General features: G+C 43.3%; 47 protein-coding genes and 2 pseudogenes (2 of these 49 cut by a window edge). 25 read left to right on the top strand and 24 right to left on the bottom strand.

Annotated features, from left to right (window positions below):
• The 3 genes in view from lolC to lolE are tightly spaced (at most 2 nt apart) and all read left to right on the top strand, a layout consistent with a single transcriptional unit that may run on beyond the window.
• On the top strand, positions 1–303 hold the end of the coding sequence (lolC, locus tag R7127_RS11095) for a lipoprotein-releasing ABC transporter permease subunit LolC (protein ID WP_172563334.1). It extends 906 nt beyond the left edge of the window; the window shows 303 of its 1,209 coding nt (coding positions 907–1,209); the start codon falls outside the window, past its left edge; it ends in the stop codon at positions 301–303.
• Entirely contained in the window at positions 296–1,003 is a 708-nt protein-coding gene (gene lolD / locus R7127_RS11090) for a lipoprotein-releasing ABC transporter ATP-binding protein LolD (protein WP_172563333.1), read from the top strand. Before lolC ends, lolD begins: the two co-directional genes overlap by 8 nt.
• Before the next feature lie 2 nt (positions 1,004–1,005).
• Positions 1,006–2,250, top strand: a complete 1,245-nt coding sequence (gene lolE / locus R7127_RS11085) for a lipoprotein-releasing ABC transporter permease subunit LolE (protein WP_033905042.1) — start codon at positions 1,006–1,008, stop codon at positions 2,248–2,250.
• A gap of 148 nt (positions 2,251–2,398) precedes the next feature.
• On the opposite strand, the gene R7127_RS11080 is transcribed toward lolE, so the two are convergent.
• Positions 2,399–2,908, bottom strand: a complete 510-nt coding sequence (locus R7127_RS11080) for a DUF2062 domain-containing protein (RefSeq protein ID WP_005387834.1) — start codon at positions 2,906–2,908, stop codon at positions 2,399–2,401.
• An 8-nt stretch (positions 2,909–2,916) separates the two neighbouring features.
• Between R7127_RS11080 and R7127_RS11075 the strand changes: the two are divergent.
• Positions 2,917–5,201: pseudogene (locus tag R7127_RS11075) on the top strand (DNA internalization-related competence protein ComEC/Rec2).
• Positions 5,202–5,204: 3 nt separating this feature from the next.
• On the opposite strand, the gene R7127_RS11070 reads toward R7127_RS11075, so the two are convergent.
• Positions 5,205–6,194, bottom strand: a complete 990-nt coding sequence (locus R7127_RS11070; protein ID WP_033905043.1) for a glycosyltransferase family 8 protein — start codon at positions 6,192–6,194, stop codon at positions 5,205–5,207.
• A 345-nt stretch (positions 6,195–6,539) separates the two neighbouring features.
• Between R7127_RS11070 and msbA the strand changes: the two genes are divergently transcribed.
• Genes msbA through kdsB form a run of 4 tightly spaced genes read left to right on the top strand, consistent with a single transcriptional unit; the run spans position 6,540 to position 10,216 of the window.
• Entirely contained in the window at positions 6,540–8,288 is a 1,749-nt protein-coding gene (gene msbA, locus R7127_RS11065; protein ID WP_033905044.1) for a lipid A ABC transporter ATP-binding protein/permease MsbA, read from the top strand.
• Positions 8,289–8,293: 5 nt separating this feature from the next.
• Positions 8,294–9,301, top strand: a complete 1,008-nt coding sequence (gene lpxK / locus R7127_RS11060) for a tetraacyldisaccharide 4'-kinase (protein WP_017634739.1) — start codon at positions 8,294–8,296, stop codon at positions 9,299–9,301.
• Positions 9,282–9,461: a Trm112 family protein gene (locus R7127_RS11055; protein ID WP_009707122.1), complete on the top strand. Its 180-nt coding sequence runs from the start codon at positions 9,282–9,284 to the stop codon at positions 9,459–9,461. Before lpxK ends, R7127_RS11055 begins: the two co-directional genes overlap by 20 nt.
• On the top strand, positions 9,461–10,216 hold the full coding sequence (gene kdsB, locus R7127_RS11050; RefSeq protein ID WP_017634738.1) for a 3-deoxy-manno-octulosonate cytidylyltransferase: 756 nt from the start codon (positions 9,461–9,463) through the stop codon (positions 10,214–10,216). The genes R7127_RS11055 and kdsB overlap by 1 nt, the downstream gene beginning before the upstream one ends.
• An 80-nt stretch (positions 10,217–10,296) precedes the next feature.
• On the opposite strand, the gene R7127_RS11045 is transcribed toward kdsB, so the two are convergent.
• The 9 genes from R7127_RS11045 to R7127_RS11005 form a co-directional block, all read right to left on the bottom strand.
• On the bottom strand, positions 10,297–11,856 hold the full coding sequence (locus tag R7127_RS11045; protein ID WP_005378449.1) for a SpoVR family protein: 1,560 nt from the start codon (positions 11,854–11,856) through the stop codon (positions 10,297–10,299).
• An 11-nt stretch (positions 11,857–11,867) separates the two neighbouring features.
• Positions 11,868–13,139: a YeaH/YhbH family protein gene (locus R7127_RS11040; protein ID WP_005378448.1), complete on the bottom strand. Its 1,272-nt coding sequence runs from the start codon at positions 13,137–13,139 to the stop codon at positions 11,868–11,870.
• 47 nt (positions 13,140–13,186) lie between these two features.
• A complete protein-coding gene (locus tag R7127_RS11035) occupies positions 13,187–15,121 on the bottom strand; it encodes a PrkA family serine protein kinase (protein WP_005378447.1) in 1,935 nt (644 codons plus the stop codon).
• Positions 15,122–15,613: 492 nt separating this feature from the next.
• Entirely contained in the window at positions 15,614–16,114 is a 501-nt protein-coding gene (locus R7127_RS11030) for a YfbU family protein (protein ID WP_005378446.1), read from the bottom strand.
• A gap of 136 nt (positions 16,115–16,250) precedes the next feature.
• On the bottom strand, positions 16,251–16,916 hold the full coding sequence (locus tag R7127_RS11025; protein ID WP_172563332.1) for an energy-coupling factor ABC transporter permease: 666 nt from the start codon (positions 16,914–16,916) through the stop codon (positions 16,251–16,253).
• 154 nt (positions 16,917–17,070) lie between these two features.
• Positions 17,071–17,811, bottom strand: a complete 741-nt coding sequence (gene pflA / locus R7127_RS11020) for a pyruvate formate lyase 1-activating protein (RefSeq protein WP_005378444.1) — start codon at positions 17,809–17,811, stop codon at positions 17,071–17,073.
• Between the two features lie 211 nt (positions 17,812–18,022).
• The gene (locus tag R7127_RS11015; RefSeq protein ID WP_053303245.1) at positions 18,023–19,000 is read right to left on the bottom strand and encodes a lipid A deacylase LpxR family protein; all 978 of its coding nucleotides are present in this window, start codon (positions 18,998–19,000) and stop codon (positions 18,023–18,025) included.
• A 153-nt stretch (positions 19,001–19,153) separates the two neighbouring features.
• Complete coding sequence (pflB, locus tag R7127_RS11010) at positions 19,154–21,430, bottom strand: formate C-acetyltransferase (protein WP_005378442.1); 2,277 nt, start codon at positions 21,428–21,430, stop codon at positions 19,154–19,156.
• A gap of 303 nt (positions 21,431–21,733) precedes the next feature.
• Positions 21,734–23,281, bottom strand: coding sequence for a DUF3360 family protein (locus R7127_RS11005; protein WP_318148401.1), 1,548 nt, complete (start codon positions 23,279–23,281; stop codon positions 21,734–21,736).
• 453 nt (positions 23,282–23,734) lie between these two features.
• Here R7127_RS11005 and R7127_RS11000 point away from each other — a divergent pair, with 453 nt between their 5' ends.
• The 6 genes and pseudogenes from R7127_RS11000 to R7127_RS10975 all read left to right on the top strand — a co-directional run bounded on the left by R7127_RS11000 (position 23,735) and on the right by R7127_RS10975 (position 31,480).
• Positions 23,735–25,210, top strand: coding sequence for a hypothetical protein (locus R7127_RS11000; RefSeq protein ID WP_017820023.1), 1,476 nt, complete (start codon positions 23,735–23,737; stop codon positions 25,208–25,210).
• Between the two features lie 264 nt (positions 25,211–25,474).
• Entirely contained in the window at positions 25,475–26,245 is a 771-nt protein-coding gene (locus tag R7127_RS10995) for an ABC transporter ATP-binding protein (RefSeq protein ID WP_005378438.1), read from the top strand.
• A gap of 83 nt (positions 26,246–26,328) precedes the next feature.
• A complete protein-coding gene (locus R7127_RS10990) occupies positions 26,329–27,099 on the top strand; it encodes an ABC transporter substrate-binding protein (RefSeq protein ID WP_005378437.1) in 771 nt (256 codons plus the stop codon).
• An 81-nt stretch (positions 27,100–27,180) separates the two neighbouring features.
• Entirely contained in the window at positions 27,181–27,921 is a 741-nt protein-coding gene (locus R7127_RS10985; RefSeq protein WP_172563331.1) for an ABC transporter permease, read from the top strand.
• A gap of 3 nt (positions 27,922–27,924) precedes the next feature.
• The gene (locus R7127_RS10980) at positions 27,925–28,602 is read left to right on the top strand and encodes an ABC transporter permease (protein WP_053303243.1); all 678 of its coding nucleotides are present in this window, start codon (positions 27,925–27,927) and stop codon (positions 28,600–28,602) included.
• Positions 28,603–28,756: 154 nt separating this feature from the next.
• Positions 28,757–31,480: pseudogene (locus R7127_RS10975) on the top strand (ImpA family metalloprotease).
• 93 nt (positions 31,481–31,573) lie between these two features.
• Here the strand turns inward: R7127_RS10975 and xthA are convergent.
• From xthA to dinG, 5 genes are all read right to left on the bottom strand, one after another.
• Positions 31,574–32,380 carry an exodeoxyribonuclease III gene (gene xthA, locus R7127_RS10970; RefSeq protein ID WP_005378433.1) on the bottom strand — a complete coding sequence of 269 codons (807 nt, stop codon included), beginning with the start codon at positions 32,378–32,380 and terminating at the stop codon, positions 31,574–31,576.
• Positions 32,381–32,475: 95 nt separating this feature from the next.
• Positions 32,476–32,640 carry a pleiotropic regulatory protein RsmS gene (gene rsmS, locus R7127_RS10965; protein ID WP_005378432.1) on the bottom strand — a complete coding sequence of 55 codons (165 nt, stop codon included), beginning with the start codon at positions 32,638–32,640 and terminating at the stop codon, positions 32,476–32,478.
• Positions 32,640–33,185 (bottom strand): primosomal replication protein, encoded by a 546-nt coding sequence (locus R7127_RS10960; protein ID WP_033905048.1) that lies wholly within the window; start codon positions 33,183–33,185, stop codon positions 32,640–32,642. Before R7127_RS10960 ends, rsmS begins: the two co-directional genes overlap by 1 nt.
• Entirely contained in the window at positions 33,182–33,967 is a 786-nt protein-coding gene (locus tag R7127_RS10955) for a sulfite exporter TauE/SafE family protein (RefSeq protein ID WP_005387866.1), read from the bottom strand. The genes R7127_RS10960 and R7127_RS10955 overlap by 4 nt, the downstream gene beginning before the upstream one ends.
• A 14-nt stretch (positions 33,968–33,981) precedes the next feature.
• The gene (dinG, locus tag R7127_RS10950; protein WP_172563329.1) at positions 33,982–36,057 is read right to left on the bottom strand and encodes an ATP-dependent DNA helicase DinG; all 2,076 of its coding nucleotides are present in this window, start codon (positions 36,055–36,057) and stop codon (positions 33,982–33,984) included.
• A 515-nt stretch (positions 36,058–36,572) separates the two neighbouring features.
• Here dinG and R7127_RS10945 point away from each other — a divergent pair.
• The gene (locus tag R7127_RS10945) at positions 36,573–37,652 is read left to right on the top strand and encodes a porin (RefSeq protein ID WP_005378424.1); all 1,080 of its coding nucleotides are present in this window, start codon (positions 36,573–36,575) and stop codon (positions 37,650–37,652) included.
• Between the two features lie 76 nt (positions 37,653–37,728).
• Positions 37,729–38,406: a DUF2057 family protein gene (locus R7127_RS10940; protein WP_017634732.1), complete on the top strand. Its 678-nt coding sequence runs from the start codon at positions 37,729–37,731 to the stop codon at positions 38,404–38,406.
• Between the two features lie 85 nt (positions 38,407–38,491).
• On the opposite strand, the gene R7127_RS10935 is transcribed toward R7127_RS10940, so the two are convergent.
• Positions 38,492–39,193 (bottom strand): pseudouridine synthase, encoded by a 702-nt coding sequence (locus tag R7127_RS10935; RefSeq protein WP_017634731.1) that lies wholly within the window; start codon positions 39,191–39,193, stop codon positions 38,492–38,494.
• A 311-nt stretch (positions 39,194–39,504) separates the two neighbouring features.
• Between R7127_RS10935 and R7127_RS10930 the strand changes: the two genes are divergently transcribed.
• Positions 39,505–41,730 (top strand): NADP-dependent isocitrate dehydrogenase, encoded by a 2,226-nt coding sequence (locus R7127_RS10930; protein WP_172563328.1) that lies wholly within the window; start codon positions 39,505–39,507, stop codon positions 41,728–41,730.
• 185 nt (positions 41,731–41,915) lie between these two features.
• Here R7127_RS10930 and cspD read toward each other — a convergent pair whose 3' ends face one another.
• The gene (cspD, locus tag R7127_RS10925) at positions 41,916–42,134 is read right to left on the bottom strand and encodes a cold shock domain-containing protein CspD (RefSeq protein WP_005378407.1); all 219 of its coding nucleotides are present in this window, start codon (positions 42,132–42,134) and stop codon (positions 41,916–41,918) included.
• A gap of 704 nt (positions 42,135–42,838) precedes the next feature.
• On the opposite strand from cspD, the gene clpS reads away from it, so the two are divergent.
• Both clpS and clpA read left to right on the top strand, forming a co-directional pair.
• The gene (gene clpS / locus R7127_RS10920) at positions 42,839–43,159 is read left to right on the top strand and encodes an ATP-dependent Clp protease adapter ClpS (RefSeq protein ID WP_005378419.1); all 321 of its coding nucleotides are present in this window, start codon (positions 42,839–42,841) and stop codon (positions 43,157–43,159) included.
• Positions 43,160–43,209: 50 nt separating this feature from the next.
• Complete coding sequence (gene clpA / locus R7127_RS10915) at positions 43,210–45,477, top strand: ATP-dependent Clp protease ATP-binding subunit ClpA (RefSeq protein ID WP_005387879.1); 2,268 nt, start codon at positions 43,210–43,212, stop codon at positions 45,475–45,477.
• Between the two features lie 133 nt (positions 45,478–45,610).
• Here clpA and infA read toward each other — a convergent pair whose 3' ends face one another.
• From infA to aat, 3 genes are all read right to left on the bottom strand, one after another.
• Complete coding sequence (gene infA / locus R7127_RS10910; RefSeq protein WP_001040192.1) at positions 45,611–45,829, bottom strand: translation initiation factor IF-1; 219 nt, start codon at positions 45,827–45,829, stop codon at positions 45,611–45,613.
• Positions 45,830–45,910: 81 nt separating this feature from the next.
• A complete protein-coding gene (locus R7127_RS10905) occupies positions 45,911–46,612 on the bottom strand; it encodes an arginyltransferase (RefSeq protein WP_005378346.1) in 702 nt (233 codons plus the stop codon).
• On the bottom strand, positions 46,609–47,316 hold the full coding sequence (aat, locus tag R7127_RS10900; protein ID WP_005387881.1) for a leucyl/phenylalanyl-tRNA--protein transferase: 708 nt from the start codon (positions 47,314–47,316) through the stop codon (positions 46,609–46,611). The genes R7127_RS10905 and aat overlap by 4 nt, the downstream gene beginning before the upstream one ends.
• A gap of 39 nt (positions 47,317–47,355) precedes the next feature.
• Here aat and R7127_RS10895 point away from each other — a divergent pair, with 39 nt between their 5' ends.
• Both R7127_RS10895 and aroA read left to right on the top strand, forming a co-directional pair.
• Positions 47,356–47,832 carry a glycine zipper 2TM domain-containing protein gene (locus tag R7127_RS10895; protein ID WP_005378348.1) on the top strand — a complete coding sequence of 159 codons (477 nt, stop codon included), beginning with the start codon at positions 47,356–47,358 and terminating at the stop codon, positions 47,830–47,832.
• Positions 47,833–48,122: 290 nt separating this feature from the next.
• On the top strand, positions 48,123–49,403 hold the full coding sequence (gene aroA, locus R7127_RS10890) for a 3-phosphoshikimate 1-carboxyvinyltransferase (RefSeq protein ID WP_017634728.1): 1,281 nt from the start codon (positions 48,123–48,125) through the stop codon (positions 49,401–49,403).
• A 63-nt stretch (positions 49,404–49,466) separates the two neighbouring features.
• Here the strand turns inward: aroA and R7127_RS10885 are convergent, their stop codons facing one another.
• Positions 49,467–49,715: a YciN family protein gene (locus R7127_RS10885; RefSeq protein WP_042522113.1), complete on the bottom strand. Its 249-nt coding sequence runs from the start codon at positions 49,713–49,715 to the stop codon at positions 49,467–49,469.
• 434 nt (positions 49,716–50,149) lie between these two features.
• On the opposite strand from R7127_RS10885, the gene topA reads away from it, so the two are divergent.
• The 4 genes from topA (at position 50,150) to R7127_RS10865 (ending at position 56,966) form a co-directional block, all read left to right on the top strand.
• On the top strand, positions 50,150–52,780 hold the full coding sequence (topA, locus tag R7127_RS10880) for a type I DNA topoisomerase (protein ID WP_005378351.1): 2,631 nt from the start codon (positions 50,150–50,152) through the stop codon (positions 52,778–52,780).
• A gap of 608 nt (positions 52,781–53,388) precedes the next feature.
• Complete coding sequence (gene glgC / locus R7127_RS10875) at positions 53,389–54,606, top strand: glucose-1-phosphate adenylyltransferase (protein ID WP_017634726.1); 1,218 nt, start codon at positions 53,389–53,391, stop codon at positions 54,604–54,606.
• On the top strand, positions 54,596–56,053 hold the full coding sequence (glgA, locus tag R7127_RS10870) for a glycogen synthase GlgA (RefSeq protein WP_017820031.1): 1,458 nt from the start codon (positions 54,596–54,598) through the stop codon (positions 56,051–56,053). The genes glgC and glgA overlap by 11 nt, the downstream gene beginning before the upstream one ends.
• Before the next feature lie 109 nt (positions 56,054–56,162).
• On the top strand, positions 56,163–56,966 hold the full coding sequence (locus tag R7127_RS10865) for an alpha/beta hydrolase (protein WP_318148400.1): 804 nt from the start codon (positions 56,163–56,165) through the stop codon (positions 56,964–56,966).
• A 31-nt stretch (positions 56,967–56,997) separates the two neighbouring features.
• On the opposite strand, the gene R7127_RS10860 is transcribed toward R7127_RS10865, so the two are convergent.
• Positions 56,998–57,318 (bottom strand): DUF2007 domain-containing protein, encoded by a 321-nt coding sequence (locus tag R7127_RS10860; protein WP_017820033.1) that lies wholly within the window; start codon positions 57,316–57,318, stop codon positions 56,998–57,000.
• Between the two features lie 20 nt (positions 57,319–57,338).
• On the bottom strand, positions 57,339–57,671 hold the 3' portion of the coding sequence (locus R7127_RS10855) for a TVP38/TMEM64 family protein (RefSeq protein WP_005378366.1). The gene runs 354 nt beyond the window's last position; the window shows 333 of its 687 coding nt (coding positions 355–687); the start codon falls outside the window, past its right edge; it ends in the stop codon at positions 57,339–57,341.

Raw genomic sequence — 57,671 nt, 5'->3', positions numbered from 1 at the left:
ACTCAAGGCATGACTCAATCTCAAGTGATGACCATTTTCATGGTGCAAGGTGCAAGCAGTGGTGTAATTGGCGCGATTGTTGGTGGCGCCGCGGGCGTGATCTTGTCACTTAATCTAAATGCGATTCTTGAATCTGCTGGTGTGGCGCTATTCAGCTTTGGTGGTCATCTACCCATCTTGATTGATTCACTGCAAATTCTTTTAGTGGTGGTGTTGGCGATTGCTCTTAGCCTTGCTGCTACGCTTTATCCTTCTTATCGAGCATCTTCTGTTAAACCTGCTGAGGCACTTCGCTATGAATAAGCTATTAGAATGTCGTGATATTCGTAAAGTCTACCGAGAGGGTTCGTTAGATACGGAAGTGTTGAAAGGCGTAAGTTTCGATATCGACAAAGGGGAGTTGGTTTCTATTGTTGGCTCTTCTGGTTCGGGAAAAAGTACCTTATTGCATATTTTAGGTGCGTTAGATGACGCAACTCATGGTGAAGTTGATTTTCTAGGGCAAAACTTATCAGCTTTGAGCTCGAACAAACAGGCGGCATTACGCAACAAGCACCTTGGTTTTGTATACCAGTTTCATCACTTATTGGCTGACTTTACTGCGCTTGAAAATGTGGCGATGCCACTGATGATTGGCGGTGCTAAAGGAGCGGATGCAAAACAGGCGGCTAAAGCGCTGTTAGATAAAGTTGGTTTGAGTCATCGGATGCAACATAGACCCTCCGAGTTATCGGGCGGTGAGCGTCAGCGTGTTGCGATTGCGCGTGCATTGGTGAATAAACCTGATCTGGTCTTGGCTGATGAACCTACGGGGAACTTAGATCACAATACGGCACTGTCTATCTATGATTTGATGCGCGAGCTCAATAAAGAGTCAAACATTGCATTTTTGGTTGTCACGCATGACAAAGAGCTGGCAGCAAAAATGGATCGTCAAATGCACATGCAAGATGGTTTGCTCGTAGATCGTTTTGTGACTGATACAGCATCTGCGGAGGGCTAGTTTTGTTTACCTCTTTAGCTTTGATGATTGGTGGTCGCTTCAGTCGAGCGAAAAAGCGCAACAAGATGGTGTCTTTCATATCGCTTTCTTCGACCATTGGTATTGCGGTTGGCGTTGCTGTGATCATTATCGGTTTGTCTGCAATGAATGGCTTTGAGCGCGAGCTGCAATCGCGTGTGTTGTCTGTGATTCCACACGGCGAGTTAGAAGGTGTTAATGGACCACTTCAGGACTACACCAAAACGATGAATCAAGCTCTAAAACATGAACATGTTGTTGCGGCAGCACCGTACGTTCGTTTTACGGGCTTGGCAGAAAAAGGCAGTAAGCTAAAAGCGATAGAAGTTCGTGGTGTAGAGCCTACTTTCGAGCAAGCGGTGTCGAGCTTATCGAATTTTATTGACCAAGCAGCTTGGCAAAACTTTTATGCCGGTCAGCAGCAAGTGATCTTAGGCCGAGGTGTAGCAAACGAGCTAAATGTCGCCGTGGGGGATTATGTTACGTTAATGATTCCGCAAACAGGCGGCGCAAATAAAGTGCAGGCTCCTAAGCGTGTGCGCGTGAAGGTGTCAGGGTTCTTAACGTTGAATGGCCAAATCGACCACTCTCTAGCGTTAGTACCATTAGCTGATGCGCAGCAATACGCGAGGTTAGGGGAAGGGGTCACAGGCATTTCACTAAAAACTGACGATGTTCTCAATGCGCCTTCTATTGTTCGCGAGGTTGGTAGCATGGTTGATGTTTACGTGTATTTGAAAAGCTGGCAGCAAAAGTTTGGTTTTTTGTATCGCGATATTCAGCTCGTGCGCACCATTATGTACTTGGTGATGGTACTGGTGATTGGCGTGGCATGTTTTAATATTGTGTCTACGTTGATGATGGCAGTGAAAGACCGAGCGGCGGAAATTGCAATTTTGCGAACAATGGGAGCAAAAGATAGCCTAATCAAACGGATCTTTGTTTGGCAAGGTGTATTCTCTGGTGTATTTGGCAGTCTCGTCGGCAGTGTTATCGGTGTCTTAGTGGCGTTAAACCTGACTCCGTTAATTAAAGGGTTAGAGAGCTTAATTGGTCATCAGTTTTTATCGGGTGATATTTACTTCGTCGACTTCTTACCATCACAACTACACTGGCCAGATGTGGCATTGGTGTCAGTGACGGCTATAGTGCTTAGTTTACTTGCGACGTGGTATCCTGCTTCGCGTGCCGCAAGGTTGAATCCGGCGGCTGTACTGAGTTCTAAATAGCTGATTGTTTTACAGTATGCGAAAAACAAAAAGGACCGAATTCGGTCCTTTTTTGTATTTATCCGACTTGAGTAACATCGCGTTTCATTCTAACTGTTAGATGCCCCTCAACTGATAGCTCAAATGCTGATTTTTACGCAGTAAGGTCTTATCTTATTTTGCGTTTTTGCCAGCTCCGTACCACTGAGTAGCGCCAAAGCCCTCGAATTCCGAAGTAGCCAATAATCGCGGATACAACCCCACAAATTGCGCAGCCCAATAGAAATGGAGGTCCAATGGTGCTCATTTGCTGCATGATGAATTCCCACGATAGTTCAAAGTGAAAAGGTTGCGGGGGAAGACGCATCACTAGAGCACCTAGCTTGTACGCAAAGTAAAATAGCACAGGCATAGTGATAGGATTGCTGATCCATACCAAAGCGACGGAGAGGGGCAGATTGACACCCAACATAATGGCCAAACCAGCGGCCATGATCATTTGGCTCGGCAGCGGAACAAAAGCCATAAATAACCCGACAGCAAAAGCCCCTGATGCCGAGCGGCGGTTTAAGCACCACAAGTTTGGGTTGTACAACACATTGCCGAAGACCTTCAATGCTTTTTGGCGTTTGATCAATTCATGATCTGGCATGAAGCGTTTTATCAGCTTTCTAGGCATAGGACAGCATGACTCTCTCAGAAAAAAGTTGGACCTTGGCGTTATTTGTAGCGAGCGTAATCTCGTCAGCTTGGTGGCCGACAATACCAGATTGGCGTTGGTTGCTGCTGGGAATAATAACCACTGGCTCAATAATCAAATTACGTCGTGGCTTAATTAGCATAGGCGCAATTGCGGGCTTTATGGTTGTCATCGTCCACGGCAATGTATTGGAGTCTCAGAGACAAGCCCTTTTTCAAGCAGGGGAGAATATTACCATAATTGGTAAAGTTGACAGCCCTTTTACGCAAATAAGTCACGGTTATGAAGGTATTGTCGCTATAGAAGCGGTAAATTCTCAAACTCTGTTACCTTTTCTTAAACCTAAAATCCGTCTTATTACGCCTTTTCCACTCGATGTTAACAGTGAGTTTACGACATCCATCTCGTTAAAGCCGATTACAGGTCTACGCAACGAAGCTGGCTTTGATGCTGAAAAGCACGCGATGGGTAAAAATATTATCGCCCGAGCGGTTGTTAACAAAGATGCTAAGTGGATTGTTCGTTCTAATGTATCTCTGCGTCAATCCATTATTGCCGATGTCGCTGATGATGTGTCTTCCCTTCATCATTTCTCGTTAATAAGTGCGTTAGTTTTTGCTGACCGTTCTTGGTTGTCTAAGGAAGATTGGCAAGCGCTCAGGGACAGTGGTTTACTGCATTTGGTCTCCATTTCTGGTTTACATATTGGTATGGCGTTTACTTTTGGGCTAGTCGTGGGCGGTACCGTTCGTTATCTATTACCCCAATACCAGTTGTTACCTAGCTTATATGGGCTGATCTTCGCTGTTGCCTACGCTTGGTTAGCGGATTTCTCTCTGCCTACTACGCGAGCAGTGTCGGTATGCGTTGTTTACGTTCTCCTGAAGTATACTCTGGTGCACTGGACTTCTTGGCGAGTTCTTTTGCTTGCAGTATCTCTACAACTGCTTGTCCAACCTTTTGCATCCTACAGTATGAGCTTTTGGTTATCGTACCTCTCCGTTTGTGCGGTATTGTTCGCAATTAATTTGATTCGACATCAAAGGGGAGGTTGGAAAGCGCGATTAAAAGCGTTATTGCTTACTCAATTGATGTTGAGCGCTTTAATCGTACCTGTTAGTGGCCATTTCTTCTCCGGTTTTAGTTTGTCCTCAATAGCCTACAACTTGGTATTTATTCCTTGGTTCGGATTTATCGTTGTACCTTTGATGTTTCTAGCCCTGTTCTCATCTTTGTTTCTTGAAATGATAGCGAAGCCTCTGTGGCATTTGGTGGACTGGTCATTACAGCCATTGAGCACGTCAATACAGTACGCAGTAGGTTCTTGGCAACCCATTAGCATGGAATGACAATGCTGGTTATGGTGATAGTGGTTTGCTTAATATTTCAACGGTTCATGTCTCATTACGCGTGGTATTTGTTACTCGGCATCGTTATTAGTATCAAGTTTGCAGCGGAGTATGAACCGCATTGGCGTATCGATGTATTAGATGTAGGTCATGGCCTTGCAGTGGTTGTAGAAAAAGACGACAAGGTGTTGCTGTATGACACTGGTAAAGCATGGCAAAGCGGCAGTATCGCAGAGCAGGTCGTCACTCCGGTTTTGCATCAACGAGGTTATGAAAGCATAGATACACTGATTCTAAGCCATTCCGATAATGATCACGCAGGCGGCCGCTTTTTCATTGAAGATGCCTTTTCTCCACAGCGTAAACTTAGTAGTCAATTCTTTATCGAATATGAGCCTTGCACTAGAGGCGACCAATGGAAATGGCAAGGATTAAACATGGAAGTGCTCTGGCCTCCTGCACTTGTTCAACGTGCGTATAATCCGCACTCCTGTGTATTACGACTTACTGACCCTATTTCTAACTTTAGTATGCTTTTTACTGGTGATATTGAGGCCATTAGCGAGTGGATTTTGCTTAGAGAACCCGGAAAGTTACAAAGCGATGTGATGCTAGTCCCTCACCACGGGAGTAAAAGTTCATCGAATCCTCGATTTATTGAGGCGGTGAGCCCGAGTGTGGCAGTTGCTTCTTTAGCAAAAAACAATCGATGGGGAATGCCAGCGGAAAATGTCGTTGCTTCATACCGAAAGCTTGGCGTTACTTGGCTTGATACTGGTGAGGGTGGTCAGGTAAGCTTCTTTATTCACCGTGATAATTGGCGCTCAGAAACCAAACGTAGCGATACATTTGAGCCTTGGTATAGGCAGATGCTGCGTAGCGGAACTAATATAAAAAGACCTAATGTCGAATTAGGTCTGTAAGTTTTAGCTTTTTATTTTTAATATATCCAACCTGAATTTTTTATTCTTTTTTAATGGTAGTGTAAAACTAAATAGTTTCTTTTCACCATTTGGTCTGGCTAGTTGCTCTAAGCTAGAAAAGTAGTCTTCGAAAAACTCGGTCTTAAGTATACATTCTAACCACAAGTTAGCTTTTATAGAATCTAATTTGTTCCATGGTTTTACTCTTGATGCGTAATGGAGTTGAATCGGATTATCATATGCATCCAATAATTCTTCTTTAGTATAGTTAACCTCATCCACAAACTCTTTTCTGTCATACATACTATACACATAGTTACAAACCATGTTTCTTAAGGGTAATTTTCCAACTCTAGGGTGACAACAGAAGTTTAGAACGTCTTGTTCTGGCTGTATTAATCTGTGAGAGTTTTTTTCGAGGTAGTCTTTAAACCTTTTCTCTAAATTATCTTTTCTAATGAGATCGGCATTCATAAAAAAGTATCCAGCACCTATTTTCAGTTGGCTAATCTCTTCATTAGAAAAACTCTTTTTATAAACATCATTATAGCTTAGGATCTTATCTACGGAGAATACCCCTGATATATAATTATTATCATCGTTGTTATTATATTCTATAAAATCTTTTGAAATGTCATTTAAGTAAATAACATCGACATCAGATACGATCATTTTTTTATGTTCTTTAATTAAACTTGAAATACTAAGTTTGTAAAACATAGCTTTAGAGTAATGACCTTTTGTCTTTATGTTTTTCCAATCATTTTCAAAGTCGACATTTTCATTGAAATTAATGAAAATAAGTTCTGAGTTTTTGAATTTTTGTATGGTTTTTTTTAATTTTTCTTGATTTAGCAGCGTAATATCTTCATGTAAGACATATATCTGGTATTTGTAGTTTTTATCTGATTTCTCAAGCAAAGAATAGAATGCTACTGCAGCAGGAATAACATAGTTGTTATCAAAGCAATGAACAATGGGAATGACTTGCATATTTTTTATTGTAAATAAGAATGAACATATCAAGAGTATAGAGCGAAATATAAAAGACTAAAAGACTTTCTCTAAGTGGACATAACACATTTATTAATGTTTATCAGTAGATGAACAGGTACGATGGTCAAGTTTGCTTCACGATGAGGCTTGATCCCCCAATTTTCATATTTAAGATTGAATATCAGTTGAGTCAGAGTAGGTTAGCCAATGACACATTGGAGATCTACTGGGTAAAAGTGGCAGTCTTATACGTTAGCAAACTTAGTGTACGTTCTAGGGATAGGCATATGAGCGCTAACAGAGTAGAATGAATGCCTTAATGTAAGAAAACAAAGCACTTCTATGTCAACAAATACTGATGAAACGACTTGGCAGACGTTTAAGCGTCTCTGGCAATTTATACGCCTTTATAAATCTGGCCTAATCGTTGCTGTTTTAGCATTAGTTATTAATGCAATATCAGATACTTATATGATTTCCTTGCTAAAACCGCTACTCGATGAAGGTTTTGGGAACGCTGAGTCTGATTTTTTACGCACGCTTCCATTGATTATTTTTGCTATGATGTTCATTCGTGGCATAAGTGGATTTGTCTCCACCTACTGTTTGAGTTGGGTATCTGGCAACGTAGTTATGCAAGTCCGTCGCATGGTGTTCAATCACTTTATGCATATGCCGGTGTCTTACTTTGATAAGGAAAAGACGGGCAATTTATTGTCGCGTATAACCTACGACTCAGAGCAAGTGTCAGCGGCAACTAGCCAAGCGTTGGTGAGCATTGTCCGTGAAGGCGCAAGTATCATTGGTCTGTTAGTCTTGATGTTTTACAACAGCTGGCAATTGTCGCTAGTGCTGTTTGCTGTTGCTCCCGTTGTGGCATGGGGTATTGGTGTTGTTTCTAAACGTTTTAGAAAAATATCCAAAAATATGCAGACCATGATGGGTAACGTAACTGCATCAGCAGAGCAGATGCTGAAAGGCCATAAAGTTGTGTTGAGCTATGGCGGCCAAGACATCGAACGTCAACGATTTGAAAAAGTCAGCAACCAAATGCGTCAACAAAGCATGAAGTTGGTGACGGCTCAAGCGGCGGCTAACCCTATCATCCAAATGATTGCATCACTTGCAATTGTTGCCGTTCTTTATTTAGCAAGTATTGATTCGATTAAAGAGCAACTGACTCCAGGTACATTTACTGTTGTGTTCTCTGCAATGTTTGGTCTGATGCGCCCACTTAAAGCGCTGACTAACGTTACTTCTCAGTTCCAACGTGGTATGGCCGCGAGCCAAACGCTCTTCGCGTTAATTGACCTCGAGCCTGAGAAAAACGAAGGTAAGTTGACAGTTGAACGCGCAAATGGCGATGTTTCGGTTAAAAACGTAAGCTTTACTTACACTGGCGCAGAAAAACCAGCATTGGAAAATGTCAGCTTCGATATTCCAAGAGGAAAAACGGTGGCGCTAGTTGGCCGTTCTGGCTCAGGTAAAAGTACCATCGCGAACTTGTTCAACCGCTTCTATGATGTTGGCAGTGGATCTATCACATTAGATGGGCATGATATTCGTGATTACGAGCTAAAGAATTTACGTCAGCAATTTGCACTAGTATCGCAAAATGTTCATTTGTTTAATGACACGATAGCAAACAATATTGCGTACGCAACGGATGGCCAATACGAGCGCAGTGATATCGAGAAAGCGGCAACACTCGCGCATGCGATGGAGTTCATCAGTAAGATGGATGGCGGACTAGATGCGATGATTGGTGAAAATGGTGCTAGCTTGTCTGGTGGTCAACGCCAACGTGTTGCGATTGCGCGAGCTCTATTGCGTGATGCTCCAGTGCTAATTCTTGATGAGGCAACTTCAGCTTTGGATACTGAATCCGAGCGAGCTATTCAAGCTGCACTTGATGAGCTGCAAAAAGACAAAACGGTACTTGTAATAGCGCACCGCTTATCCACAATCGAGAAAGCCGATGAAATTCTTGTGGTTGATGATGGTGCCATCATTGAACGTGGCAACCACGCTGAGCTTATTGAGAAAAATGGTGCGTATGCACAATTGCACCGTATTCAGTTTGGTGAATAAGCGCGGTGATTGAAAAAATCTGGTTTGAAAGCCATCCAATAAAATATCTCTTGTGGCCGCTTTTGTGGCCACTGAGTTTATTATTTGGAGCGATAAGCAAGTCAAAGCGAAAGCAATACCAAACTGGCCGCAAGCAAGCTTATAATGCGCCTATACCTGTTGTTGTGGTTGGCAATATCACTGCTGGTGGCAATGGTAAAACACCAGTTGTTGTGTGGCTTGTTGAGCAACTACAGCAAATGGGCTTTAAGCCGGGGGTTGTTTCTCGTGGTTATGGGGCAAAGGCTCCTGCCTATCCGTTAGTGCTAAAAGAAGATACGCCAGCGAAGCATTGTGGCGATGAACCTAAGTTGATTCATCGCCGTACAGGAGCACCTGTTGCGGTAGATCCTGTGCGTTCAAATGCAGTGAAAGCACTGCTAGATTTGGATGTGGATATCATAATTACGGATGATGGATTACAACATTATGCGTTAGGCCGTGATATTGAGTTAGTGATTGTGGATGGGAATCGCCGGTTTGGGAATGAAAGCCTGATTCCATTAGGTCCTTTACGTGAAGGTATTGAGCGACTTAAAGAAGTCGACTTTATCATCACCAATGGCGGTCAAGCGCATACGGGCGAAATCGCAATGGCTTTAGCACCCTCTAAAGCTATTAATCTTAAGACTAAGCAACATGTGGATGTCTCGGAGTTGAAAGATCTCGTCGCATTTGCGGGCATTGGGCATCCTCCGCGTTTTTTTCATACACTAAACTCGATGAACGCAAATGTTAAAGTCACAAAAGGTTTTGCTGACCATCAAGACTTTGATCAACAAGAATTAGAAGCATTGGCTCAACAAGGGACCAATGTGATTATGACCGAGAAAGATGCCGTCAAGTGCAGCCATTATGCGCAAGATAATTGGTGGTATCTGCCTGTATCTGCCCAGTTTGAGTCAAACGATGCAGAGCAAATTTTAAATAGAATAAAAGAGGTTAAAGCGGCTTATGGATCACCGTCTACTTGAGATTGTAGCTTGCCCTGTTTGCAAAGGTAAGCTGACGTACGATAAAGATAATCAAGAGTTGATCTGCAAATTGGATCGCCTTGCTTACCCGATCAAAGAGGGTATTCCAGTTCTGCTAGAGCCTGAAGCTCGCGCTATGAGCATGGATGAGGGACGCTAATGTCTTTTACGGTTGTCATCCCTTCGCGCTACGCATCGAGCCGTTTGCCTGGTAAACCGCTAGCGGATATTGGTGGTAAGCCTATGGTTCAGTGGGTTTATGAACAAGCGCTACAAGCGGGTGCGGAAGATGTCATCGTTGCAACTGATGACGAGCGTGTTGCGAAAGCGGTTTCGTCATTTGGTGGTAAAGTTTGTATGACCTCTCCCCAGCACGAATCAGGTACGGAGCGTCTTGCAGAAGTTGTTGAAAAGATGGCTATTCCGTCAGACCACATTATTGTTAATGTGCAAGGGGATGAGCCTTTGATTCCGCCGTCCATCATTCGTCAGGTTGCTGATAACTTATCAGGGTGTGAAGCCCCGATGGCGACGTTAGCTGTAGAAATAGACTCGGAAGAGGAAGTGTTCAACCCGAACGCTGTTAAAGTTGTCGCAGATGAGCAAGGCTATGCGTTGTACTTTAGTCGAGCAACCATCCCTTGGGATCGCGATAACTTTGCTAAACAAGACAAAACCATTGCCAACCCATTAATGCGTCATATTGGTATTTATGCTTATCGAGCTGGTTTCATTAATACGTATGTCAACTGGGCACCAAGTGCATTAGAGCAGATTGAGTGTCTTGAGCAACTGCGAGTGCTTTGGTACGGTGAAAAAATTCATGTGGCGGTAGCGAAAGAAGCACCAGCGGCAGGGGTTGATACGCCCGAAGACCTAGAAGCCGTGCGCGCGATTGTTGCAAAGCAAGCGTAACAAATGCTCATATAGATTTAAGAATAAACAAGGCTCCTGAATTAGGAGCCTTTTTTGTTTTACTCGTATCGCGGTATTAGTTAAATGTTAGTGTCGTATTGGTTCCGTTTAGGGCAGGTCGCTAACACCTCTCGGTGACCGGTGTCTTTCACTTCTTGGAGAATGACATCAAAGCCCCATAATCGGTACACGTGCTTTAGAACTTCTTCGTAACTATCATCAAGTGGGATGCGGTTGTGAGGAACGTACTGCAACGTAAGCGATCGATCACCACGGACATCGACATTAAACACCTGAATGTTTGGCTCAAGATTAGATAAGTTATACTGAGCGGCTAAGGTTTCTCTAATGCGTTTATAACCCATCTCATCGTGTATAGCAGCGACTTCAATAAAGTTCTTATGGTCATCATCGTTGATCGCAAACAGCTTGAAATCACGCATTAATTTCGGAGAAAGGTATTGGCTAATAAAGCTTTCATCTTTGAAATTATGCATCGCGAAATGCACTGCATCTAACCAGTCGGTTCCTGCTAAATCTGGAAACCACTCCTTGTCCTCATCAGTTGGTTCTTCGCAGATACGCTTAATATCTCGGAACATGGCAAAGCCTAACGCGTAGGGGTTAATGCCATTAAAGTAAGGACTGTTATAAGGCGGCTGAGCCACGACACTGGTGTGGCTATGTAAGAACTCTAGAATGAACTTTTCAGACACCAAGCCCTCATCATAAAGATGGTTGAGTATGGTGTAGTGCCAGAACGTTGCCCAGCCTTCATTCATGACTTGCGTTTGTTTTTGCGGATAAAAATACTGACTGATCTTACGGACGATCCGAACAACTTCACGTTGCCATGGCTCTAGCAACGGCGCATGTTTTTCGAAGAAGTAGAGCAAGTTTTCCTGAGGCTCGCTTGGGAATCGCTCTTTAATGTCTTCCTCTTTCGTCTTGGCTGTTGGTACCGTGCGCCAAAGCTCATTAACTTGAGATTGTAGGTATGCTTCGCGTTCTTCTTGTCTTGCTTTTTCCTCTGTAATTGAGATTTTCTCTGGACGCTTGTAGCGGTCTACACCAAAGTTCATTAACGCGTGACAAGAGTCGAGCAGCTTTTCCACTTCTTTTACGCCATATCGTTCTTCACATTCGGCTAAGTACTTTTTGGCGAACAGCAGATAGTCGATAATAGAACTGGCGTCAGTCCACGTTTGGAATAGGTAATTACCTTTGAAAAAAGAGTTATGGCCGTAACACGCGTGTGCTATCACGAGTGCTTGCATTGTTACCGTATTTTCTTCCATCAAATAAGCAATACAAGGGTCGGAGTTAATCACAATCTCGTAGGCTAGCCCCATTTGACCATGTTTATAGTTCTGCTCTGTTTGAATGAATTTTTTACCAAATGACCAGTGGTTGTAATTGATTGGCATGCCGATACTTGAGTAGGCATCCATCATCTGTTCTGAAGTAATCACTTCTATTTGGTTAGGGTAAGTGTCTAGGCGATAATGCTCCGCGACACGCTTAATTTCTTTGTGGTATCGCTCTAACAGCTCAAATGTCCAATCTGGTCCATCTGGCAACACTTTACTGTTACGCTTCTTAGGCGCCTCTCCTGAGAGGTTTCTCGTTGCGGTATTCATCGCTAGCCTCCTTACGCCGTTTCTTTTTGGAATAGTTCACGAAAGACTGGGAAAATATCCTCCACAGAGCGAATGTTTTTCATTGCGAAATTAGGAAACTCTTCAGTGAGTTTTTCGTACTCATGCCATAGAGTTTGGTGCGATCGCCGCGTGATCTCTATGTAAGAGTAATACTGACAGTTTGGAAGTAATTTGTTCACTAACAGATCCCGGCATCTTGGCGAATCATCTGCCCAGTTGTCACCGTCGGATGCTTGAGCTGCATATATGTTCCACTGACCAATCGGGTATCGCTCTTTTACTATTTCATCCATTAACTTGAGCGCGCTAGATACAATGGTACCCCCGGTTTCTTGTGAGTAGAAAAATTCGTGCTCGTCCACTTCCTTCGCTTGGGTATGGTGGCGGATAAAGACGACTTCGACATTCTCGTAGGTACGAGTTAAGAACAAGTACAAAAGAACATAGAAGCGTTTTGCGATGTCTTTCGTTGCCTGGTCCATCGAACCGGATACGTCCATTAGACAGAACATTACCGCTTGGCTCGATGGTACCGGGCGTTTCTCATAGTTCTTGAAGCGTAAGTCGAAGGTATCGATGAACGGCACGCTTTCGATTTTCTTGCGCAGTTCTTCAATTTCAGCCTTCAAGCGGTTCTCTTCAAACTGCTGAGCAGGTTCAATATTTTTGATGCGAGCAAGTTCGTCTTCTAACTCTTTAAGAAGTCGTTTCTTACCAGCAGTCATTGCAGTACGGCGCGCAAGAGATTGTTGCAGAGAACGAACTACGGCGATATTGGAAGGGATACCGGCAGTTTGAAAGCCTGCACGGTGTGTTTTCCATTCAGTGATTTTGGCAATTTGGTTTTTTTCTAGATTAGGCAGCTCGAGATCTTCAAACAAAATATCGAGGTACTCATCTTTTGATATTTGGAATACAAATTCGTCTTGGCCTTCTCCATCTGGACTGGCGTTTCCTTCTCCAGAGCCGCTACCTTGACCGCCACCTTTGGGACGCTCAATTTTATCACCAGTAATGAATTGATCGTTACCGGGATGAACTCGTTCGCGAACACCACCTTTGCCTTGATGAAATATAGGCTCATTGATGTCTTTGTGAGGGATAGAGACGTCTTCGCCCGTTTCCGTATTCGTAATCGAGCGTCGATTCACTGCGTCTGCTACCGACTCTTTTATTTGCTCTTTGTGGCGCTTCAAGAAGCGCTGTCGATTAACAGCGCTCTTGTTCTTGCCATTGAGCCTTCGGTCTATAAATTGCGCCATGAAATAGCCCTCTTCATGTTTCACAAGCGACCTAACTCAATACTGGGTTAGGATGACTTACGTACTCGTAGGTACCACTCAGAAAGTAGGCGAACCTGTTTCTCGGTATAGCCTTTTTCCATCATGCGAGCGACAAAGTCGTCGTGCTTCTTCTGATCTTCAGAAGAGGTTTTCGCATTAAATGAGATAACCGGAAGTAGCTCTTCGGTATTGGAGAACATTTTCTTCTCGATTACTGTGCGCAGTTTTTCGTAGCTGGTCCAAACCGGGTTTTGACCATTGTTATTCGCTTTCGCACGAAGCACAAAGTTAACGATTTCGTTTCGGAAATCTTTCGGGTTAGAAATACCAGCTGTTTTTTCGATCTTCTCTAGCTCAGCATTCAGTGAAGAGCGATCAAATAGCTGACCAGTTTCTGGATCTCGGTACTCTTGGTCTTGAATCCAGAAGTCTGCATAGGTGACATATCGGTCGAAGATGTTTTGGCCGTATTCAGAGTAAGACTCAAGATAAGCGGTCTGAATCTCTTTACCGATAAATTCAACGTATCGAGGTACTAGGTAGCCTTTCAAGAACTCGAGATATTTCTCTGCTGTTTCAGCAGGGAACTGTTCGCGCTCAACCTGTTGTTCAATCACATAGAATAGATGTACAGGGTTGGCTGCCACTTCGGTTTGGTCGAAGTTAAATACGCGTGACAAAATCTTAAAGGCAAAACGTGTTGAGAGACCGTTCATGCCTTCATCGACACCAGCATAATCACGATACTCTTGATAGCTTTTTGCCTTTGGATCCGTATCTTTCAGCGTTTCACCGTCGTATACGCGCATCTTAGAGAAGATGGACGAGTTTTCAGGCTCTTTAAGTCGAGAAAGAATACTGAATTGTGCCAGAGTCTCGAGCGTGCTTGGTGAACAAGGGGCTTGAGACAACTCACTGTTTTCAAGAAGTTTTTGGTAGATTTTGACTTCTTCTGAAACACGTAGACAGTAAGGTACTTTCACAATATAAACACGGTCCAAGAACGCTTCATTGTTCTTGTTGTTACGGAAGGTCTGCCACTCAGATTCGTTTGAGTGAGCCAGAATCATACCGTCGAATGGAATCGCAGAAAGGCCTTCTGTACCGTTGAAGTTGCCTTCTTGCGTTGCTGTTAACAGCGGGTGAAGCACTTTGATTGGTGCTTTGAACATCTCAACGAATTCCATTAAACCTTGGTTTGCTTTACACAGCGCACCGGAGTAGCTGTAAGCGTCTGGATCGTCTTGCGAATAGTGTTCAAGCTTACGAATATCGACTTTACCAACCAATGATGAGATATCTTGGTTGTTTTCATCGCCTGGTTCAGTTTTGGCAATACCGATTTGGTCAAGGATAGAAGGGCGTACTTTCACTACTTTAAATTTGGTGATATCACCACCAAACTCGTGAAGACGTTTAGCGGCCCAAGGAGACATGATCGAGCGAAGATAACGGTGCTCGATGCCATACTCTTTTTTCAAAATATCGCCATCTTCTGTGGCTTTGAATAGGCAGAATGGATGGTCATTCACTGGGCTGCGTTCGCCGTTAGCAGTAAGAACATAAATAGGCATCTGTTCCATCAGAGCCTTAAGCTTTTCTGCAAGCGAAGACTTACCGCCACCTACAGGGCCGAGTAGGTAAAGAATCTGCTTACGCTCTTCTAGGCCTTGCGCCGCATGTTTTAGGTAAGACACAATTTGTTCTATGGCATCTTCCATGCCATAAAAGTCTTTAAAGGTTTCATAACGAGAGATAACACGATTCGAGAAGATTCGGCTTAGTCTCGGATCTTTTGCCGTATCGATTATCTCTGGTTCACCAATCGCCATCAGTAGGCGTTCTGCTGCATTAGCATAAGCGCTTTTGTCATCTTTACACAGGGCTAAAAACTCCTGTAACGACATCTCTTCATCTTTTGCAGCTTCATATCTTGATTGATAGTGGTCGAAAATACTCATGTCGCTTTCCCCTTTAATAGTCAGTCTACCGACGAACGTTGATTCAGGCTTTCCACCAACAGTTATGCTCGTTGTTGTTTGAATATACGTCCTGTTATCACATTTGGTTCGTACAGAATGTAAGATTGGCGACACCAAAGACTTTGCTTTATGGACGGTTTTTTCGTTACAACGGTGAGCGGTGGATATGAATTTTTCAATCACAGCCTTTCTCTACTTAAGCCTAGTCGGGGATTTGCAATTTTGCTTAACAATTATGAATTTATTGTAAAAGTGACATTTGAATCACTCTTTTATTAAGGACGAATTTATGTCGTGAATAGGTGCAATAGAAATCAAATATTTGGCAAAGACAGAAGAGTCTCAGTGATTCGTTGTTCTACATTGAGCAAGGTAAGTGAAAGAGGTAGGAAGAGAGCAAAGTCTTAGATAAGTTTGTGACAGGGTAAATAACAAGGAGAGCGGGCGCTCTCCTCATCTTAGACGACCATTTTATGCGCTGAAGATTTGCGCTAGTTCGTTTTCACATAAATGATACTGACGAGGGCAGTTACGCCAAGTTTGCAGCATACGGCGGTATTTATCTAGCATCGGCATTTGGCTGTTAAAGTGATGATCTGCCTTGTCAAACTGAGGGTACAAACCTTCAGAATCGATGAGAAAACGTACGTAATGTACTTGTTGCGCTTCTGAAGCGATATCAAATCCCAAGAACTTCAAGCGGCGCTGATCTACGTTGCTGCGGTCTTCATCGTCTAGCATGTTGTAAGATTCTTGCATCGCATGATACATCTCCATAACGTCGATGATCTCACGACATTCTGCTTCTGAGAGGCAGCCGAAATCTTTGTTCAACTCTCGCATTTGTAGTTCATAACCACGTTCAACGATCGTTTGTAAGCGTTTGTATTTGGCCGCATTACTTGGATCAAGTTGAGACATAAGGTTGTATTGGTTTGATAGAATCAAACGTTGAGCGTTTGACATTTCCATGGTGACCTCACTAGATATCTAATACATTTTTAATGTGCTTAGGTTAACGCTTAAGACATGAGTGAAACATGATCTCAACACATATTTAATACTAAAAAATGGCAAGAACTGTCACTTTTGACCAGTTTGAAAACACTTATTTATGGTAATGATTGTATATGTAGTCTCGGTCTGAAAATACTCTCAGCCACTCTGGCTTGAATACGGTTAAAACCGCCAGTGCCATACCATTTAATAGACCTTCTGGAAAGGCGAGCAACGGCACAAAAACAAAGTAGTTATGTTGAATGGTTTCCCAATCGTAGTGACCAACTGATAGGTGATAAAAAGAGTTAATGATGAGGTGCAGACTTCCTGTTATCGCGCCATTGAAAAATCCAGCAACGAAGATGAAAACAAAAATGTTTCGTGGCAAGTAGTGGTAACTCAGAAGAAACACTAAGTAACTAATGAAAATCGGAATTAGGGCAGATAGAACTAACGACGTGGGTAAGAGTAGCAAGGACATATCATGTAGTAGGTGGTTGACCAGCATTGCAGGGATACTGAGTAGAAATGCCATACGCCAACCATACATCATCGTCAGCGTTGTTAGTGCAAGAAAATGAATCTGTAATCCTTCTTTTACACCTGCTTGAGCTGTCCATAAAATACTGAAAAAGAAGAGCGTTGCAAAAACGAGGTGCTGAAATCCTTTCTCTTTTTCCAGTTTGGGCCAAACGACTTTTTTCCAATCTGGTAGGCAGTAGACTACTACTATCCAAATTGAGACAACAAGAGAGCCTAAGTTAAACAAATCCATGTTACTTCCTTCCTATGCGAACATGACGCAATCATTTCTATCGTTCTTTTTCTACCTAAATGACCGCAGAGAAACTCACTGATAAGGCTTAGATATAATCAAAAAAATACCAGCAATAAGCTGGTATTTTAAAGAGGTTAGTCTTGCGGTTCACTTAGTATTTTACGTTATCGTTGTATTGAGCAAGAATGGATTGAATTTCATCCATGGTTTCTTTCGGTGGCGGGTTTACGCCTTCGAGTGGGTATTCTAAGCCTAACGCTTCCCACTTATGAGCCCCTAATTTGTGGTAAGGAAGTAACTCGACCTTTTCGATGTTATCCATGTCTTTAATAAATTCACCAAGCATGTGTGCTGCTTCTGGGTCATCTGTGTAACCAGGCACGACGACATAGCGAATCCATGTTTTCTTTCCGATTTTTTGTAAGTAACGAGCAAAGTCCAATGTGCGTCGGTTGGATACACCGATGAGATCTTGGTGCACTTCGTCTTTCATGTGTTTGATGTCAAGCATGACTAAGTCTGTTGCATCCAGTACTTCATCGATAACATCAGTGTGCTTACGAACATAACCGTTAGTATCTAGACATGTATGAATGCCTTCGGCTTTAGCAGCGCGGAAAAAATCACGTACGAATTCCGGTTGAAGCATCGCTTCGCCGCCAGAACAAGTAACGCCACCACCTGATGCATTCATGAAGTGGCGGTAACTTTTCGCTTCGGAAATGATTTCTTCAACCGTGACTTCTTTGCCATCATGCGTGTCCCAAGTATCGCGGTTATGGCAATACTTACAGCGCATTAAACAACCTTGCAAGAAGACGATAAATCGAATACCAGGTCCGTCTACGGTACCACATGACTCAAATGAGTGAATACGACCAGCTGTTGACATCTTTTGCTCTCATTACTAGTAAATTCTAGCTGTTATTTTATTACAAAAAGCAGGGTTAAAACAGCTTTGTCGGTACTAAAGGCAAGGTTATTTGAAGAAAGAAAATAGATGGAGCCAATCTACATAAACGCTTGAACACGAGGTGGTTAATACCTACCCCGAGAACTTGCCGTGTATCTAGATTGACTTCGATGCTGGGATAATCCAGTTTTTAGAAAAAGGCGAACACGGAGAACGAGCCTGTCCCATAAACATCGGTTTGGGCTTCTTCATAATCCGGTGTTTTAATTGTAAAGGTGATGCTTGCACCGTAATTTTGGTTGTACCAAGATACCCCCGCGACGGCACTTGCTTGCCAATTTTGCAGTGTGACGTCGTATGGCGCTGACGGTTCAGGAATGCCAGGACGATCTCCTTCGATAGTCATGTCATTAAAGCGGTAACGACCTTCAAACCCGGTGAACAAGAACCAACTCGACGTATTCTGAGCGATCATACTTGCTGAAAAAGGGCTTTCGACACTGATATTGGCGGCTCCGATGCTATTCGCTAGGTTTGTACCCCAACGAAACATGACGCCTTGAGAGACATCACTACGGAAGTTACCCGCATTGATGTCGTTAATGTTGGTGATCTCCCATTGTGTTTTTTGTTCTTCGCTGCGCATCAATTTGTTAAATACGCGGTAACCAAGGCTGAACGCAACTTTATCTTCAATCTGGTAATCCCAACCTTGAGGGTCCGTCGATCCTGTTATGCCGTGAACGATTTCTTGCGCCTTTTCTGATAGCGAACTTTCACCCGTAGCTCCTATGGTGAAATTGTACCGTACAGCTTTGTCACTCGTTAGGGAAAGGTAGTTGATTTCGGTGTGTAGGTAACCGGCATATGGGCGATCATTGATTAGTGGATAATCGGCTTCAATGTCGCTTGGAGTCCACATTTTGTGGCCAAGAACCAACTCTATTTTATCGATATTGGCGTGCTCTGAGTTAGCTAGACTCAGCCATTTCCATTGGCTTTCTTGTATCAGTTGGTCTGTCGCGTACGAAAGGAATACACCATTCGTATAGTCTTGATCGACGCCAAAAATACCATCGTTGTCGATGGTAAAAGAAACCGTAGACTTAGTGGATGCTATTGCAACTGGAGAAAGAAGGGTAAGAATAATTAATTTACTAAATCTCATAGACTTTATTTGCTAACTTTTTTCGCATCATACGTAAGAATGCGGGCAAAAGTCTTTCGCGATATCACAACTTTCATTCAAGAAATAAAAAAAGGCTGATGCTACTTAGCATCAGCCTTTGTTGTATTACTAGAACGTTATTTCGCTATAGTCTTATAGAGACTCAGTGAATGTACGTGCGATTACGTCAGCTTGTTGCTCTGCAGTTAGAGAGTTGAAGCGAACAGCGTAACCAGATACACGGATTGTTAGCTGAGGGTATTTCTCTGGGTGCTTAACTGCGTCTTCTAGAGTTTCACGGTTAAGAACGTTCACGTTTAGGTGTTGGCCACCTTCGATACCCGCTTCGTGGTGGAAGTAACCATCCATCAGACCAGCAAGGTTAGCGCGTTGTGAACCCTCATCTTTACCTAGTGCGTTAGGTACGATAGAGAATGTGTAAGAGATACCATCTTGTGCGTCAGCAAACGGCAGTTTAGCAACTGAAGTTAGTGATGCTACAGCACCTTTCTCGTCACGACCGTGCATTGGGTTTGCACCTGGAGCAAATGGAGCACCAGCACGACGACCGTCAGGCGTGTTACCAGTTTTCTTACCGTAAACCACGTTTGAAGTGATAGTAAGAATTGACTGAGTAGGGATTGCATCACGGTAAGTCTTAAGCTTACGGATTTTGCCCATAAATACAGAAACAAGTTCACATGCAATGTCATCAACGCGTGGGTCGTTGTTACCGAATTTAGGGTAATCGCCTTCGATTTCGAAGTCGATTGCTAGACCGTCTTCGTCACGAATTGGCTTAACTTTTGCGTATTTAATTGCAGATAGTGAGTCAGCTGCAACAGATAGACCAGCAATACCACAAGCCATAGTACGCTTAACGTCACGGTCGTGTAGAGCCATTAGCGCCGCTTCGTAGCTGTACTTATCGTGCATGAAGTGGATAGCGTTTAGTGCAGTCACATATTGTTTCGCTAGCCAATCCATGAAGTGGTCCATTTTCTCCCACAGTTCATCGTAGTTAAGAACATCGCCTTCGATCTTAGGCATTTGCGGGCCAACTTGGATTTTTAGCTTCTCATCCACACCACCGTTGATGGTGTAAAGCATTGTTTTCGCAAGGTTCGCACGAGCACCGAAGAACTGCATTTGCTTACCAACAACCATTGGAGATACACAACATGCGATCGCGTAGTCGTCAGAGTTCATGTCTGGACGCATTAGGTCGTCATTTTCGTACTGAATAGAAGAAGTATCGATAGATACTTTCGCACAGAACTTCTTGAAGCCTTCAGGTAGTTGCTCAGACCAAAGAACAGTGATGTTTGGCTCTGGAGAAGGACCCATAGTGTATAGTGAGTTTAGGAAACGGAAGTTTGTACGAGTAACTAGCGTACGACCGTCAAGACCCATACCACCCATAGACTCAGTTGCCCAGATAGGGTCGCCAGAGAATAGATCATCGTACTCAGGAGTACGTAGGAAACGAACCATACGTAGTTTCATTACGAAGTGGTCGATCATTTCCTGAGCTTGTTCTTCAGTTAGCTTACCAGCCGCGATATCACGTTCGATGAAGATGTCTAGGAACGTAGAAGTACGACCTAGAGACATAGCCGCACCGTTTTGAGATTTAACAGCAGCTAGGTAACCGAAGTAAGTCCACTGAATAGCTTCTTGCGCAGTTTCAGCAGGACGAGAAATATCACAACCGTATTTTGCAGCCATTTCTTTGATTTGACCTAGAGCACGGTGTTGCTCTGCGATCTCTTCACGAAGCTGCATTGTCATTTGTAGGTCTTCGCCGTTCTCAAAACGCTCTTGTAGAGAAGAGAACTGCGCGAATTTATCCTTCATTAGGAAGTCAATACCGTATAGAGCAACACGACGGTAGTCACCGATGATACGACCACGACCGTATGCATCTGGAAGACCAGTCAGTACGCCAGATTTACGACACGCCATGATTTGAGGAGTGTAGATATCGAAAACGCCTTGGTTGTGAGTTTTACGGTATTCTGTGTAGATTTTTTTAACTTGTGGGTCTAGCTCGCGGTCGTAGGCTTTGCATGAACCTTCAACCATGCGGATACCACCGTTAGGGATGATCGCACGTTTTAGAGGAGCGTCAGTTTGAAGACCTACGATAGTTTCTAGGTCTTTTTCGATGTAGCCTGCATCGTGAGCAGTGATGGTAGAGATAACTGAAGTATCAAAATCAACAGGAGCGTGAGTCGCGTTCTCTTGTTTGATGCCTTCCATTACCTTAGCCCAAAGCTTGTTAGTCGCTTCAGTACCTTCAGAAACTAGGAAAGATTCGTCGCCTTCGTACGGAGTGTAGTTCTTCTGAATGAAATCACGAACGTTTACTTCGTTTTGCCAGTCGCCTGCAGCAAAACCTTCCCAAGCTTTAGCAAATTGCTCTGCCATGACATACCTACCTTTTTAGTAGAAAAAAATACGTACTGCTTCGCCGTTGAGCCAGCTATCCCCAGATAAAAGAGGGGAACAGTACACTCTTATGAATAACAATATTTATAGTCTTAAATTTACGTATTCGATTTACAAAACTATAAATATTGTCACTAGTTTTAACGTTTCTCTTTTTAAGCAACAGTTAGAGGTTAAACTAAAATTTTTTTGCAAACCTTAAACTAAATCAATAAATCCTCAAAAATCTCGATAAAAATGGGGTAGCGACGAGCGCTACCCACAAATTTCTGGACTGCTAGCTTATAGCCAAGCTTGGATGCCATACTGGCCTTCAAGCATACCAACTGCAAGCATAGCAACTAAACAGATAACAAGTACGCTTACTGGGATCACAATCTTGTCTACAAATGATAGGCGAGACGCGCGCTCTTTATCTCCAATTAAACCGTTGTTATCTAAAAGCATAGTTAGTGCCCAAGCTAGAACTGGATTAACAACGGCAGAACCAAAGATACAAATGCCTGCTGCTTGTGAGTCTTTCGAGTCCTTCACCATCTGCATGCCAGCTTCAAGCAGTGGTAGAGATACACCAACGAGAAGAGCAACGCGCATAACTGGAGGCCATACTGCAACGTCCATAGGAAAACCAAGGATTGCAACAATAATACATAGAGAGCCTAGTAAGATGGCGCCAGCAGGAATAGGGCGTTTCGCGATTGCAGCAGGGATCATGTAAGTCCCCCAAGATGATGTGATGTTACCACCACCCACTGCAGTACCGACCATTTGGCGAACGGAACACATTGTCATTGTGTCATCAACGTCCATCAGCACTTTCTCACTCTTACGTGGGTAGTTCATCTCTTGGAAGATACGGTGACCCAAGAAGTCAGGTGACCACATTGCTACCGCAAGAATGGCGAATGGTAGTGAAGCGATGAAGTGTTCCATATTAGGAAGACCAAGCATCCAACCTTCTTCTGTTGAACCCCACCAGTAGATTGGATTTAGGTTTGGAAGGCCTGTCTCGGTTACGAATTTAATATCGAAGCCTGCGCCAAGAGCAAGTGCGATTGCAAGCCCAGTGAAGGCACAAACAGGGATCGCTAGCCAGCGTTTGTTCACTTTAGCAAGGAACGCGTATAAGCCAATGGTAACCGCAAGAACAATTAGACCGATGTAACCCATGCTACCAGCGGCAACCGTATCGGATTGCAAACCAACAGCCCAAGCTTGAATAGAGTTAATTTGGCTCATGGTTCCGGTTAAACCTAGGAAAATAAGAAGGCCACCAGCCGTACCTTCAGAGGTGAGGTTAACCAGTTTTGACCCACCTTTTAAGAGGCTCAAAATCAAACCAAACACACCAATGAGAATTGCTAATGCAAGAGGATGAGCACCAGCAAGAGCGATGGTACCAATAAGAGGGATCATTGGGCCGTGGTTGCCTGCTAGGTTGGCTTTAGGGTTAATAAAACCAGAGGCAAGTACACAGAAAAGAAGTGCAGGGATGAGCATTTCTACACGCGCAACTTCGATAGCAAAGTCCTTGCCTAAGTTTACGTGGTCCCATGCTGCAGTAAGACCTTCAGCCCAAGACATCATTACCGCAGAGTACATTGCGATAATACCGATAGTACCAGCAAGCGCTGGAACAAGGTCTTCAAGCTCAAAGCGGAAGTCACGACCTGGCAAGTTCAAGCCAAAACGACGTGGCTTCATAATTTGTAGTTCGTGGTCTAGGTAGCCTGAACGGCTTGCGAACTCAGATGCTGGACGATGAAGCTCACGGTAGCTCTTGGTCTCGATATCTGAATCAGAGTGCGTTTTGTTAACTGCGTCTGACATAGATTCCTCATATATTTAAAAGTTATGAATTCTTCATTCAATTGTGTTAATCCGCATCCTGCGGCACGCTTATGCTAGCTATTGTTAGATTTGTTACACGTCGACACTGTGCCTAAGCATAGCTAATAACTTATTGTGTTGAGGCACAAAAAAAGCCTCATCTTTTGGCAGGAGTCTAGCAAGATAGCCATTTAGGGTGATTGATTTAGATCACTTTAAGAATGGTTGTGAAATAAAACTACAGAAAGTTTCTGGCATGCGAATGAGATGCGGAGATCTTGTGTAATTTCATTACACAAGTTGCATAAAATTAGAACTTTTTGTCCTTTTGCACGAGATGCAGATTAAATGTCAATATTCACGGTGATTATATAAAGCTGGCTTTATTCTTGCTTTGGACAGAGCAAAGACAATTTTTTGGCTAATCATTGCCGCTCAGTTTAGGAAAAAGACATGAAACAGCTTAAAGTACTGCCACTAGTGGCAATCATCTCAGGGTTAATGGTCGGTTGCGGCGGCGGTGGCGGCGGTGGCGGTGGTGCAGCGCCGAAAACTGCGTTTACTTTTGATTTTGCTATACCAGCAACAATGACTGAAAGTGAAGCAACTACGAAAGGTTGTACTGTATATGACCACAAAACTGAGCTGAACGGCGATAAAACGGTTTTAACCTACAGTGCAGCGTCAAAAGAGCAAGTGACCAACTATGTTATCGGTTACTACTCTGATGCCGATGGCAAAAGATCCGGAGACATTATCAAACCTACCACTGATAACTTTAAGTTTTATCTTGAAGATATCCCTGACGGCGGCTTTGTAACGTTTCAAGCAATAGAATTTAACGGCAAAGAAGCTCGCGTAAACACGTTTTCAAAAGAGTTCTTGCAAGATAAGAAACTACGTAATGCTACTTTTGCACTAAACCGAGACTCTTTGAACAAATGCTTTACTGGCGGTAACTTAGCAAGCAATAAGTTTACTAACTTAGATTACCGAAACGCTGAATCAGGTGGCGGAGATTACAACTTTGTCTCGCAAACCGATATTTTCACGTCTCCGAACCCTGATATGTTGCCTACTGATGAACTGATGGGGCTTAAAGGTGAACCAACGGCATTGTTTCAGTATGAATCAGGTTCAAGCGACAAAGCGCTTTACCAGTATGGTATTGGTTCGTGGGGAACTGGTGAGATAGCCTTAGTTAGAGCGGATAATACGTCAAACATTTATTCGTCTTCTGACTATACTTACGACTCGCTCAACATTGGCTTTGTTACTAACGGCTTTGCATATGACGCGTTGAAGCTGGATAAAACGGCCGTTGAATATAATCGCCCTAGTGCAACGAATAAAGAAACTTGGGTATACATGGCGTTCTCAGAGAATCAAGTTAATGGTTGGGAGTCTCTACTTAACGAAACGATCTCTGACGGATGGGATATTGACGTTGATCCGAGTGCTTACTTAAATATTGATAACCTGCCGAACACAAAACCAAGTGTATCAACGCAAGGAAGTGCAGAGTCCGTGATTGATCTGGACATGGGCTTAACATCGTCTACTGAAGGCTTTACTCGTGTCGCTTACTTTGCAACTTCAGGCGACTACAGGGTCACACATCGCATTTTCACAACAAGTGATAGTGATTCTGTTGTTGTTCCAGAATTGCATTACTACAACTTCCCAACATCGGCCGTTAACGGTTTGAAAGTTTCAGCTTCGGACGATTTTAATCGCACTGCTTTGGTAGTGAATGAAGATAGTAATATTGATTCTAAAGTTTTCATGAGCTTCTTCTCCAATGGTGAAGCGTCAGAGCCTGAACTAGATGAAGACCTAGATGGCATCATTACTTCTGAAAAAGAAGGCTTAGAAAATGAGGTGACATTACGTACTTCAAACTCGTTGGTAGTCAGTCGTTTTAATTAATTCATTGCGACCTCGAATAGGTTTCAATTAACACTTTTGTAAATTTATTAAGCCCCTTTGAAAGGGGCTTTTTTATATTTAATATTCAACTTTTGAAGAATATGTTGCTATATATTGCATATTAATTTGTCTATCGTATCTTTCTATTCGAATTGTTTAGGTTAATAATTTGTTGCAAGTTTCAGAGGGCGATGCTAATTTGTTCCGAATTAGAGAGGGCGGAGTCCCTTAATTGCAGTGACAAAAACACAGGGAGTAGGGCGCATGAATGATGTACCAGCGCTAGATATAAAAGACCTGCACAAAACATTTGGACAAAATGAAGTTTTAAAAGGCATTTCACTTGCCGCGCACAAAGGAGATGTTATCTCCATCATTGGCTCTTCCGGCTCAGGTAAGAGTACCTTTCTCAGATGTATCAACTTGCTAGAAACGCCTACCGCGGGCGAAATTTGGGTAAATGGTGAATTAATCCAAATGAAGAACAACAGAGCAGGTGAATCTGTTCCTGCTAATGAAAAGCAAGTCCAACGTATTCGTTCACGCCTGGCAATGGTTTTCCAAGGTTTCAACCTCTGGTCTCACCTAACCGTACTAGAAAACGTGATTGAGGCGCCTGTTCATGTCTTAGGCGTGCCAAAAGCTCAAGCGATTGAAAATGCAGAAGTCTTGCTTAAGAAAGTAGGCTTGTATGAGCGTAAAGATTATTACCCTGGGCACTTATCTGGCGGCCAGCAGCAACGTGCAGCTATTGCCCGTGCGCTAGCAGTTGACCCAGAGGTGATGTTGTTTGACGAGCCAACTTCTGCGCTTGACCCAGAACTTGTAGGAGAAGTTCTGGGGGTAATGAGAGATTTGGCAGATGAAGGGCGAACTATGCTGGTGGTCACGCACGAAATGGCGTTTGCGCGTGACGTATCAAACCATGTGATGTTTTTACATCAAGGCTTAGTGGAAGAACAGGGAAATCCAGCTAAGCTATTTACAAACCCGGATTCAGAACGATTACAGCAGTTTATCTCATCCATTTACTAATATTTGTTAGGCGGCAGACTATTGCCTCCTAAGCCAACACAACAAACAAAACGAAATAAAATAGCAATCACAGGAGTATGGAAATGAAAAAGTGGTTATTAGCAGCAACGATTGCTGCAACGGCAGTATCAGGTGTTGCCCAAGCGAAAGAATGGAAAACAGTTCGCTTTGGTATCGAAGGCGCTTACCCTCCGTTTAGCTGGACAGAAACTGATGGCTCAATAAAAGGCTTTGACGTAGACATGGCAAATGCACTCTGTGAAGAGATGCAAGTGAAGTGCAAAATCGTCGCTCAAGATTGGGATGGTATTATTCCTTCTCTGCTTGCACGTAAGTACGATGCCATCATCGCAGCAATGTCTATCACTGAAGAGCGCAAGAAAAAAGTCGATTTCACTGGCAAGTACGCACAAATTCCAAATAAATTTATCGCTAAGAAAGGTGCGGGTCTAGATTTTGATAATCTTAAAGATGTCAAAATTGGCGTGCAACGTGCGACGACACATGACAAGTACTTAACTGACAACTACGGCGATGATGTTGAAATTGTGCGTTATGGCTCTTTTGATGAAGCGTATCTTGATCTAGAAAATGGTCGAATTGCTGCCGTTTTAGGTGATGCGTCTGCTCTAGAAGAGGGTGTGATCAACAAAGCAGGTGGCGAAGCTTATGAGTTTGTTGGACCATCGTTAACCGATCCAAAATGGTTTGGCGAAGGTATGGGTATCGCTGTTCGTAAACAAGACAAAGATCTGACGAAGAAACTCGACGCAGCAATTATTTCACTACGTGAGAAAGGTGTTTACCAAGAAATTGCTGGTAAATACTTTAACTACGATGTGTACGGTGAATAAACCGTAATTAAGCGACCGTTGGCTTGTTCCTAGAAGTAGTCAACGGTCGATTTTTTGAGTTTAGGGATTAGGAACTCACCTATGCTAGATTTACAAGGATACGAAGCTTCGATTTTGAAGGGAGCTTTAGTAACAATAGAAGTTGCAGTGCTTTCACTCATTCTCGCCATGGTCTTAGGCATGCTTGGCGCATTAGCTAAGTTAGCACCTTACAAATGGGCAAGGGCGATTGCCACTCTTTACACCACCGTCATTCGCGGCATTCCAGATTTGGTTCTGATGATGCTAATTTTCTTTGGTGGACAAATACTTTTAAATAACAGCCTTTACTCCATCAACGAAACGCTCAACGAGTGGTTTGCCTCGAGTGATCCAAACCATGAATGGATGTCTTACTTACCTGATTATATTGATGTCAGCCCATTTATAGCTGGTGTACTCACGATTGGTTTTATCTTTGGCGCCTACATGGCGGAGACTTTTCGTGGAGCGATCATGGCGGTGGACAAGGGTGAATTAGAAGCGGCGAAAGCTTATGGGATGAGTTCTGCTTTATCGTTTAGAAGAATCTTACTTCCTCAGATGATTCGTCATGCATTACCTGGATTTGGTAATAACTGGTTAGTGTTACTTAAGACCACAGCGTTAGTTTCCATTATTGGTCTGGATGACATGGTGAGAATGAGCTCATTGGCAGCAGGTACAACGAAAATGCCGTTCACCTTTTACATGGCTGTCGCGCTCATCTTTCTATTTTTTACCAGCGTTTCGACCGGGCTACTCAAGCTTGTTGAGCGTAAGTTCAGTATTCATGCGAGGTAAGTTATGGACTTTTCTTTGATTATTGAAAGCTTTCCAACTTATCTTCAGGGACTTTGGACAACAGTTTGGTTAGTTGGATTAGCGTTGGTTATTGGCTTGTGTGTCTCTATCCCATTAGCCGTAGCACGCAATAGTACCAATTACGCTCTAAGCTTACCTTCTTGGGGATTCATTTACTTTTTCCGTGGAACGCCGCTATTGGTTCAGCTGTATTTGATTTACTACGGCATGGATCAGTTTTTCCCTGTGAAAGATACCTTGTGGGAGAACGCTTGGTTCTGTGCTTTGGTCGCTTTTATTCTGAATACATCGGCTTACACCGCAGAAATTATTCGTGGTGCGATTAATGGTTTGCCGAAAGGTGAGGTGGAAGCTGCGAAAGCCTATGGCATGAGTAAGTTTATGACATACAGACGCATTATCTTGCCGAGTGCATTGCGTCGAGCATTACCAGCTTATTCCAACGAGGTCATATTTATGCTGCACGGAAGTGCAGTCGCGGGCATCGTTACCATCATGGATTTAACTGGTGCTGCGCGTCTAGTTAACTCGCGCTACTATGCACCATTTGAGTCTTTCCTGACGGCGGGGCTGTTCTACATGGCACTGACGTTTATGATTTTGTGGTGTTTCAAAGTGGCAGAGAGGCGTTTCTTAGCTTATCTACGTCCTTTAAGCTAATTATCAATAGAGGCAATAGCACCGGAATGGGTGCTATTGCTTTTGATAATTTTGTTATCTTCATTCCTATTTTTCCAGCCGATATAAAAGACTCTTTCTTATTATTCATTGACTTACATTAACATTCGGTAAACTCATTGTTTAGTAAGTAAAAATGAAAAAAACAATTCTATCGTTGGGCATTGCCGCCTTAGCCACAGGATGTGGTGGGGGAGAGGGAGAATCACAACCTAATGCTCAAGTAAAACCAACGCCAGCTCCAGTTCAACAAGCTCTGGAAACTGGTAATGCACTGCTCGTTTCTGACCCGAGCGATTTCATTCGTAAAAGTCATCAGGTTGTGGAAGCTCACAAGATGCAGTCGAATACGATCAAATCTGCAATTGCGAAAAGCCTTTCAGGTCTTTATTGGGATCCAACCCATGATGCCGCGATCTTGGCACCTCAGTATGGCTTCAACGACACCATCTTGATGACCAATAAGGCCATGGCAAGCGGTTACAAAGATCAAGCTCTGTCAATTGGCGTTGCCGGGGAAAAGTCTAATGGTCAACGTTACGCACTATTAGGTAGTAACCCATTTAGAACGGCACAACGTTTTCCCGACTCTTCCAACGCAGCGATGACGAAATGGTTAAGTAACCTGGTCACTTGGTTGTCGGGCAGAGTTACTTCAAACGTCGTCATCGCGCAAATGGATCAGTCTTATTACTTTCCGGATGAGCAAGCGACTCGGAATTGGCTGAAAGACAATGTTTCACAAGAGTTGGCGTTTAACGAGGCCAACCTATGCGATGGTTCGAAGCTACTTAGCTGCTTGCAAACCAATACTCCAAACTTATTGATCTTGTCACAGCATCTGCAATCTGGAGATACCAACAAACCAGTACTCGAAGCTTTGGAATACGCTGAGCAAGCCCAAATTCCTGTTCTATACCTGCATTGGGATGGAGGACTAACTGATCTTGGCCAAGACATTTTGGAAAAATTCCATGTTGATTATGTGGGAGATAACTATTGGCGTAAGTTAGGCTTGGTCGACTGGGAACCTTCATCGTTGATGAACGTTGTGCCGGACTCTGTCATCACACAACAAGCGCTGTTGTCTCGTTTTGAATCTCAAAATTTCAACGTTGACTTGTCAAAGTGTGATGACAAATCCTGCCCTGACACTGCGAATATGGACAGTCAATTTTATGCAGGGGCAAACAGCATTCGCCATTGGTTGCAAAAGCTTGATGAACAAAAAGTAGATTTGTTTAATCAAAACGGCTACCAATACGAAAAACTCATGGTATTGCTGGCTGATCATTATCGTCAAACGGTTGTCTTCCCGATGGACAAACAATCAACCCAAACGACCGAATTCCTAAAGTCGTACTTTGCCGATTACGTGCAATACAACAGCCGAAGCGTAAACCCAAAACAACCAAATATGGGGAACTTCAGCCGTAGTGAGTTTAGCCCTGACATAAAGAGAATCAGTGCAACGATTAATATGGAATCAAAGCGTAACTTCCGTTCGGCTGGTGTGTATGCGCTTCCTGGGGAAACCTTTACGGTTAAACGTAATGACAGCAATGATGTGGCGACTAAGATTGTCATCAACACTTTAAGAAGTGGTGCAACTCATGAGTTCAGCAAAGATGGATACACGCGACCAAAACTGCTGACTTCATTCGGCTATGAAGTGAAGCCGGGTGAAACCATCACGCTGACTTCTCCTTATGGTGGTCCAGTACAGGTTCACTTTGACAAAAATGATGTTCCGGTTGAACTGAAATTTAATCATGTGGCACAGCATCCAGTTTGGAGAAGTGAGAAGGACAACGACGCTTTTATTCAACAGTTAGAAGCCAATTTATTCGATTGGGCTGAGCTGATCACTCCTGGGTTTGAAGTACACTCAAAGCGCGACAAAATGTTGGAGTCGGTCAACGATGAAATGTGGTCTACCCCTTCGGAAATGGCGCTTGCAACAGAAGAATATGTTCACAACTACCCGCATGTGCTGGCAGGTTTCCAAGGGCCGGGCATAGATGAAGTGCCTGAAATTATTCAATACGCCCAAAACCAAGGTTGGGAAATCGCCAATATTGATATAGTGAAGCACATGAACGCTGACCAAGCGACGTGTGGTTATGGTTGTTCGGGTAACCCTTACGATGCTTACTGGTCATTCAGCCCACTCGGTCACGGTGATTTACATGAGCTTGGTCATGGTTTAGAAAAAGGTCGATTCCGATTTTCAGGCTGGGAAGGGCATTCAACGACCAATTACTACTCGTATTACAGTAAGTCTCGTTTCTTCCAGAGTGCGGGAAAAGTTTCAACTTGCTAAAGCTTGGATTTCAAAGGCCAGTTTGAATTATTGCAAGCTAGCCTAACTCAAGCGGATCCAAACGCATACATGGCTGCGCAAAATCACACCAGTTGGAGTTGGGGCGCTCGTGTTTACATTCAAATGATGATGGCGGCGCAGCATGTAGGTGTGCTTAAAAATGGTTGGCATTTATTGGCGCGCTTGCACCTGATTGAACGTGAGTTTAACCGCTTAAAATCGGACGACGCGCTTTGGGATGAGAGACGATTGAGCATTGGTTTTGCCAACTACTCTCGGGAAGAAGCAAATAGCATCTCGAACAACGACTGGTTGCTTATTGCTCTGAGCTACATTTCTCAGCGAGATATGACTAACTATCTCGATATGTGGGGGTTCTCGTTCACAGAAAAAGCGAAACAGCAGGTTGTGGCGCTGAATCTACCGCCGATGCCGCTCACTTACTTTGCAAGTAGTAATACAGGCTACTGTCTGAACGAATTTGCACAAACACCGATAACTGTTGATGGTCAAACGGTTTGGCCGCTGAATCAGTGATTAAATGGTAATTTGTATGAAAAAGGGAGACTGAGTCTCCCTTTTTATTGGATTAAGCTTAGCGTTGAGTCTCGCTTATAGCTTTGCAATATATTACTTAAATGTTGACCAGATTGGTGCGTGATCTGAAGGCTTCTCGATACCACGAAGCTCATAGTCGATACCAGATTCAATACACTTTTCCGCTAGAGAAGGGGTTGCCAAAATGACATCAATTCGTAGGCCACGGTTATCATCAAAACCGCGAGAACGGTAGTCAAACCACGAAAATTGATCGTTCACCTCTGGGTATAGCTTACGGAAGGTGTCCACAAAGCCCCAGTCTAGTAAGGTTTTCAACCATTCGCGCTCTTCAGGTTGGAATGAACATTTACCTGTTTTTAGCCAACGTTTACGGTTTGGCTCGCCGATACCGATATCTGCATCAATAGGGCTGATGTTGATGTCACCCATAACAATCAATTGCTCGTCGTTATTGTGATGATCGTTTAGGTAGGTCATCAGATCTTTATAGAATTGGCGCTTGTATGGGAATTTGGTTTCGTGGCTGATGTTATCCCCTTGAGGGAAATAGCCGTTTAGCACAGTGACCTTTTCGCCGTTTTCATTTAAAAACGTTGCCATGATCATGCGCTTTTGATGTTCCTCGTTATCCGTCGGGAACCCTTTTTGTACGTGTAGAGGCTCTTGCTTACAAAGCATTGCTACGCCGTAATGTGCTTTTTGACCATGGAAATACACTTTGTAGCCCATGGCTTCGACAGCTTCAATCGGGAATGCTTCATCGTGAACTTTAATTTCCTGAAGACCAATCACATCAGGTTGGTGTTTGTCGATTAGCGCTTGGAGTTGGTGCAGTCGCGCACGTAGTCCATTGATGTTAAAGCTGATTACTTTCATTATTTATCCTTTTGGGGGCGTACTTTTTTATGAATAGTATCATTGTGTAAGAGCACTGAAAATGAGTCTCGGTGAAAGGATTGAAACGCTCTGAGCTACTTTGCTTTTAATTTGTTTTCTAAGTCGTTTTGCACGATCTTTAAAGCGTTAAGCGCAACTTCTGGATCTATCTCATTGCTCTCAAGCAAATAGATTAAATCGACAGCCAGTTTGATCTCTTCAGGTGCGTCATCTAAAGGCGAGGTTGGTTGATCAGCCATTATTGATGTTTTTCCCTATGTGTAATTTGGTTCTCTAGCTTAAGAAGTGCTGCTTCACAACGCGCTAAACGTTGCTCGGTTGCTAGTAATACTTTTTGAGCGTCGGCACGCATAAAACTCGGAGCGCTTTCGACAGCACGTTCTTTTTCTAACACCATCTCGCGCAAGCGTCTTGCCCACTCTTGGTGTTGAGCGAGTTCCTGATAAAGCACGTTGATAGGCTTGCGGAAATAGCTGCTATGTTTGATTTCATTCTTACGAATTTTAGTGGTAGAAATCTCGCGTTGAATTGCACCGATTTGCGCCACTAACCGTTCAGTGAGGTACTCAGCACGCAAAGCGGTGAGCTTACCTTCATTTTGCTCACGCACAATCGCATCCAGCGTGGCTTTTGCTTCTTTTACGCAAGGAGTAAGTAAGCGAGAGCGGCAACCAAATAAACGCTCATCAAAAAGCGGAACATGATGTTCGCCTCTTTGACGGTCAAGAACAGCGGCTTGCTTCGCCATTTGTTCTAGATTTTCCTGGAGTTGAGAAATGTTCATGACAAGCCTACAAACCATGCGTCATAAGCCAATTTAATGGCTAGTATGCTGACGACAGTAACAAATACAGGACGAATGAATTTAGAACCAAATCTAATAGCGGAGTGCGCGCCAACAAAAGCACCAGCCATTAAACATACTCCCATTGTTAAGCCTAGCACCCAGTTGATGTGTCCGAGGAATGCAAAAGTGATCAAAGAGGTAAAGTTACTGGTAAAGTTCATTGCTTTTGCTAAGCCAGAGGCGAGCAAGATATTCAGTCGGTACAGCGCCATTGAACTTACTGTCCAAAAAGCCCCAGTTCCAGGCCCTGCGAGTCCGTCGTAGAATCCTATGGATAAGCCTTGCATGTACTGTTTTTTATGAAGTTTTGGGCAAGGCTCGGGTATTGGACTTTGATGAGCAGAGTGGGGTGTTTTATGAAAAACGGTATACAACGCTGCCGCCAAAATAACAAGCGGCAATCCTTTTTCCAGCCAATCCGTACTAATCGCATCTACAAATAGCGTACCTAATGTCGCTCCGACGAGTGTTGCCACGAATGCACGCCTCCAGCATTGAGGTTTGAATAGACGTTTTTTGTAGTACGTAAATGCTGCAGTAGAAGAAGCAAAGGTAGCGGCAAGTTTATTGGTGCCTAGTGCAATATGAGGCGGCAAGCCTAGCGAAAGTAGAGCAGGTACGGTAAGCATGCCACCACCACCGGCAACTGCATCAATAAATCCTGCGACAAAAGCGACAAGCGCCAACACCAACAGCATGGTTGGCTCAATCATTTCCATAAATGGTGATTCTTCTAATATTCTATTTTACGTTTAAATGGAGGTAGTGAGTCGATTAAGGCTTGTCCGTATCGCTTAGTGACTAGGCGTCGATCAAGAATCGTTACTCTACCAGAGTCTCTCTCTTTACGCAGTAAGCGACCTACGCTCTGGATCAGCTTTTTGCTTGCGTCTGGTACAGTTATTTGCATAAACGGGTTTCCTCCTTTTTTCTCAATGTATTCGGAATGAGCCTGCTCAACAGGGGAGGTTGGAACGCCAAATGGAATTTTTGTAATCACCAAGTTTTCAAGTAATTCGCCAGGTAAGTCTAGCCCCTCAGAGAAACTGCCAGTACCAAATAAGACGCTGGTTTTATTTGATTCTATTAGCTTTTTATGTTTTTTTAGAATTTCTTGACGTGAGCTTTCACCTTGAACTTGCAACGCCCAGCCTTTTTTTATGAACTCCGAAGAGAGTGCCTTCGCGACTTGGTTCATCTGCCAATAGGATGAGAATAATACTAAGTTGGCTTTCTTGTCTTCCAAGTACTTAGGCAATATCTCGATAAGATATTCAGTAAATTGAGGCGCTGGTGGTTCATATTTCATCGCAGGGATGAGCAATTCTGCCTGGTTTTGGTAATCGAATGGTGACGCAAGCGCTAAAAACTGAGTGCCTGATTCTGGTTTTCCATCAATACCAACCTGATGGCAAAAGTAATGGAAAGAGTTTAATGCACGCATCGTTGCGGAAACCAAAATGGCGCCAATACATCTGCTCCAAATCTGTTGGTCGAGTTGCCATCCAATTTCAAGTGGCGAAACACTCACAATGAAATCACCCTCGCGATCAGGGTGGGTTTCTAACCAGCGAGCTAAAGGCGCACCTTTTTCACGAGCTGGTTCAGCCATTAAATGCCATACTTGCGCTAGGTTTTCTAACCTTTGAATGTAGAAACCGAGCTCTGCAAGCGCTGGTTCAGCCAATCTTGTCGCAAGCTCCCCGTCCTTTACTCTTTCCGCAATAAGGTCGGCAATTTTTGCCACACTCTGATTTGCTTTTTTACTGAACTGTTTTAGTTCTTTGGATTGGTTCTCTAGCCATTCTGGTAGTTCACCGTGTTCGAAGCGGTAGATACCCTCTTCAAATTGAGCCGGGTCGAACTGTTTGGGCAATTGAGTCAGTGCCGGTATCAAGTTCTGAACCGCGTCTCGAAGGTCGTTGCGAAATCGAGCTACGCGTTTCTCGTCTGCGAGTGATGAAAACTTACTAATCGACTGATTTAACTTCTCAAGCCATGCTGCCGCACCTTTTAAACTCGCAGATGCTGAAGCATGGTCACGAGCGACGTGAGGTAAGTGATGTGCCTCGTCGAAGACGTATATCGTATTTTCTGGCTCAGGTAAAATCACGCCGCCACCTAAATCTGCGTCTGCCATGACGAGAGAGTGGTTAGCAATGATGACATCGTTTTTATCCAACTCTGAGCGCGCTTTTTGGAATGGGCAGCCGCGGTGGCCTGGTAAACTGTTATTGCAACTGTGTTTATCACTGACAATCAGTTGCCAAAGCTTATCGTCGATGGGTTTAGGCCAAGAATCACGGTCACCGTCCCATTTACCTTGCGCAAGAGAGCGATGCATTGTTTCTAACAGCTCTATATCTTTTTGCTTAGGTTTGGTTTCAAACATGGCTAACTGGCCACCATCAGCACCGCTAGCAGTAGCGAGCTTTTCTGCACAACAATAGCGTTGACGGCCTTTTGCCAAAATAAAAGAAAACTCTCGGTCGGTAATCCGACGAAAAAGAGGGAGGTCTTTATTTATGAGCTGCTCTTGCAGAGCGACGGTCGCCGTTGAGATAACCACTTTTCTATTGTTATGTACAGCCACGGGAATGGTCGCCATTAGATAGGAGAGCGATTTACCAATTCCAGTCCCTGCTTCTGCAACGAGTATTCGGTTAGATTTGTGATACTGACCGCACAGCGTTTTTGCAATCTCTGCAACAAGGTAGTTTTGTGCTCTTCTAGGCACAAAGTTATCAAGTTGATCTTGAAGGTTTTGATAGCTATTACGAATCGATTTTTGAATGTTACTGGTCAGCATACGGGCCTCAAATGCGTTGGAGGCGAATAGTAGCACACATCACTAGTTGTACAGTAGTTCACAAAACGGAATGCTTTTATAAGGAATGTAGATCTCCTTCACAAAAAAATATTGAACCTTATCTTAATGAAATTAATTTCATTATATGAAAAATATAAAACTCCAACTTGGTCTGATTTGTGGGTTTTTATTCTTTTTTTTGTTTTTTTAAATTTACTTATTGGATTAAAAAACCATTTGTTAATAATTTTGTAAATTACAAATAATAATGGAGATTGGTTAGATGTTCGTCGAATAAATAAAGGTAAACTTATCAAGTTGTTGTTTTATAATGGTATTTTGTTTTTTTTACATTGGTATTTAGAAAATTTGACAGCCAGAATAATCTTTTGCACTCTTAGCTCCAGATTTTGAGGAGGTGCTGTATAACGTTTTGTTAACGCTCTACCTCAAACATATAAAAAAAGGGAACCGGACAAGGATATCCCGAACTAAGAAAAGGCAGTGGATTAATTATGAAAAAAACTCTATTAGCACTAGCTGTAGTTGCGTCTGCAACTTCAGTGAACGCAGCTGAAGTATTCAAATCTGAAGAAGGTTCTGTAGATTTCTACGGTCAGCTACGTCCAACTCTTCTATTCACAGAAAAAACTGATCACACAGCAGAGCTAAACACTAGCTCTTCTCGTACTGGTGTGAACGCGGTTTACGTTGTTGACGAAAGCCTAAAAGTTCTGGGTGAAGTTGAAATCGGTGTTGCTCTAGGTGACAACTACGACGCAGGTGCTGATTCAAGCGAGCGTACAGATGACTCTGTATACGTACGTCGCCACATCATCGGTTTTGATATGGGTGATATGGGTACTCTTCGCTTCGGTAAAGAAGGTACTTGGGCTGATGACGTATACTTCGCAGATTACTCTTACTTCTTCGGTGGTAACGCAGCGGAAACTGCATACGGTCACGCTTGGAACAACGATTCTCAAATCAAATACGCTTACGAAAATGACGCGTTCTGGCTAAAAGCTGGTTACGCGCTAGGCGAAAAAGATTCTAACGAAGAAGTACTAGAAGTATTCGTTGGTAAATCTTTCAACGACCTATCTCTACACGCTGGTGTACTTACTGCGAACAACGACATCAACGTAACTAAAGAGAAAAAACTAGTTCTTAATGGTGTAGAGCAAACAGTTTCTCACACAGAGCGTACTGATAACGAAAACCTATCTTTTGAAGTAACTGCTGAGTACGCACTAAACGAGCACACTCTAGGTGCTACGTACTACTACAACGAAAACGAAGATAAGCTAGGTAAATCAACAGTTGATTCACACTACATCGTTGTAGCTGGTATGTTCGCTGTTGCTCCTAAAACAACTCTATACTCTGGTTACGAGTACCTAGCTCAGTCTACTGACGAAGCAGGTAAAGTAGACGCAGACTCTTCTTGGTTCTACGCTGGTGTTGAATACAAGTTCTCTAAATGGGCACGTGTATTCGCAGAAGCGGGTTACACTTTCGAAGGTACTGACTTCGACAACAAAGACACAGACGACGCAACTAACTTCGGTGTTGGTGCTCGTTTCTACTGGTAATCAATACCCAGTTTGATATTGTAAGACCCAGCTATATGCTGGGTCTTTTACTATGAAGATAAGGATGAAAAATTCTATGCAGTTATCATTAAAAGTGGCAATGGCACTGTCTATTTTTGCCAGTACAAACCTCTACGCTGCAACGACTTTAGTGGTTCCAGAAGACGTGAAGTTATTGGCCGTCAACATGGAGAAGCCAGATCTAGAAGGTGGTCTTTTTTCTAGTGAGAAGACAATCGAACTACCTGACGGAACGAATCAAATTGTCTTCAAATATCAACCTACATTCGAAATTAACGAAAACCTTAAGACGGTTTACAGTGATGTAATCGTTGCTAAATTTGATGCTGAAAACGAAAAGCTAACGTTTGAACTGCCAGAGTTTAAAACTCTTCGCCAAGCGCAAAACAACATCTCGCCTCTAGATTGGCAATTACTGGATACCAAAGGCCAACCTATTGCTTTGGTCGAAGATGTATTAGAGTCAGATGGTGTTCAAATTGGTCGTAATTACCCTCAAGAATCTCGCAACTACAATATTGCTGGCGGTATCGCGAGTGTTGCCGTTAGTTATGTAACTGTGAATCAGCATCAACAATCAGTAAGTGATATCGAGCCTCGAGTTGAGACTAGTGATACCCGTTCAACAGCCGCATCGAACGACAGCCCAATGGTTGATGTATTAAAGACGATGTACCAGAAAGCGTCTCCGGCGGAAAAAGAGGCCTTTAAAAACTGGCTTGCTGAGCAGTAATCCCTTAGTTCATTAGATAGGGCTTAACTGAAAAAGTACGAATCTAAAAAGCAGGCTTTAAGCCTGCTTTTATCTTTTCTGCTTATTAGAGAGAGATTTCTCTCCATTCACCAGGCATTAGGTCGTTAAGGACGATATCACCCATCGAATGACGAATGAGGCGCAAAGTAGGGAAGCCAATGTGCGCAGTCATGCGACGCACCTGACGATTTCTTCCTTCAATAATGGTAATGGCTAACCAAGTGGTAGGGATATTTGCGCGAAAACGAACCGGAGGCGTTCTGTCCCAGACTTGTGGTTTTGGAATAACTTCAACTTCGGCTGGTAGAGTCATACCATCTTTTAGCTCTACTCCCTTTCTCAATTTTTCAAGATCTTGCTCCTGAGGAGCGCCATCAACTTGAACCCAATAAGTCTTCGGCGATTTTGACTTTGGCTGCGTTAGCTTCGCCTGCAAGATGCCATCGTTAGTGAGTACCATCAAACCTTCGCTGTCTCGGTCCAATCGGCCAGCCGCATAGACATTTTTGATTGGGATATAGTCCGCTAACGTTTTGCGACCATCGCCATCGGTAAATTGACTGAGCGTATCGTAAGGCTTATTGAAAATAATGACTTTACGATCTTTAGGGGCCACTTTTGGCTTTTGGCTTTTTGTTGGGCGATTAGGGCGGCGGTCTTGCTGAGTACGAGTCTTCGAGCCATTGCGAGCTCCTGAGTGTTTAAAATGGCCCGTTTTAGACTGGTTACGACTGCGACCTTTTTCCTGACCTGTACGAGATGACATGTTAACTACCCTGCAAAAATGTAAATGAACTGTGTTTGAAAGTTTTAAGTTTTCTCATGATCGGATATGATTTGCGCGCCTAAAACTAACAAACGCGCACAGAATGATAGACTAATTCGTGTTATTTGTTTAATTATATCAGTGCACTCATGGATTCAGAGCTTAGAGCTTCAAACTACAACAAAGAGTGCGAACCGCATGTGGCGTTAGTGAGGAGACATGTACTGCTAACGCGCAGCAATGCGTCAATTAAACCAACTCAGACGCTGAGTTGATCAGCCAACAAGTTGATTAAAAAATAGGGAAATTTCATGCCTACAGAAAAACCTACAATTATCTACACCATCACTGATGAAGCGCCGGCGCTAGCAACTTATTCATTACTACCAATCATTCAATCATTCACAGCATCGTCTGGCATCAATGTAGATACTCGTGATATTTCACTAGCAGGTCGAATTATCGCTAACTTCCCAGAGCATCTAAAAGAAGAACAGCGCATTGGCGATGCGTTGACTGAGCTTGGTGAACTAGCTCAAACTCCAGAAGCAAATATCATCAAGCTACCTAACATTTCAGCTTCAGTTCCTCAGCTTAAAGCGGCGATTAAAGAGCTTCAGGCGAAAGGTTACGATTTACCAAACTACCCAGAAGAGCCGAGCACGTACGAAGAGAAAGCGATTAAAGCGGCTTACGACAAAATCAAAGGTAGTGCGGTTAACCCAGTACTTCGTGAAGGTAACTCAGACCGTCGTGCTCCGACTTCGGTTAAGAACTACGCGAAGAAAAACCCACACTCAATGGGTGCATGGTCAGCAGAATCTAAGTCTCATGTTGCGAGCATGTCAGACAATGACTTCTTTGGTAGCGAAAAGTCTACAACTATCTCTGGTGCAACAGAGGTCAAAATCGAGTTTGTCGGTAATGATGGTACAGTTAAAGAGCTTAAGTCTGCGTTCCCATTACTAGATAAAGAAGTCATTGATACTTCAGTAATGAAGAAGAAGGCGTTGGTTGAATTTTTCGAGAAAGAGATTGCTGAAGCGAAAGCACAAGACGTGCTGCTGTCTCTTCATATGAAAGCGACGATGATGAAAGTTTCTGACCCTGTCATTTTCGGCCATGCCGTAAAAGTTTACTACAAAGACGTTTTCGATAAGTACGGTAAGCTGTTTGAAGAGCTAGGCGTTGATGTAAACAATGGCATCGGTGATGTTTACTCAAAAATTGAGTCTCTACCTGAAGCGCAAAAAGCAGAAATTGAAGCGGCCATTCAAGCGGTTTACCAAACTCAACCAGAACTTGCGATGGTTGACTCTGATCGTGGTATCACAAACTTACATGTACCAAGTGACATTATTGTAGATGCTTCTATGCCAGCAATGCTTCGCTCTTCGGGTCAAATGTGGGGACCAGATGGTAAACAAAAAGACACCAAAGCGATGATTCCAGATCGTAGCTACGCAGGTATTTACCAAGCGGTTATTGATTTCTGTAAAGAGCACGGCGCATTTGATCCAACCACTATGGGTAGCGTACCTAACGTTGGTCTAATGGCTCAGAAAGCTGAAGAGTATGGTTCTCACGACAAGACATTCATTCTAGACGCTGCGGGTACTGTTCGCGTTGTTGATGCTTCAGGTAACGTACTGTTAGAGCAAGCGGTTGAAGAAGGTGATATCTTCCGTATGTGTCAGGTTAAAGACGCACCAATCCAAGATTGGGTTAAACTAGCAGTGACTCGCGCACGTGCAACAGGTGTTCCAGCTGTATTCTGGCTAGATGAAAACCGCGCGCACGATGCTGAGCTCATAAAGAAAGTAAACGCCTACCTACCAGATCACGATACTGACGGTCTAGAGATTAAGATCCTATCTCCTGTTGAAGCTTGTAAGTACTCACTAGAGCGTATGAAAGCGGGCCTAGATACTATCTCTGTTACAGGTAATGTTCTTCGTGACTACCTAACAGACTTGTTCCCAATTCTAGAGTTAGGTACGTCTGCTAAGATGCTATCTATTGTTCCATTGATGAATGGTGGTGGTCTATTTGAAACAGGTGCTGGTGGTTCTGCTCCTAAGCACGTTCAACAAGTAGAAAAAGAGAATCACCTTCGTTGGGATTCTTTGGGCGAGTTCCTAGCGCTTGCAGCTTCGTTAGAGCATTTAAGTGTAGCGACAAACAATCCTAAGGCTCAGGTTCTAGCAGATACACTAGATAAAGCGACCGGTGAGTTTTTAGACACCAACAAATCTCCGTCACGCAAAGTGGGTGAGCTAGATAACCGTGGAAGCCACTTCTATCTTGCACTTTACTGGGCGAAAGCGCTTTCAGAGCAAACGGATGATGCGGATCTTGCTGCTGAATTTGCACCAATTGCAAAAGTGCTGTCAGAGCAGGAAGAAACGATCGTTGCTGAGCTAAATAATGCGCAAGGCGTGAAAGGTGAGCTAGGAGGTTACTACTTACTAGACGATGCATTGGTTTCTAAATTGATGCGTCCAAGCGAAACCTTTAACGCAATCATTAACAAGTAAGTTAGTGTTAAAAAACACGTCGTTTTCGGCGTGTTTCCTATCCTGTAAGTGCGTTGTAAGTGTCCCTTTTGTAACACGTGCTCTAAATAGTAAGAAACCCGCTATCTTGGCGGGTTTATTTTTCTCTTCAAAACATCAACATGGCGTTTCGAGAGCAATATTTTTATATTTCGACAGCGCTCTAATTATTTGGCTTGGCCTTCAAGAGGCACGACGCTACTCGCGTGACAGCCTTTGGGACCTTTTTCAATCTCGTAAGAGACTTGTTGGCCTGCTTTCAGTGTACGATAACCGTCCATCTGGATAGTTGAGTAGTGGGCAAAGATATCTCCCTCTTCTTCATCTGAACAAATAAACCCAAATCCTTTGGCATTGTTAAACCACTTTACTGTACCTGTAGCCATGCTTTACATCCCTCATGCATTTTTTACTGATGTTGTTACTGCAACCAAGTTATACCTTTAACTTGGTACTACCATTGTCAGCGAATGCCAACAAACGTCAAATCAATGATAAGTCACATTCATCAAACCACTTAAAGAAGAGAGGTTTCAAAATGATGATTTATGCATCAACACTTTCCACTGTAGTCAATGAATTTCGACAGTCAATAGCAGTGAGCAACAAACAGAAACATAATTGAAAACAAATCACTTTTGAGATTAACAAATTTGCAAACAGTTTTTCGTATATACGCAGAAGTTTAGTCAATTTGCCTATGAAGTGGCTCATACTGAAAAAGCCATACTGTCCGTGTTGCTTATGGGAGAAGAATCCTCTGACTGAATAAAAAATGAAGTTTTCGTGATAATTACCGTATTCTCAATGAGGAAGTGTGATCCAGATAGAAGATGATGGGGTGGTTTGCAATAGTCCGAGAGCAATAAATAGAAAGTTCTTTTATAAGAAAAAATGTGTAACTTATCGACAAGCATCTTTTATTTGCGCCGTATCAAGACGTGCATTAGTCTCTATATTAGGTAGCAACTTTTATCGATCAAAGATCGAATTCGGTGCCATAACTCACTACACCGCGCTGCATGCTTGTGGTAGATTGTTTTTATAGGTCGAAAACATCAACCCTTTGATACGATATCTTTAGATTGCCATGAGTAAAAATTTTGAATGGGTCACTCCGGACTCTGATCTTCTGGAGCGAGAAAGTACGAAAGTCCAGCCACCTAAGCTGTACAATGTCGTACTCAATAATGATGACTATACACCTATGGATTTCGTCATAGAGGTGCTTGAGCGATTTTTCTCACATGATATTGATAAAGCAACTCAAATCATGCTTCAGGTCCACTATGAAGGAAAGGCAATCTGCGGCACATACAGCGCAGAAATTGCCGAGACAAAAGTAGCGCAAGTTACGATGTACGCAAGGGAAAATGAACATCCGCTACTTTGCACTATGGAGCAAGCGTAAACAAAGAAGACTTGCTCGAACAACCCCAGTTGTTTTTTCGGGAGGTACTTATGCTAAATAAAGAACTAGAGTCAAGCCTTAACGGTGCATTTGCTCGGGCGCGAGATAAACGCCACGAGTTTATGACTGTCGAACACCTCCTACTTGCATTGTTGGAAAATGATGCAGCTAAGGAAGCCCTTCTAGCTTGTAAGGCGGATCTTGACGCTTTACGCAACGAACTCGATATTTTCATCGATCAAACTACGCCTCTTATCCCAGATAGTGATGAGACGCGTGAAACGCAGCCGACTTTGAGTTTTCAACGTGTACTACAACGCGCCGTCTTTCATGTACAGTCGTCTGGTCGTAATGAAGTAACAGGCGCCAACGTGCTTGTTGCTATCTTCAGTGAGCAAGAGTCGCATGCCGCTTACCTACTGAAGAAAAATGACATCTCCCGATTAGATATTGTTAACTTCATCTCCCACGGTATTACTAAAGCATCAGGTGCAGGTGAGGATTCATCATCAGACTCGTTTAGCTCAGAAAGTGTTGAAGAGCCTAATTCTGAAGAACGCCTAGAAAGCTTTGCGACGAATCTTAATCAAGTCGCTAAAGATGGAAACATCGACCCACTCATTGGACGTGATAAAGAGTTAGAGCGCACTATTCAGGTACTTTGTCGACGCCGCAAGAATAATCCACTACTAGTGGGTGAGGCAGGGGTTGGTAAAACAGCCATAGCGGAAGGTCTTGCATGGAGAATTGTCGAAGGGCAGGTCCCTGAGGTTATTCAAAACAGCGTGATTTATTCACTAGATATTGGTTCTTTGCTCGCTGGTACCAAATATCGCGGTGATTTTGAAAAGCGCTTCAAGGCGATTTTGAAACAACTTGAAAAAGAAGAAGATGCCATTTTGTTCATCGATGAAATACATACCATCATCGGTGCAGGCGCGGCATCTGGTGGTCAAGTCGATGCAGCAAATCTTATTAAGCCTCTTTTAAGTAGTGGTAAGTTGCGTTGTATTGGTTCGACGACATACCAAGAATACAGCAACATTTTCGAGAAAGAGCGTGCGTTGTCTCGCCGTTTCCAAAAGATAGACGTTGTAGAACCTTCATTAGATGACACAACTAAAATCTTGATGGGCTTGAAGCCGAAGTACGAAGCTCACCATGAAGTACGTTATACCAATAAAGCACTGCGTGCCGCGGTAGAACTGTCGGCTAAATACATTAATGAACGCCATCTACCAGATAAGGCCATTGATGTCATTGATGAAGCTGGTGCTCGTAGTCGTCTTGCTCCTGCAAGCCGTCGTAAAAAAACGGTCGGAGTGGCTGATATCGAATCAATGGTTGCCAAAATGGCGCGAATTCCAGAGAAGTCGGTTTCTTCTTCAGATAAAGACATTTTGAAAAACTTAGATAGCAAAATGAAGATGTTGGTATTTGGTCAAGATAATGCGATTGATGCATTATCCGAGGCGATCAAGCTGACACGTGCAGGTTTAGGTGTAGACAACAAACCTGTTGGTTCATTTTTGTTTGCAGGCCCAACAGGGGTTGGTAAAACAGAGGTGACGGTGCAGTTATCTAAGCTTCTAGGTATCGAGCTACTTCGTTTTGATATGTCTGAGTATGGTGAGCGTCACTCCGTAAGTCGCTTAATTGGTGCGCCTCCTGGTTATGTCGGTTATGACCAAGGTGGTTTGCTAACTGATGCTGTTATTAAGCACCCACATTCAGTCGTATTACTTGATGAGATTGAAAAAGCGCACCCTGATATCTTTAACCTGCTGTTGCAAGTCATGGATAACGGTACGCTAACGGACAACAATGGTCGCAAAGCAGACTTCCGTAATGTCATTCTTGTTATGACAACTAACGCAGGAGTGGCGGAAACCGAGAAGAAATCAATTGGTTTGATTCAACAAGACAACAGTCATGATGCAATGGCGGAAATTAAGAAGGTGTTTACTCCTGAGTTCCGTAACCGTCTTGATAACATCATCTGGTTTAACAGCCTTGATGAAAGCGTTATCCATCAAGTGGTTGATAAGTTCATTGTTGAACTGCAAGTGCAACTTGATGCGAGAGGCGTTTCAATGGAAGTATCGCAAGACGCTCGCCATTGGTTAGCACATAAAGGTTATGACAAAGCTATGGGGGCTCGCCCAATGGGGCGTGTTATCCAAGAACAGCTTAAGAAGCCTTTGGCTAACGAACTGTTGTTTGGATCTTTAGTTGACGGCGGTACAGTGAAAGTAACGCTGGTCAACGATACGCTTGAGTTTGAATACTTAAGTGAGAAAGAGACAGCGATGCATTAATCGTTAGTCGGTAACAAACGCAAAAGCGCACGAGAAGATCGTGCGCTTTTTTATCTGAACTAAATCGGAAAAAATTATGCAATAAAAAACGGAGCAGCTTGCTCCGTTTTTTATTGCATCCGAAAATCAGAGATTAACGAGCGCGGAAGACGATGCGGCCTTTTGACAGGTCGTATGGAGTCATCTCTACAGTTACTTTGTCACCCGTTAGGATACGGATGTAGTTCTTACGCATCTTGCCAGAGATGTGAGCAGTCACAACGTGACCGTTTTCAAGTTCAACACGGAACATAGTGTTTGGTAGAGTGTCAAGGACTGTGCCTTGCATCTCGATTACGTCTTCTTTAGCCATTTAATCCTCTTTAGAAATTAGGCAATATTAGCGGGCTATATTCTGCCGCTAAATAGTAATTATGTAAAGTTGAGGCGTATTCTACCCTCGCCAACGCTGATTTACTAGCCTTTGGTGGCGTTGAAAGCGTGTTTTGTAGCTCATTGCTGGGCACTCATCAATCTGATATCCCAAATATAGCCACTGTTGTTTGTTTTCTTGGCAGTATTTAATTTGATAAAGCACCGCTAATGTCCCAAGAGATAACTCGTAGTCAGGGTCAAAGAAAGTATAAAAAGCACTCGAGCATTGTGGCATCAAATCTGTCACCGCAATGGCGAGCAATTGATCTGATTCATCGTAAATGTGTAAAAACGACGTTGTCAGCCAGCTAGTTTGAGCAAATCGAGCAAACTCATCACGCTTTGGTGGGTACATAGTGCCGTTTTTATGCCGTTTGCAGATGTACCGACTGTAAAGCTCAAACCATTCCTCATCCATTTCAGGTTTCATTTCCCAGCGTAAAGACTGTGCTTTATTAAGCAGCCTCTTCTGACTTTTTGATAATCTAACGTCTGGAATCGAGACTCGAATTGGCTGGCAAGCGGTGCAATGCTCGCAATGCGGTTTATATATGGTATCTCCGCTACGACGAAAACCGTTAGCCATGAGCAACTGGTAATTTTCTTCAGTATGCAGCCTTTCATCAAGCGCCACCGCAACCCGCTCTTGCCGTTCAGGCAAATAACTACAAGGGTGATTATTCGTCAACCCTATTCGAATATGTTGTATATCCGTACTCATACTGAATCCTGCAAAACTTGGGGCTGATAGGCATCAAATAGTGTTTGCTTTTCTCTTAAAGATAGTAGTTTTTGCATAAATTCGTCACGCTCAAGTTCAAATGCGCCAAGTGATGCCAAGTGAGAATTCATAACTTGGCAATCGATTAATTGACCTTGCTTTGACGCCAAATGGTTGCATAAGTACCACAATGCAATTTTGGATGCGTTATCTTTTAGGCTAAACATCGACTCCCCGCAAAAAAGTTGGCCCACGCAGATGCCATATAGTCCGCCAATCAGGTTGTTGTCATGCCATACTTCTACAGAGTGACAGTGACCAAGTTTGGCTAACTCAATGTAGGAAGCTTGCATTTCCTCGTTGAGCCATGTTTCCTCTGCAGGGCGTGTTGAAGAACATAGTCTAATCACTTCTTCTGTCGCGAAATTGAGTGTTACTTTATAGTTATGTTTACGCTGAAATTTTTTGAGACTTTTAGATGGCTTAAACTGCAATGGGTCAAACACAGCGCGCGGAGAAGGGCTCCACCATAAAATAGGTTCACCAGGACCATACCAAGGGAAAATGCCTTGATAGTAACCATTGAGGATTCTCATGGGGTTTAAGTCACCACCAAAAGCCAGCAAACCATTGGGGTCGCTGAGTGCTTTATAGGGTGAGGGAAAGTTGAACGTTTCATCGAGTTCAGTTAAATAAATAGCCATAAGAAGTCGTTACCAACATTGGAGTCAGAGGAGTTTATGATGACCTGGTTAAGAAATATCGTAAAAGTATGGCTTGGGATCATACTGTTTTTACCACTTGTCGCCAACGCAGCCTATGAAAGAAATGTTGCCAAGCCAGTTAATGAAGTAGTTTACGGGAAGATTGACTCTGTCCGTTATATTACTCAACAAGAGGTTGTTCAATCGAAAAGTAACGGTTGGAAGACACTACTTGGTGCCACTATCGGTGGTTTAGTCGGTAATCAATTTGGTGGCGGTACGGGAAGAGAAGTCGCGACGGCAGTGGGTGCGCTTGCAGGTGCCGCAGTTGCTCAAAACCAAAGTAATTACCAATACACGGTTGAATATAAGTTAGTTGAGCTACTCATCAAAGTGAAGGGTGATAAGCTAATTAATGTCATCCAAGATGTTGATAAAAATATGTTATTTAGTCGAGGGGATGAAGTTCGTATTTTATATTTTGATGATGGAGTCAGGGTTGATATCACTTATTAACCCTAGGTTGTTTTAGTCTAACGAAGCCTAATCAGGCATGTACAGTCGGGCTGGCTTATCGTCAAATAAAGTCGAAATAGTTTGCTGTTTCGCCGTGCTTCTTTCGCTCTGATTTACATCGCTGGCAATGCCTTTAATTCTGTATCTTTAGGCTGCTTGAGGATATTCATAAATTAGCGCCGATTTACTCTGGTTTTGTCGTGTTTTTTTGGGTAGTCTGAATTCACGAAGAATTGTTTAGCCCTCATAAAAAATCGTATGTTGAGGGCACAAAGGATTATCAACTTTTAATGGAAAGCCTAACGTTACAACCTATCAATAAAATTCAAGGGGAAGTGAACCTTCCTGGCTCTAAAAGTGTTTCTAATCGAGCTCTTTTACTTGCTGCTCTTGCTAAAGGCAGAACTCGCCTTACTAATCTCCTCGACAGTGATGATATTCGTCATATGCTGAATGCGCTGACTAAACTAGGCGTTCAATACCAACTTTCCGAAGATAAAACAGAATGTCTCGTTGACGGCCTTGGGCGTCCGTTTTCTGTCTCAGAGCCGGTAGAGTTATTTCTCGGCAATGCTGGCACTGCGATGCGACCATTAGCTGCGGCTCTTTGTCTTGGAGAAGGGGAGTATGTACTGACGGGCGAACCTCGTATGAAAGAGCGTCCAATTGGTCACCTTGTCACGGCACTGAAAGATGCTGGTGCGAACGTTGAGTACATGGAAAACGAGAACTTTCCGCCTCTCAAAATAATTGGTACTGGCCTAAAAGCAGGTACAGTTTCTATCGATGGGTCCATTTCAAGTCAGTTCTTGACCGCTTTCTTAATGTCTGCGCCATTGGCTGAAGGTGAAATTCGCATCAACATCGAAGGCGATTTGGTTTCTAAGCCTTATATCGATATCACCCTGCATATCATGAAGCAGTTTGGAGTCGATGTGATCAACAACGACTATCAAGAGTTTGTGATCCCAGCCGGTCAGCAATACATCGCTCCAGGCGATTTCTTGGTTGAAGGTGACGCGTCTTCTGCTTCTTACTTCTTGGCGGCGGCAGCCATCAAAGGCGGAGAAGTTAAAGTCACGGGTATCGGTAAAAACAGCATTCAAGGTGATATTCAATTTGCTGATGCGCTTGAAAAAATGGGTGCAGAAATTGAATGGGGTGATGACTACGTAATTTCACGTGTTGGTCAATTAAAAGGCATTGATATGGATTACAACCATATCCCTGATGCTGCAATGACCATCGCGACAACAGCGCTATTTGCCGAAGGCACTACCGCTATTCGTAACGTTTATAACTGGCGTGTAAAAGAAACAGACCGTTTGTCAGCTATGGCGACTGAGTTACGTAAAGTTGGTGCGGAAGTGGAAGAAGGGGAAGACTACATCATCGTCAAACCTGTCTCTCAGTTAAAGCATGCTGCGATTGATACTTACGATGATCATCGAATGGCGATGTGTTTTTCGCTGGTGGCACTTAGTGATACGCCTGTGACGATTAACGATCCAAAGTGTACGTCGAAAACGTTCCCTGACTACTTCGACAAACTTAAGGCTTTAAGCTGCTAAATATTCTGACCTGAAACCGGAAAGCCAGAGTGAATAACACTCTGGCTTTTTTGTTTCCCAATACTATTTAACCAGCGTAAATTCCTTAGAAAGGTGATGCGCTAAGTATTTGAACATATTGAATACTGCAGTCGTATTTGAAGTTGGTAAACCTTTGTCATCAAGGAAGTATTCACCTTTAAAAACTAAAACACCTTCTTTTTCTTCTACACTTGTTGCTCGCATTCCCTCGATGTAATCATCGTGCTCTTGGATGATTTGGTTAGCGATCAAAAGAAGGTCGAACTCTTCGATAAGCGTTCTATCAGACATATTCTTTCTACCATTCTATTCAGTTAAGAACGCTGAGTATACCTACAACTAAAATGGGGTTGCATGATTAATTCAGTCAATCGTTCAGTAAGACTAAACAGATCAATTTTTAGAGTGTAAATATGATGCGGAGGAAGATGGCAGAGTATTGAACGAAACTATTTTGTGATGGGTAACAAAATTTATTGCATTGGATTAGCGGATGCTAAGTTTGCCTGTTTAGATATGCCGCTCAATACCTTTCAGAACCCTGTCTCTTTGAAGTATAAAGACGATGAATTGTCAACCAATCGGATCTGAATTTCAAAAAAGCAGTTGATCTTCTTTTCATCTCGCACAATAGTAAAAAAAGAAGCAATGAAATAGAACATTATGCGGGTGGCCTTTAAATAAGGTTTCTACCCGCATTATTATGAAGGACGTTAGAGTCAGTTATGGGTAAATCACTCGTTATAGTGGAGTCACCAGCCAAGGCAAAGACGATAAATAAGTACCTTGGTAAAGACTTTATTGTTAAGTCTAGTGTTGGTCATGTGCGTGATCTGCCTACGGCCGGTCAAAGCACTGGTGAGAAAAAAGCCGCAGCCATCTCAACTAAAGGGATGAGTCCGGAAGAGAAAGCGCGCGTTAAAAAAGAGAAAGACCGCAAAGCGTTGATCAAAAAAATGGGGATTAACCCATATCATGACTGGGAAGCGAATTACCAAATCCTTCCAGGCAAAGAAAAAGTTGTCAACGAACTACAAAAACTCGCCAAAGACGCAGATTGCGTTTATCTCGCAACCGATTTGGACCGCGAAGGGGAAGCAATCGCATGGCACCTTCGTGAGATCATCGGTGGCGATGAAGAGCGATACAAACGTGTAGTTTTTAACGAAATTACGAAAAACGCGATCCAACAAGCTTTCCAGACACCTGGTGAGCTGAACATGGATGGTGTAAATGCCCAACAAGCACGTCGCTTCATGGACCGTGTCGTTGGTTTTATGGTTTCACCTCTACTTTGGAAAAAAGTGGCTCGTGGCTTATCTGCTGGTCGAGTGCAGTCTGTTGCGGTGAAACTGTTAGTTGAGCGTGAGCGTGAGATTAACGCGTTTGTACCAGAAGAGTTCTGGGACATTCATGCGAATACGAAAACGAAAGACAAAGCGGACTTTAAACTGCTTGTTGCTCAGAAAGACGGTTCTGCGTTTAAGCCAGTTAATGAGGCAGAAACCAAAGCAGCGATGTCTGTACTTGAGAATGCAAGTTACGAAGTATGTAAGCGTGAAGACCGCCCTACAAAGAGCAAGCCTTCAGCACCTTACATCACCTCTACGCTTCAACAGGCAGCGAGTACACGCCTGGGCTACGGCGTGAAAAAGACCATGATGCTAGCTCAGCGCCTCTATGAGGCCGGTTACATCACTTATATGCGTACTGACTCGACTAACCTAAGTGCCGAGGCTGTGGACGCTGTACGTGACTTTATTGGTTCTGAGTTTGGTGATAAGTACCTGCCAGCGAAACCATTGACGTACGGTAGCAAAGAAGGGGCACAGGAAGCGCACGAAGCGATCCGTCCTTCAAATGTGGGTGTTAAGGCGGAAGACCTGCAAGGTGTCGATGCTGATGCGCACAAACTTTACGCTTTGATTTGGAATCAGTTTGTAGCGTGTCAAATGACGCCAGCAGAATACGATTCAACAACCATCAGCGTAAAAGCGGCAGAATACACGCTTAAAGCGAAAGGCCGTATCCTTAAATTTGACGGCTGGACTCGTGTACAGCGTCCAATGGGCAAAAACGAGGATACAATCCTTCCAGCGGTACAACTTGGCGATAAGCTAAGCTTAGAGTCACTTGACCCTAAACAGCACTTTACAAAGCCACCTGCGCGCTACACTGAAGCAGCACTGGTTAAAGAGCTGGAGAAACGAGGCATTGGTCGTCCGTCGACTTACGCATCGATCATTTCTACGATTCAAGATCGTGGCTACGTGAAAGTTGATCAGCGCCGTTTCTACGCTGAAAAAATGGGTGAAATTGTTACTGACCGCCTTGATGACAGCTTTAACGATTTGATGAACTACGACTTTACTGCGCGTATGGAACAGAAATTGGACCAAATCGCTGAAGGTGAAGTGAACTGGAAAGCTGTGTTAGACAACTTCTTTGCTGATTTTACTGGCGATCTTGAAAAAGCGGAGCTGGATGAGTCAGAAGGCGGTATGAAGTTAAACCACATCGTCATGACGGATATCGAGTGTCCGACGTGTAGCCGTCCAATGGGCATCCGTACTGCTTCAACAGGTGTGTTCTTAGGCTGTTCAGGTTACGCGTTACCACCAAAAGAGCGTTGTAAGACAACCATCAACTTGGGTGACGAAGAAGGTATTATTAACGTTCTAGAAGAAGACGTTGAAACCGCAGCTCTTCGTGCTAAAAAGCGTTGTCCGATCTGTGAAACAGCGATGGACGCATACCTGATTGATGACAAGCGTAAGATGCATGTTTGTGGTAATAACCCGAACTGTGAAGGCTACCTTGTTGAATACGGCGAGTTCAAAGTAAAAGGCTACGATGGTCCAGTTGTTGAATGTGACAAATGTGGCTCTGATATGGTGCTTAAGAACGGTCGCTTTGGTAAATACATGGATTGTACGAGCGAAACATGTAAGAACACTCGTAAGATCTTGAAGAATGGCGAAGTCGCGCCCCCGAAAGAAGATCCTGTTCATTTCCCCGAGTTGCCATGTGAAAACTCAGATGCGTATTTCGTACTTCGTGATGGTGCTTCGGGTCTATTTATGGCGGCAAGCAATTTCCCGAAATCGCGCGAGACACGTGCTCCTTTGGTTGCTGAACTGGCACGTTTTGAAGAGCGTTTACCTGAGAAGTTCAAATACCTAGCAACTGCGCCGCAAGAAGATCCTGATGGTCGTCCTGCTGTTGTACGCTTTAGCCGTAAAACAAAAGAGAACTACGTTCGTTCGGAAGAGAACGGTAAGCCAAGTGGTTGGACAGCGCTCTTTGTTGACGGTAAGTGGGAAGTCACTGATAAGCGTAAAAAAGCGAAAGCATAAAAACGTACGATCTAAGTAATGTAAAAAGGCAGCGATATCGCTGCCTTTTTTGCGTTTTGTTTTTGCGTAAAGGCCACTGTGTTGTTCGTATAGATCTTTGCTGCTTTGACTGAGTTTTGCTGACGCGAGAAGATCCCAGCATCAATATTTCGTAGTCGCTGATGTATTTTTTATGTAAAAAATATTTGTTGTAACTTTCATTTTGCATTCACATATTTGTTATACATTGGGCTAAAAAATCGGCGGTGTAGTGAATCCGTTCGTAAATTGTTTTCACAATGTAATCGTTTGCTTTTCCATGTGTGATCTAGATATCGTCTTGAGTACGCAAGAGCTGTATGGTACACAGAATGGCGTATTAAAAATTGTAATTTAGAACCCGCTTAGATAATTTATTACAAAAATTAGTGCAACTGTGTGCATTGTTTGCGTCAAAAAATAAGGAAAGAGTGGACGTTGCATACTGGAAGTGCCGTAGCTTTTTTATCCGTGTTGTAAGAGTTCACAGAAACTCAGAGACGGTTGCTAAATGTATTCGCTTGACTCCCCGAGTATGACTCATTCAAGCGAGTACCAAATCCAAGCTATAACGATATGGAGAACAACAAATGGCTGGTGTTTTGGGAATGATTCTTGCTGGCGGTGAAGGCTCTCGTTTGAGACCTTTAACGGAATCTCGCAGTAAACCTTCGGTACCGTTTGGTGGTAGTTATCGATTGATCGATTTTGCTCTAAACAATTTTGTTAATGCGGATCTGATGCGCATTTACGTCCTAACCCAATTTAAATCTCAATCTTTATTCCATCACTTAAAAAAGGGGTGGAACATCAACGGCATTACAGACCGCTTTATCGATCCTATTCCCGCTCAAATGCGTACTGGTAAACGTTGGTACGAAGGGACGGCGGACGCGATCTATCAAAACCTGCGTTTTATGGAATTAGAGGAACCAGAGCAAGTTTGTATTTTTGGCTCTGACCATATCTATAAGATGGATATCAAACAAATGCTGAACTTCCACTCAGAAAAGCAGGCTTCTCTGACGGTATCTGCATTGCGCATGCCACTAAAAGAGGCGTCGCAATTTGGGGTTATCGAAGTGGATAGTGAAGGTCGTATGATTGGCTTTGAAGAAAAACCAGCAAATCCAAAGTCGATTCCTGGTGACCCTGATTACGCTTTAGTTTCAATGGGTAACTATGTTTTTGAAGCTCAGGTACTGTTCTCAGAGTTGGTCGAAGATGCGGATAATGAAGCTTCATCACATGATTTTGGAAAGGACATCATTCCAAAGATGTTCCCTAGAGGTGATGTGTTCGTGTATGACTTCAGTACCAACAAAATCAGTGGCGAAAAAGAAGAGGTGTACTGGCGTGATGTCGGAACTATTGATGCGTACTGGCAAGCGCATATGGATCTGCTAGAAAAAGATGCTCCATTTTCGCTGTACAACCGTAAATGGCCATTGCACACCTACTACCCACCATTGCCACCTGCGACATTTACCGACTCTGATAATGGTCGTGTGCAGATAATCGATAGTTTAGTGTGTAATGGCAGCTATGTTAGAGGCTCAAGAATCGAAAAGTCGGTGCTTGGTTTTCGCAGTAATATTGCTTCTGCTTGCGATATCAGCGAATGTATACTTCTTGGTGACGTAAAAATTGGCGAAGGCTGTGTTTTACGTCGTGTGATTGTCGACAAGGATGCCGATATTGCTCCTGGTACTCAGATTGGTGTGAATCTTCAAGAAGATAAAAAACACTTCCACGTGTCTGAGGAGGGCATTGTTGTTATTCCGAAAGGAGCTCGAGTTGGCTACTAACAACTTATCTATTCTGTTTGTAGCTTCTGAGGTTGAAGGCCTCATTAAAAGTGGTGGCTTGGCAGATGTTGCCAAGGCACTACCGGAAGCCCTTCAAAACCTACAGCAAGACGTAAGAATTACCATCCCTGCGTACAGCAGTATTGATAAACTCGCAGACGCAGAAGTTGTATTAGAAACAGAATTAACATCATGGCCGCATACGGAGTATCGAGTTTTGCGGCTCATGTTAGGTCAAAATCCTGTTTACCTGATTGATTGTCCGCCGTATTTCAATCGACCATCAATGTATGCGGAGAACAACCAAGCGTATACTGATAACGGCGAGCGCTTTGCGTTTTTTAGTGCAGCATGTCTCGATATGTTACCCAAGCTCGCCTTTCAACCTAATATCATACACGCGAACGATTGGCACACAGGTCTTGTTCCATTTTTGCTCAAGCACAGGTATGGCAATGATCCGTTTTTTGCTCATACTAAAAGCGTCATTTCAATTCACAATGCGGTCTTTAAAGGCGTATTTAGTTATGAAGACGTGCAGTGTTTGCCAGAGTTTCATTGTAGAAACGTTCCCGATGCTGCGGTGAGTGCAACGCATATTACGATGCTTAAAGCTGGTGTAATGAATGCAGATAAGATAAACGCGGTTAGCCCTACGTACGCAGAGGAACTAAAAACAGAGCTTGGCAGTCACGGCATGGCTTGGGAGTTTCAGCAACGTGCGCAGGACTTAGTCGGCATCTTGAATGGTTGTGATTACAGCGCTTGGAATCCGGAAACTGATACCTACTTGCCGGTTAATTACTGCGCCGACCAGCAAAGTATGTCGCAAGGGAAGAAAGCTTGTAAAAAAGCATTACAACAACGACTAAATTTGCCCGAAAAAAATGTAGCTATGTTCGGTATGGTTTGTCGGTTGACCCAGCAGAAAGGCGTTCATTACTTGTTGCCTGCTTTGGCCGATTTTTTGAAGCACGATGTTCAGCTAGTTGTCGTTGGGACCGGAGACCCTGTTCTTGCCGCTCAGTTACGAGAGGTTGCCGCGCAGTTTTCTAGCAAATTTGCCTTTGTAGAAGCGTATGACAATGAACTTGCGCATATCGTTGAAGCTGGTTCTGATTTCTTCTTGATGCCTTCTGAGTTTGAACCATGTGGCTTAAACCAAATCTATAGTATGGCTTATGGGACATTACCGATAGTACGCGGTGTTGGTGGCTTAAAGGACAGCGTTAGCGATTATGATGTAAACCCATCTGAAGCAACGGGGTTTGTTTTTTTCGAACCGACACCGCAGGCATTGTTGTTAACGATGCTAAGGGCACTGTTGCTTTACGCGCAAAACGAGCCTGAAGTGAATAAAGTACAGTTGCACGCGATGCAACAAGACTTTTGTTGGCAAAAGGCCGCAGAATCTTATTTGCAGCTTTACCACTCAGCGTTAGTTTGACTTAAAATTGTAACGAAAGGCACCGAATGAGGTGCCTTTATTATCTTGAGTAAGGGGAGTGTGGTAGGATGGCTTTTTACTCAATAGCACGATCTTTTTGATACTCAATATGACCCAGCCGCTACTTTTTCATAAAACCTATTTGCACCCTACTAGTAATGAGTGGGTTGTATTTGTGCACGGTGCTGGTGGTAGCTCTTCTATCTGGTTCAAGCAAATTAAAGCTTACAAGCAACACTTTAACTTATTGCTGATCGATTTAAGAGGTCATGGAAAGTCAAATCAGTTACTTAAAGAGCTCATTGCTAGCCGTTATACCTTTACGGAAGTTACCCAAGATATTTTGAAAGTATTGGACCATTTAAAGATCCAATCCGCTCATTTTGTCGGTATGTCGCTTGGTACTATTATTGTTCGAAACCTTGCTGAATTGTCATCAGAGCGCGTACGTTCGATGGTGCTCGGCGGTGCTGTCACAAGGCTTAACACTCGTTCTCAGATATTGGTGAAATTAGGTAATTTTTGTAAGCATATCCTACCGTACATGTGGCTCTACAAACTGTTCGCTTATATTGTTATGCCTCAAAGAAGCCAACGAGAATCTCGCCACCTTTTTATTCGCGAAGCCAAGAAGCTTTGCCAAAAAGAATTTAAACGTTGGTTTATTCTTGCCGCTGATGTAAATCCGTTAATGAAATATTTTAAAGATCGAGAGTTACCCATTCCGACTCTTTACTTAATGGGCGACAGGGATTACATGTTTATTAAACCTGTCAAAGAAATGGTTGCAGCACATAAGCTCAGCATTCTACGAGAAATCCCGAATTGTGGTCATGTATGCAATGTAGAGCGTCCAGAAGACTTCAATCAACACTCCATCGAGTTTATTAAACAGCAAGCTATATGTGCTTAAAACTGAGTGCATCCACTGAATAGGAGAGCCGCTATAGCTCTCCTAGTTGATATCCACATTGCCAACATGCACCAAATTGCCCTTCGTTTATTTCATGACATTTTGGGCATTGCCAATCTTGATACTCATGCCTATCGGATTGTTTTCGATATGCTTTTACTATTTCTTCAGCTTTCATCTTTTGTGCCGTGTCAAAAAGCCACACATAAGGATCGGTATCATCACCAAACGGCAGTTCTCCTTTTAAGCCGAAAATACCTTCTCCGCGAACTTCACAGTAAATTTGTTCCACTTTAAGCAGCTCACATACAATGTGTGCTTCTGCTGGGTTTTTAGCGATAAATATTTTCATCAAAATACCCACTTCACCAATTACGAGTTTTGCTGACTTGGTGTCGGCCTTACTTTATTCATAACCCATTTAGTGATGATTGGAAATAGTCCCAATAGCGCAAAAGACGCTAATACTGCGGGTGAAACAATGCCCGATAGGCTTTCAATTGTTGCTAATTGAGTACCTGCATTCAGATATACGGCTGTGCCTGGCAGCATACCTATTTGGCTAGTGAGATAAAATCGACCTACAGACATCGGTGTTAAGCCCATCAGTAAGTTGATTAGAAAGAAAGGGAATACAGGGATTAGACGCAAGGAAAATAGATAAAAAGCTCCGTCTTTTTCGACACCTTGATTAATTGCGTTGAG

Source organism: Vibrio sp. 1159 (assembly GCF_033340395.1).
GTDB lineage: Bacteria > Pseudomonadota > Gammaproteobacteria > Enterobacterales > Vibrionaceae > Vibrio > Vibrio alginolyticus.
This window is presented reverse-complemented; position numbering and strand designations above follow the sequence as displayed.

Coding starts and splice junctions, on each gene's coding strand:
- pflA (WP_005378444.1), bottom strand. CDS start 17,811: ATGTCAACAGCTGGTCGTATTCACTCATTTGAGTCATGTGGTACCGTA.
- R7127_RS11000 (WP_017820023.1), top strand. CDS start 23,735: ATGAAACAGCTTAAAGTACTGCCACTAGTGGCAATCATCTCAGGGTTA.
- aroA (WP_017634728.1), top strand. CDS start 48,123: ATGGAAAGCCTAACGTTACAACCTATCAATAAAATTCAAGGGGAAGTG.
- R7127_RS11035 (WP_005378447.1), bottom strand. CDS start 15,121: ATGAGTATTTTCGACCACTATCAATCAAGATATGAAGCTGCAAAAGAT.
- R7127_RS10865 (WP_318148400.1), top strand. CDS start 56,163: ATGACCCAGCCGCTACTTTTTCATAAAACCTATTTGCACCCTACTAGT.
- R7127_RS10995 (WP_005378438.1), top strand. CDS start 25,475: ATGAATGATGTACCAGCGCTAGATATAAAAGACCTGCACAAAACATTT.
- R7127_RS11045 (WP_005378449.1), bottom strand. CDS start 11,856: ATGAATACCGCAACGAGAAACCTCTCAGGAGAGGCGCCTAAGAAGCGT.
- topA (WP_005378351.1), top strand. CDS start 50,150: ATGGGTAAATCACTCGTTATAGTGGAGTCACCAGCCAAGGCAAAGACG.
- glgC (WP_017634726.1), top strand. CDS start 53,389: ATGGCTGGTGTTTTGGGAATGATTCTTGCTGGCGGTGAAGGCTCTCGT.
- R7127_RS10985 (WP_172563331.1), top strand. CDS start 27,181: ATGCTAGATTTACAAGGATACGAAGCTTCGATTTTGAAGGGAGCTTTA.
- R7127_RS10860 (WP_017820033.1), bottom strand. CDS start 57,318: ATGAAAATATTTATCGCTAAAAACCCAGCAGAAGCACACATTGTATGT.
- R7127_RS10940 (WP_017634732.1), top strand. CDS start 37,729: ATGCAGTTATCATTAAAAGTGGCAATGGCACTGTCTATTTTTGCCAGT.
- pflB (WP_005378442.1), bottom strand. CDS start 21,430: ATGGCAGAGCAATTTGCTAAAGCTTGGGAAGGTTTTGCTGCAGGCGAC.
- rsmS (WP_005378432.1), bottom strand. CDS start 32,640: ATGGCTGATCAACCAACCTCGCCTTTAGATGACGCACCTGAAGAGATC.
- R7127_RS10980 (WP_053303243.1), top strand. CDS start 27,925: ATGGACTTTTCTTTGATTATTGAAAGCTTTCCAACTTATCTTCAGGGA.
- msbA (WP_033905044.1), top strand. CDS start 6,540: ATGTCAACAAATACTGATGAAACGACTTGGCAGACGTTTAAGCGTCTC.
- R7127_RS10990 (WP_005378437.1), top strand. CDS start 26,329: ATGAAAAAGTGGTTATTAGCAGCAACGATTGCTGCAACGGCAGTATCA.
- R7127_RS11015 (WP_053303245.1), bottom strand. CDS start 19,000: ATGAGATTTAGTAAATTAATTATTCTTACCCTTCTTTCTCCAGTTGCA.
- xthA (WP_005378433.1), bottom strand. CDS start 32,380: ATGAAAGTAATCAGCTTTAACATCAATGGACTACGTGCGCGACTGCAC.
- R7127_RS10930 (WP_172563328.1), top strand. CDS start 39,505: ATGCCTACAGAAAAACCTACAATTATCTACACCATCACTGATGAAGCG.
- dinG (WP_172563329.1), bottom strand. CDS start 36,057: ATGCTGACCAGTAACATTCAAAAATCGATTCGTAATAGCTATCAAAAC.
- R7127_RS11025 (WP_172563332.1), bottom strand. CDS start 16,916: ATGGATTTGTTTAACTTAGGCTCTCTTGTTGTCTCAATTTGGATAGTA.
- R7127_RS11005 (WP_318148401.1), bottom strand. CDS start 23,281: ATGTCAGACGCAGTTAACAAAACGCACTCTGATTCAGATATCGAGACC.
- infA (WP_001040192.1), bottom strand. CDS start 45,829: ATGGCTAAAGAAGACGTAATCGAGATGCAAGGCACAGTCCTTGACACT.
- kdsB (WP_017634738.1), top strand. CDS start 9,461: ATGTCTTTTACGGTTGTCATCCCTTCGCGCTACGCATCGAGCCGTTTG.
- lolD (WP_172563333.1), top strand. CDS start 296: ATGAATAAGCTATTAGAATGTCGTGATATTCGTAAAGTCTACCGAGAG.
- R7127_RS10895 (WP_005378348.1), top strand. CDS start 47,356: ATGACCTGGTTAAGAAATATCGTAAAAGTATGGCTTGGGATCATACTG.
- R7127_RS10885 (WP_042522113.1), bottom strand. CDS start 49,715: ATGTCTGATAGAACGCTTATCGAAGAGTTCGACCTTCTTTTGATCGCT.
- R7127_RS11080 (WP_005387834.1), bottom strand. CDS start 2,908: ATGCCTAGAAAGCTGATAAAACGCTTCATGCCAGATCATGAATTGATC.
- R7127_RS10935 (WP_017634731.1), bottom strand. CDS start 39,193: ATGTCATCTCGTACAGGTCAGGAAAAAGGTCGCAGTCGTAACCAGTCT.
- R7127_RS10955 (WP_005387866.1), bottom strand. CDS start 33,967: ATGGAAATGATTGAGCCAACCATGCTGTTGGTGTTGGCGCTTGTCGCT.
- R7127_RS10905 (WP_005378346.1), bottom strand. CDS start 46,612: ATGAGTACGGATATACAACATATTCGAATAGGGTTGACGAATAATCAC.
- R7127_RS11040 (WP_005378448.1), bottom strand. CDS start 13,139: ATGGCGCAATTTATAGACCGAAGGCTCAATGGCAAGAACAAGAGCGCT.
- aat (WP_005387881.1), bottom strand. CDS start 47,316: ATGGCTATTTATTTAACTGAACTCGATGAAACGTTCAACTTTCCCTCA.
- R7127_RS11030 (WP_005378446.1), bottom strand. CDS start 16,114: ATGGAAATGTCAAACGCTCAACGTTTGATTCTATCAAACCAATACAAC.
- clpA (WP_005387879.1), top strand. CDS start 43,210: ATGCTAAATAAAGAACTAGAGTCAAGCCTTAACGGTGCATTTGCTCGG.
- R7127_RS11070 (WP_033905043.1), bottom strand. CDS start 6,194: ATGCAAGTCATTCCCATTGTTCATTGCTTTGATAACAACTATGTTATT.
- clpS (WP_005378419.1), top strand. CDS start 42,839: ATGAGTAAAAATTTTGAATGGGTCACTCCGGACTCTGATCTTCTGGAG.
- R7127_RS10945 (WP_005378424.1), top strand. CDS start 36,573: ATGAAAAAAACTCTATTAGCACTAGCTGTAGTTGCGTCTGCAACTTCA.
- cspD (WP_005378407.1), bottom strand. CDS start 42,134: ATGGCTACAGGTACAGTAAAGTGGTTTAACAATGCCAAAGGATTTGGG.
- R7127_RS10960 (WP_033905048.1), bottom strand. CDS start 33,185: ATGAACATTTCTCAACTCCAGGAAAATCTAGAACAAATGGCGAAGCAA.
- R7127_RS11055 (WP_009707122.1), top strand. CDS start 9,282: ATGGATCACCGTCTACTTGAGATTGTAGCTTGCCCTGTTTGCAAAGGT.